Below are 57,671 nucleotides of genomic sequence, written 5' to 3'. Positions count from 1 at the left end.
AGTGGAGGGACACGCATCGACCCTAATAGCACCTGGCTTGCGGGAACGGCTACAACGCGCCGATACCGGTGAAGGCGGGACGAACGATGCGGAATAGCCGGGAGCGTGGGAGTCACGATCAAGCCCGCCCGTCATCGACTTGTTTCTGATTGGTGTCTAAAGATAGAGAGGTTCACGCTCGACGGCCGGGTAACAGATCGAGCCCTGGTACGGCAGCCGCCGTTCGACACCCTCGCCATGGCCGCTCTCACCGGGATCGGGTGGCGCCCGCGAGCCGTGCCGCCGTGGGCGGTCAGATCAGACCGGGGACCGACTGTCAATAACAAATCAAGATTGAGTGAGGCCACATGCGACCCGAATCCGCAAGGCACTGAGATTCCCATCTCGGCGGGCGGAGTTCCTTGTCGACGCGGAGAAACCCGCCCTATGCTTGCCGCCGCCACACGCTGCGGCCCATCGGGGCCGAGGGACACCAGTGCAAGGATTTGCGAATGCGCCGGAATTCTGCCCCGAACAACGGCACCGCCGACATCAGCCAAGCAGCACCAAACGGCGAACCGCCGACCCCCACCGCAGAGGACGTCGCGCGCCGATCCGCGGTCGCCGAGGAACAGGACTTCCTCGACCTGGCCACGGCCCGGCGCGACAGGCTGGTCGACCACCTCCAGGCCGAGCTCTCGTCGGACGCCCTGGACGCGTTGGAGCGGTCCCGGCAGCGCATGCTCCGCCAGCAGTACGAGGAGCTACGGCGAGCGCGGGAGGGGCTGGTCTTCGGCCGCCTCGACGGCCTTGACGGCAGCGTGCGACACATCGGCCGGGTCGGTCTCCGCGACGACGGCGAGGACAGTGAGCCGCTGCTGGTGGACTGGCGCGCCCCCGCGGCTCGGCCGTTCTACACGGCGACGGCTGTCGACCCACAGGGTCAGGCGCGGCGCCGTCATATACGCACGACGGGATCGACCGTCGTCGGCGTGGACGACGAACCACTGGACGGCACCATGACGGCGGAGCTCGTCGGTGAGGGCGCCCTGCTGGCCGCCCTCGACCAGCGTCGTACCGGCCGCATGTCGACGGCGATCTCCACGCTGCAACGCGAACAGGACGACATCATCCGGGCCGAGGCGACCGGCCCGCTGATCGTTCAGGGCGGTCCCGGCACCGGCAAGACCGTGGTCGCCCTGCACCGCGTCGCCTACCTGCTGTTCGCCCACCCCAAGATGGCCGAGCAAGCGGTCCTGGTCCTCGGCCCCTCGCCGCGGTTCCTCCAGTACATCGCCCAGGTGCTGCCCGCGCTCGGTGAGACCGCCGTCGTCTCGGCGACCTGCGACACTCTGCTACCCGAGATCCGCGTGGGCCGCGACGAGAGCCGGCTGCTCGCCGAAATCAAGGGCCGCGCCCTCTGGCAACCCGCGCTCGAAAACTACGTCACGTCGCTGCTCCCCCGGCCCCGCGAGCTGAAGCTGCGCTGGGAGGGCGAGTTCCACGTCATCACCGCCGCAACGGTGGCGGAGGCACTCGCCTCGGCGGTGCGGGGACGTCCGTACCACCGCGCCCGCGCGGTCTTCGCCGAGCAGCTGCACCACCTCCTTGCCGAAGCCGTCGTCGAGCAGCGCGAGGCGCTGATGGACAAGATGGAGGAGGGCTTCGAGGACATCCTCGCCCGCGTCGACCGGAGCATGGGGCAGGACCACCAGCCCGGCAGGGCACCCACCGGCATCGACATCGACGGACTGCTCTCCGACGAAGAGATCGAAGACCTCCGTCAGCGTATCGCCGAGAACGCCACCATCGCCCGGTTCGTCGAGGCATGGTGGCCCACCCTCGACGCCGAGACCCTGCTGAGGGATTTCCTGACCGACCGCACCCTGCTGGCCCGGTTCGCCCCGCAGCTGTCCCCGCAGGAGATCGCCGCCGTCGCGGCCGAGCCCGCCCCGTGGGCGTCCAGCGACGTACCCCTGCTCGACGCCCTCGCCGACCTGCTGGGCGAGGTCGGCGCCCCGCAACCACAGGGCGAGTTCGTCGCCGACCGCGCCCGCCGGCAGCGCGGCTGGGTGTACGGCCACGTCGTCGTCGACGAGGCGCAGGAGCTGTCCGAGATGCAGTGGCACATGGTCCTCCGGCGCTGTCCCAGTCGCTCCATCACCGCCGTCGGCGACATCGACCAGGCGGAGGCGGCGCACCGGCACACCAGCTGGGCGCAGGCGGTGCGGGCCGCTTTCGGGGACCGCTGGACCGCCGCGGAACTCACCATCTGCTACCGGACCCCGCGCGAGGTCATGGACCTCACCGAACCGGTCCTGCAGAGGGCTGGCAGCCGCAACACGCCGCCACGGGCGGTACGTTCCTCCGGCATCGCCCCCTGGGAACTCACGATCACGCCCGCCGAGCTTGCCGAAGCCGCCGCCCGAACCGTGCGACAGCTGCGGCAACGGTGGCAGGGTGGCACGGTCGGCGTCATCGCCCCCGCCGGCCGCATCGCCGGACTCCAAGCCGTGCTGGGCGACGTACCGGTGCTCACCGCGACCCAGTCCAAGGGATTGGAATGGGACGCGACGCTACTCGTCGACCCCCAGGGCATCGCCGCCGAACCGCGCGGCTGGAACGGCCTCTACGTCGCGCTCACCCGATGCACCCAGGAACTCGGACAGCTGACACTCACGCGGCAACCCTGAGACAACGCCTCCGGACGTCGGGCGTGTCCTCGCGACGTGAGGATCGCCCGGCCCGGATGGCGTCCGATGACGACGGTCAGCCGCCGTGGTCGCGCCCGCCGACGCGCCGGGTCACGATGGTCGAGCCAGGTACGCCGTCTTCACGTCGGCGGAGAACCCGCAGGCCCGGTAGAAGGCGTGGGTGGCCGGCCTGCGCGAGCCCGTCATCAGCATCGCCTTGTAACAGCCCGCGTCCCAGGCGGCCTGGAGCGTGCCGGCCATGATCTCCTTGCCCAGACCCTCCCCTCGGCGCGACTCGTCGACGACGACGTTCTCGATGACGGCGTAGGGCGAGGCCGATCGGGTGATGTTGGGGATCACGTTCAGGTACGTGGTGGCGACGATCGCCCCGTCCCGTTCGAGCACGAAGAGATGCAGCGCCGGAGAATCCAGGATCCGCTGGAAGGCCGCCGCATCGGATCCGTCCGCCAGGACCGGATCGTCGGGGTGTAGTTGCCGGTACAGGCGGAGGATCTGCTCGAAGTCGCCGGACCGGGCCGCACGGAACATGCCGGGAGCGTACCGAACCCAGCGGCGCCGTCGATCTAGGGCAAATCCGCGTGATTGGAGATCAAATAACGGGGGATTTGCCCTAGATCGCGGAGCACGGCGGCGGAAGTCTACGGCGTAGACAACGCCGTGCGACTATGTCTACTGTGTAGACATGACGCTCCGGGTCGCGCGTATCGCCGCCGTACTGATCAGTCTCGGTACCTTCGGTTTCCTCTTCGTCCAGGACGCCTGGCGGGCCGACAACCTCTTCCTGGTCCCCGACCTGATCCTCTGCGCGGCGCTGGTCGCCGCCGCCGCCCTGCCCGGCCGGCACGCCGTGCCCGCGCTGGTGGCCGCCTACTCCTTCACGGCCGGCGTCTTCGTCACCGCCACCGCCTCCTACGCCGTCGACGGGCGGCTCGGCGTCATCACCCTGGTGAGCGCGATCGGCTCGGTGGTGCTGGTGGCGGCGCTCGTCCGGGACCGGGCCGCGGGGCCGGCGTGACCCGCCGCCGGCGCGTCGTCGTCACCGGTACCGGCGGCACCGACGTGCTCCGGGTGGTGACCGACGAGGCCCCCGAACCCGGCCCCGGCCAGCTCCGGATCCGGGTCACCGCCGCCGGTGTCGCCCGCGCCGACCTGCTGATGCGCGCCGGCCGCTATCCCGGGCGGACGCCGGTTCCGCCGTTCACCCCCGGATGGGACGCCACCGGCGTCGTCGACGCGGTCGGACCGCACGTCCCCGCCCGGTGGTACGGCCGCCGGGTCACGGCGCTGACCCTGACCGGCGGCCACGCCAGCCACGTCTGCGTACCGGCCGACGCCCCGGTGGAGCTGCCCGACGGCGTCTCCGAGTACGTCGCCGCCTGCCTCCCGCTCACCCATCTCACCGCCCACGAGCTGCTGCACCGGGTGGCCCGGGCCCGCTCCGGCGAGCGCGTGCTCGTGCACGGCGCCACGGGCGGGGTCGGTACCGCCCTGCTGGCGCTCGGCCGCCGGCACGGCGTCGAACTGTACGGAGTCGCCGCCGCCCGGGACCACGCGCTGGTCCGGTCGTACGGCGCCGAGCCGGTGGACCGCGACCAGCCGGTGCTGCCCCGGGTCGACGTGGTGTTCGACATGGTCGGCGGCGCGACGCTCGGCGCCTCCTGGCGCGCCCTGCGCCGGGGCGGACGGCTGGTCTCCTACGGTTTCCTGTCGGCCACCGCCCGACCCCCCGTCGACCTGGCCCGACTGCGGCTCTGGAACACCCTGCCGGGCGGCCGCCGGGCCGCCTTCTACCGGCTCAGCCGTGCCGCGCGCCGCCACCCCGAACGGGTCCGGACAGCGTTGGAGACCCTCGTCGGACTCGTCGGAGCGGGGGCGCTCGAACCGCGGCTCGCGGCCCGCGTACCCCTGGACGAGCCGGCCGAGGCGCACCGGCTGGCCGACGGGTCGCCGAGCCGGGGCAAGGTCCTGCTCGTGCCCTGAGTCGAAGAACGAGCTGAGTGCCGCGTCGACGCCTCCGGCCGCACCGGGCATGATGGGCCGCATGCCCAGGCAGAGGCCACTGACACCGGCCGTCATCGCGGCGGCGGCCCTCCGGGTCGGTGACCGCGAGGGCGACCGGGCGATGACCATGCGCCGGATCGCCGCCGAACTCGACTGTGACCCGATGGCGCTCTACCGGCACTTTCCCGACCGGCAGGCGCTGCTGGACGCGGTCGCCGACCTGGCCCTCGCCGACGCGCCCGGCCCGGACCCGGAGGCCGACTGGGAGACCCGGCTCCGCGCGGTGATGGCGGCGATCCGGTCGGCGGCGCTGGCGCATCCCGGCATCGCCGCGCACATCGCCGCCCGCCCGCCGCTCGGCGAGCACGGTCGTCGGCTCGGTACCGCGATGCTGGCCGCCCTGGCGGAGGCGGGGCTCTCCCCCGCCGACGTGGTCCGCGCCTCGCAGACGCTGGTCGCCTACCTCGCCGCCGCACTGGCCATGGCGGTACGGGCCGGCGAGCGGGACGACCGGTGGCGCCACGTGGCCGAGACGCTCGCCGCCCCGCCCGTCGGCGCGGCCGGTGAGGAGCTGTTCGCCACCGGCTCCGCCGAACAGTTCGCCTACGGCCTGCGCCTGCTCCTCGCCGGCATCCGCGCCGAAGCGGCCGGTCAAACCGGCTGAATCGCCGGCTGCGGGCCGATCGTCCGTCCGGCTACCGGCTCAGCGCTCGCGGACGGCGGGGTGGACCCGGCCGACCCAGTTGATGTAGGCGACCAGGCTGGCGTCGCCGCCCGTTCCCCTGGCGTTGAACGTGTACAGGTCAGCTGTCGCGGGCGAGGCGTCGTCGTCCCAGTAGGTGTGGCACTCGTCGCCGTCCCGGTCGCACCAGCGGGCGTAGAAGCCGGACGCCGGGTGGCTCGCGGTGTAGGTACCGCCCTGGTACCCGTCGCGGCTGCTCCCGTCGGCTTGCGGGCGGAAGAAGTTTCGGTCCCCGGTGCTCTGGCGCTCCTCGAAGCGGATGTGCCAGAGGTCCCGCTCGGCGTCGCAGTCGACCTCCTCGACGGCGTGATCCGGTTGCTTCTTCGCACACGTCCCGTCGTTGAGCCACGGCGCGGCCAGCTCCAGCAGGGACCGGGAGTCGAAGAGCTTGGCGTTCCGCTTGCCGGTGGCGTTGAAGTTCACGCCGGCGGCCGAATCCGGTACCGCGCCGGGCAGTACGCCCACCCGCCACGCCACCACCGCGCTGACGACGACGAGCAGCAGCACCAGGGCGGCGGCGCCCAGCCAGAGCCAGGGGCGCCGCCACGGTACGCCGCGCGGGGCCGGGACGGATGCGGGTACCGGGGATGCCCAGCCGGGACCGGGCGGCGCGACGGCCGGCCCCGACGCCGGCGGCCCCGACGCCGGCCCGGCGGACGGGGCGGGATCGGCGCCCGGGGCTGCTCCGGCGGACGGCGTCGGAACGGCGGACGGCGGGGGAACGGCTGGTGCGGGCGAGGCGGCGGCGACCGCTTCCGCGCGCAGGCCGCCCCGGGCCACCACCAGTTCGGGCTGGTCGGTGACGGTGGGTGGGATGCCGAGACCGCGTTGCAGCAGGGTCGCCACGAGCGGGATCCGGCTCGCGCCGCCGACCAGGAACAGTCCCGCGATCCGCTCGCGGGGCACGCCGGCGGCGCGCAGGGTCGCCAGGGTCAGCGCGACGGTGCGGTCGAGGTACGGGCGGGCCGCCGTCTCGAACTCGTCCCGGGTCAGGTGCAGCTCCCGCTCGGCCAACGGTACGTGCAGCGGCGCGCTGGCGTGCCGGCTGAGCTGCTCCTTCGCGGACCGCGCACCGCGCCACAGGTCATGCCGGGCGCGCTGGTCCACGACGTCGCGCGGCCAGTCCAGCCGCTCCCACGCGCCGGAGTCACCGGTCAGCGACCGGGCGTGCCCGACCACGGTGGCGTCCAGGTCCAGCCCGCCCACGTCGGGCAGCCCGTCGCTGGCCAGCACCTCGAACCCGCCGGGCGTACGGCGTACCACGCTGACGTCGAAGGTGCCGGCGCCCAGGTCGTAGACGACCACGCAGTGCCCGGTCGGCAGCGCCGGGCGGGCGCCCGTGGCGAAGTACGCGGCCGCCGCGACCGGCTCCGGCACCAGGCGCGGGTCGGTCAGCCCGGCGCGCCGCGCCGCCCGTACCAGCACCTCCAGCCGGCCGCGGCCCCAGGCCGCCGGATGGGTCAGCACGGTACCGTCGGCCGCCGACCCGCCGGCGACCCGCCGCGCCTCGGTGACCACCCGGAGCAGCACCGCGCCGATGATTTCGTCGACCGGGAGTTCGCGCTCGCCGAGCCACAGCGTCCCGTCGTCGACGTGCCGCTTCGGGTTGGGCTCGTAGCCGGCGGGGTGCGAGGGCGCGGCGCGTTCGGCGTCGGCGCCGGTCAGCAGCGTCCCGTTCGGCGCGGCGAGCACCGCCGAGGCGAGCAGCGGCGACGCGTCGAGGAGCAGCGGGTGCTCGGAGCCGTCCTCCCGGCGCAGTACGGCCACCGTGTTCGAGGTGCCGAAGTCGACGCTCAGCCGTGCGGAGGTGCCCATTCCGGGCAGCCTAGACCCCGTTCGCCGGCACCGCCTCGGGAGAAGTGGACTCCCGGCGGCGCCGGGAGTGGGTCCGGCGGTCCGGGTCGCGGGCGCCGCCGAGCCCGACGTAGCGGCGGGCGGATCAGGGGGCGAGGCGGACGCGGAAGTGGCAGACCGGCATGGTGGCCGAGGTGGCGCTCGCGTCGGCGGCGCGGGCGTACCAGCCGTACTGGTGGCCGTCTAGCAGCGGCGGCACCGGGACGCTGACCGTGCCGCCGCCGGTGACGTACCCGCTGGCCGAGCCGGGACCGCCGAGCCGGATCGGCTGCGGCTGGCTCGGATCGGTGTTGTCCCAGATGGAGGAGTCGGCCCGGACCGGCACCGTGGGATCGCCGTGCGCCACGGTGACCGAGAGCCGGGGCGTGGCGGTGGCGACCGAGCCGTACCCGCCGTTCTGGTGGCAACCGGGGTCGGCCGGGTCGGTCGCGGCCGGCACGGTGGTGGCGCCGGTCGGTACCAGCGGCAGGAGGCGCTGGTCGGCGCGGAGCGCGGCGACCTCCGCGGCGGTGAACGGGTAGTCGTACAGCTGCACGTCGTCGATCCCGCCGCGCCAGAGCGCGTTCGGGTTGCCGTTGATCCGGTCCCGGCCGAGCACGAACGGGCCGGTGGCGCTCCAGCGCGCGGTGTGGCTCCGCGTACCGGCCGCCGCGCCGTCGACGTAGAGCCTGAGCTGGCCGGCGGCGGCGTCGTAGCTGGCGACCAGGTGGGTCCAGACGCCGGTACGCGCCGCGACGCTGGAGCGCACCTCGTCGACGTTCCAGCCGTCGGCGTCGGCCACGGGCATGCCGAAGCGCCAGGTCGGGCCGGTCGGGTCGTACCAGAGCATGAAGCCGCTGGTGCGTTGGGCGTCCTGGCTGGCCAGCACGCTGATCGGGGCGCCCGGGGCGGCCTTGGCCCACGCGGAGAGGGTGAAGCCGCGGGTGGTGTCGACGACCGGGCCGGCCGTGGCGACGGTGCCGGTGCCGTCCAGCGCCACCGAGCCGGCGCGCTCCGCCGACCAGGTCACCCCGCCGGCGAGCGTGCCGGTGCGGCCGTGCCCGGTCCAGTCGGCGGCGACGGTACCGCCGCCCGCGTCCAGCCGCCAGCCGGCGAGCGGGGCGCCACGGGTGTAGCCGTACACCGGGGCGTGGTCGGAGATGCCGCTGGGCGGCTCGGTCGACGTGGAGACGTTGCGGGTGGTGTCGGCCAGCTGCTGCCAGGAGTCGCAGTTGGTGAAGCCGGCCCGGCCGAAGAGGTAGTCCAGCTTGGTCGCCGGGCGGGGCTCCTCCTCGTCCGAACCGTTGTTCATGTGGGTCGGCTCGTTGGCCGCCTCGCCCGGGTAGTACGCCTGCTCGTCGCACTCGGCGAACCGGTCGTAGAGCGATTTGAGCGTGTCCGTGGAGTACGGGTACGAGCTGTTGAAGTCGCCGCCGAGCAGCACCCACGGCTCGTCGCCGACCACCTCGGTGACCTTGGCGATCTGCGGCCCGAACTCGGTCTCCGTGTCGTGGCTGATGTGGGTCGCGCAGATCCGGGTCGTCCAGCCGGCGACCCGTACGCAGAGCAGCTTCGGGGTCTTGAGCACCCCGGCGGGCATCGGCAGCGCGGTCTCGGTGCGCTCGGTGATGCTGCCGCGTACGGCGACGGCGATGCCGAGCGTGCCGGCGAGGCCGCCCCGGCAGTCCGCGCGCCCGTCGGGGCGGCGCATCTCGGCCCAGGTGGTGGACCAGCCGGGGCCGAGCGCGGCCTGGAGCAGGTCGAGGTGGCTGCCGGGCGCGCCGGAGCAGATTTCCTGGAGCATCACCGCGTCCAACCGCCGCTGGTTGATCACGTCGACCACCGCGTCGACCTTGCGTTGCGGCTCGTTGCGGTAGGGGCAGAAGCCCGCGTCGCCGCGCGAACCGCCGGCCTCGCCGCAGATGTTCCAGGTCATCGCCCGCACCGACTCCTGCCGGTACGCGGTGCCGGCCGGATCGGACGCGGCCAGCGCGACCGCCGACGCCGTGGTGACCGGCGCGCCCGGCGCGCCTGTCAGCGTGGCCCCGGCCGGCGCGCCCGGCGCGGTCAGCAGGCCGGCGGCCAGCAGCGACGCGCCGAATCCGGCCGCGATTCGTGCCCAGGTTCGCATCCGACACCCCCGTGTTCTGGACTGGCCCGAGAGCATAGCGGCGCCGGCCGCCGCCCGTGGGGGTCCACGATGGACGGATCCGGGGGCTGGACCGGTCAGGCGTGGTCCGGTCGGGGCAGCGTCGGCGTGGCGGAGCCGAAGACCCCGGCGGGGTCGTACCGGCGCTTGGCGGCGAGCAGGCGCGGATAGTTGGGGCCGTAGGCGGCGCGTAACCGGTCGGTCTCGTCCGGGGCGAGCAGGTTCGGGTAGCCGCCGGGCAGCGCCAGCGGCTCCAGTTCGGCGGCGACCCGCTCGGCCCACTCGCGGTACGGCCGCTCCTCCTGCCCGGGTGCCCAGACGGCGATGATCTCGGCGACCAGGTGCGGGTCGCGCAGCCCGAACGCGGTGTCGGGGCGGGCCACCCGGGCTGCGGCCCCGTGGAAGTGGTGCAGCGCCAGCGTCGAGTACGCCGACCCGCTGCGCCGGGCCGCCTCGGTCAGCACCCTGGCCACCGGCTCGGGCACCCCGGCCAGCCAGCGGGTACGCAGCAGGTAGCGGTTTCCGTCCACCATGCTCGCGTCGAAGAGGCGCAGCGCGTCGTCGTACGCCATCGGGCCGACCTGGTGCAGGCTCGGCGTACCGGGCGCGGCGAGCCGGGCGATCTCCCGCTCGCCGGCGGCGAGGTCGGCGCCGCTCCAGGTCGGGGCGAGGAAGAGCAGCGGCCCGCCGTCCGGTCCGGGCAGGAAGCCGGCCATCACCGTCAGCTCGTCGGGGGCGGCGGCGAGGAACTCGTGGTAGCCGCGCAGCACCGGCCCGGCCTGCGCCAGCGGAAACATAATCATGCCGGCCAGGACGGTCGGCAGCGCGTGCAGCCGGTAGCGCAGCCCGGTGACCACGCCGAAGTTGCCGCCACCGCCGCGCAGCGCCCAGAACAGCTCGGCGTCGGCGTCGGGCGCGGCGACGACCCGGCGACCGTCGGCGAGCACCACCTCGGCGCCGAGCAGGTTGTCCAGCGCCAGCCCGTACCGGCCGTTGAGCGGGCCGTACCCGCCGGCCAGGGTCAGCCCGGCCAGGCCCACCGCCCGGACCACCCCGGTCGGGGTGACCAGCCCGTACGGGCGGGCGGCGGCGAGCAGATCCGCGACGGTCGCGCCCCCGCCCACGACGGCGGTACGCCGGCCGACGTCGATCTCCACCGAGCGCAGGCCGGTGAGGTCGACGACGAGGCCGCCGTCGGCCAGCGCCCGGCCGGCCCAGTCGTGCCCGCCCCCGCGTACCGACAGCGGCAGCCGGAAGTCCCGGGCGGCCACCACGGCGGCCCGGACCTCGGCGGTGGTGCGGCACCGGGCGACCAGCGCGGGGCGCCGGGTGACCGCCGAGTTCCAGAGCCGAGTCGCGGCGGCGTACGCCGCGTCGCCCGGTTCGAGCAGCCGGTCGCCGAGGATGGGGCGCAGCCGACGTACCGCCCGCCGCAGGCCGGCACCGGGGCGGGCGCCGGGCTGCGACGGGCGGTACGCGCTGGTCGACGTCATGGCGGCTCCCCGGGGCAGGGGCGAGCGCGGCGGGGCGGCTACTCGCCGTACGGGTGGCGGCGACCGTAACACCGCGCCGGCCGGCGACGTGGTCCGGGAACCGACCGGCCGCGAGGGGTGCGCAAACGCGTCCAGGGCGCGGATGGCGCGCACCGGACACGCGCGCGGGGGTCGCGGCCTTTGCAGATTTTTGCCAAGATACTTACGGCAAGTGCAAGTTCCCTACAGATCTGAGGGGGTATACCTTGCGTATCCGTAGCCTGATCAGCGGCGCCGTCCTCGCCGGTGGCCTGGTCGCCGGTGCCGCGAGCCCGGTCCTGGCCGCCCCGAGCACGTCCGCCCCGAGCACGCCGGCCGCGGCGTGCACGCTCACCGTCACCAACCTGTACTACTCGATCGGGATGCAGACCGCGTTCGCGCGGCTGAGTGGCGGGTGCAGCGGGCCCATCGGCATCACGCTCCTCCGGGCCGACTCGCCGACCGGCACCTACTCGCCGGAGCCCGACGCGCTGTACGCCCTCCAGCAGGCCAGCGACGGCACCGCGGCCACCGCGTACTTCACGGACCCGGAGCAGCGCGGCTACTGCAAGGCCCAGGCCACGTACGGCAGCCTCACCGCCCTCTCGGCCAGCCCGGTCAACTGCTAGCACCACCTCCTCGTCGATCTAGGGCAAATCCCGGTGAGTTGATCTCCAATCACGACGATTTGCCCTAGATCGACGGGGCCGGGGGCCGGGGTCGGGGGCGAGGTTCAAGATTCACTCAAGACTGCTCAAGCGGCTCGACACGCCATGGGCGCATTGACCACGATTCCTGATCAACACGACGGGACGAGGCCGAACCCGCGGCCTCGACCAGCAATCATGGAGGATCGTGCTATGCGTAAACCCCGCCGCGGGCTACTCGCGCTGGCTGCCACGGCCGGCGTGGCGGCTACCCTCATCGCTCCGTCCGCCGCCTATGCGGCCTACTACGGTGACGAGACCGACTACGCCGTGTCTTCCAGCGGCCCCGTCGGCACCTACTACTGCACCTATACGTCGTACACCGGCGCCCGGGTCTGCTTCCAGCCCTACGGTGACCTGGTCTACGTGAAGGACACCAACGCCGACGGCTACGCCGCGGTGGGTGAGTGGATCGGTGACGGCTTCAGCAGGACCGGTTCCTGTGTCAACAAGCTGGGCAACGGTAACTGGGGAGTCTGCAACAAGGACTTCCCGGAAAACCAGGGCCTCTACATCACCGGCGCGCGCTACTCGTCGGGTAACCCGGTCGACAGTGGCGGTAGCACCTGGGTGCCCACCTCCTGATCAGGTCCGGGGCGCCCGTGTGCGGCGGGCGCACCGGCCGGCGGAGGTTCCGTCGAGGCTGCCCGGCTCCGCTCGGACCGCGTCCGACGCCGGCCGCCTCGGCGTTGACTCAGGAACACCATCAAAGTCGTTGAGCGTATGCAGATTCACCCCTCAGCATCCAGGCATTCGGCTGCGGGGGCGTGTCGGTCCGAGAGGTGAACAACAATGTCAAGAAGCTGGGCTGTTCGTGCTGCGGCCGTGCTGGCTGCCCCCACCATCGCGGTGCTGGGATCAGCCACTCCCGCGTTCGCCGCTGACACGTGGGTCTCCCTCGTGAACAGCCAGACCGCGGTCGCCAGTATGCAGCACGTGGATGACGGCGATTATTTTCGCGTCTACGACAAACTGGCCGACGGCCACGGGGCGCGCGGATATCTGTACCACTACGCCTCCCCTGTGGACATGACTCTGGTGGCGACCAAGTACAACGGTAGCGGGGCGGGTACGTACACCCAGTTCCAGTACGATGTCTGGGAGCTGAACACCTACGCGATTCGGGTGTGCTCGGTGGACGGCTCGGAAGACACTTCTCCGGGGCCCTGCTCGCCGTTCAGGAATTTTACGGAGTAAGGCAGCTCTTCTACGAAGTTTGAATTCGAGGCGGGCATGACCGGTTCAGATGATCACCAGGGTGTCGGAGCCTTGATCATCCGAAGTGGGTCATGCCCGCGCTGCCATCATCGATCACCGAGCTACGCGTCCACGATCCGGCAGCCCCTCCCGTATCCGGGAGTCAGCCGACACCCATCAAGTCAGCCGGTGAGTCCCATGCGTTTGGCCAGCTGGGTGACGGGGGCGGCGGGGGCGCGCCGGACACGTTCGAGGATGTCGCGCATGGCCTGCCGGGCGGCGGGACGGTGGCGGATCTCGTCCGGGGCGAGGCGTTCGGCGTCCAACAGCGCCTCGGCGGCGGCGGTGAGATCCCCGGCCTGGGCGTGCGCGCGGGCCAGGTCGAGCAGATGCTGCGCCCGGCGTTCCGGTACAAGCCGGCCGAGGGCCGACGGGTCGATGAGACGCTGGATGTCGAGGGCCTGCCCGCCGTCGCCGAGCGCGACGGCGGCGCCGACCCGGTGCAGCAGCAGGTTCGTGGGGCCGAAACTCGTCCAGTAGTGATCGTGGTCGCCGCCGAGGGCGCCGGCCGGCTCGCCCGCGCGGTTCCGAGTGAATCATGTGGGCTGATCATACCCACCACCGCTCCGCTTCAGGGATCGAATATTGCAATCATCTTGATCGCCGTGGAAGTACCACAACCAGGGACGGCCTGTCGCGCCAGCGACATCGATCAAATCCCAGCGATGGACACCCAGACCGGCATCGAGGAAAGGCAGACTGATGTCACTTTGTGAAGTTGTCCCCTTCTCTAGGGTCCACGTTCCGCCGCCTGACTGCCCCGCCGCGAGGCCATCATCAAGCCCGAGGGCCGTAAAGGTGCCATCGGGCTCCAAGGTGAGAGTTCCAGCTCCATGGCCGCTATAACCGCCCATCAGATCCATCGCCGCGATTCGATCCGGTCGGCCAGGCGCGCACTCAGCCACCGCTCCAACCAGGCCGCACGACACAGATGACAGCGAAACGACAGACAGCAACACGACAATCGGAACCGAGCCCAACTTCCGACCCACCCTCACTTGCACCACCTAAACCCGCTCGGGCCCCGAAAACCCAACTCCACCCACGCCCCAACTATGGGCACGTTTGCTACACCAATCGGGAAATCCTGATTGCGGCTTCCACGGAATTTACATCCGACTGATCGGAGAGTATGCGCCAGTAAGTACTATCCCTGACCTCGATCACCAGCACACACCTATCAACCTTATCGAATGCCACCAGACTTACATCAATCGGCTGGTCCACATCGTCCGAGAATCGGAGTAGGTTCTCCCACGAGTAACTTACTCCTGCCACGCAGGAACGGATACTTTCCTCCAACTCCAGCACATTGAGATTCGACTCCAGTTTGGACGTTCCCTCGAAATTTAGAAGACGCCACGACCATCCCTGCAGCCGAACCTCCCGCAAGACATCCGACAGCGAAATCATTTCGCCATCTACCCGGAAGGCTGGAACGCGAAATTCGATCATAAGTAGTCACCATCCAACACCTCCGTCCCCGGAGTCAGCCGATGCCGGGGAGCAGAGCGAAGCCGCAGTACGACAGCGGCATCGCCGCGAAGCACAGGATGAAGCCGAGCCGGGCGTAATGATGGGGCTTGCCGTTCAGGATTCGGGGCTTGCCCCAGACGGTGAGCACCAGGTACGCCGCAAAAAAGGCCATCGCCGGCAGCCCGCCGCAGGTCCAGGCGAAGACCGTGAACGGGTCGACGACGTCGAGTCCCCAGCCGGCCACCAGCACGTACTCCAGCACGATCGCGACGAACGCGCCCGCGCCGTAGACCGCGAGCGCCCGCGCCAGCGGCGACCAGCCGGGCAGCAGCGGCGGCTGCTGGGCCATCGACTCGGCCCGCAGCGCCGCCTCGTCGGCCGCGTCGGCCGCCCGCCGGGCCAGCTCCAACGCGTACGCCGGATCAAGCGGGGGTGACGGCGGCGCGGAGACGGGAGGCGGGGGCGAGACCGGGTGCGCCGAGGCCGGCTCGCTGGGCGGTCGCGGCGCGGGGGCACCCGGCGGCGGCACGGGCGCACCGCCACCAAGAGGACCGGCAGGGCCAGGGCCGGCAGGACCGCCGGCACCGCCAGCGGGACCGGCGGCGCGAGAACCAGCTGGCGGCGTACCCGGGCCGCCGACGCGGTGGGCGGGACCGTCCGGGGCGGGCCAGCCGCCGGAGACCGGGCCGGCCCACGGCGTGGCACCGGCGCCGGGAGCCGGCCCGGCGGGCAGCGCCAGGCGCGGCGGGCCGGCGGGCAGCTCGGGCTGGGCCGGGGCGGCCGGCAGCTCGGCGGCACCGCCCGGTGGACCCGGCACGGGCGGCGCGGGACGGGGCGGGACCGGGGGCGCGGTGACCGGGGGCGGTGGCGGTTCGCCGAGCGCCTGGGCGAGCTGGTGCAGCCGCTGCTGCTGGGCGGCGAGCCGCTGGCCGAGCTGGTCGGCCGCGGCGGTCAGGGCGCCCTGGCGGCGTTCCGTCTCGGCGGCGCTGCGCTCCTGGTGTCGTTGCAGTTCGTGCAGCTGGCGGGCCAGGGCCGCGTACTCGTCGAAGCTCGCCACGTCAGTATCCCTCGTCCAGCTCTCGGCCGGGCCGCAGGTACGGGACGATCAGCTGGTTGCGCTGGTCGTGCCGGTCGATCAGCAGGGCCCGGTTGGCGCGCGGCGTGTAGGCCAGGTCGGGCCCGCCGAGGTACATGCCCAGTTCGTTGCCGGGCACGTTGAGCGCCACCAGGCAGGCCATGTCGTCCCGGTTGTGCGAGCCGCCGAGGTCGTCGGCGAGCCGGCGCAGCCCGCGCCACCAGCCGAGCAGGTGCACCCCGTAGCCGGGCCCCTGCCGCAGCACCGCGCGCAGGTCGTCCAGCCCGGACTTGAAGGTCGTCGGGTCGGAGAGTCCGAGCGTCGCCGCCGCGCCGTCCATGCCGAAGACCACCAGGTACGTCCGGCCGGACCCCGGCGCTCCGGGCGCGGCGGCGTACTCGCCGAGCCGCTGGCGCAGCCCCGCCGCGTCGAGCTGGACCACCGGGTGTCCCGCGCGCGCGAGCGCGGCGGCGGTCTCCTCGGCGACCTCGTCGGCGCCCGCGACCAGCGGGGCGAGCAGGAACGAGGCGGTGCCCGGCTCGTGCTGGCGGCCGAGGCCCAGCGCCGCCGCCTGGAGCACGTCGGCGCCGGCCGGGCCGGTACCGACGACGGCCAGGTGCCGGCCGGGGGTGGCGTCGAGCGGGAAGTAGGCGGTGGAGAGGTGCACGTCGACGACCCGGCCGACGAGCGCCAGCGGGCGCCGGCCGCCGGGCCGCAGCCCCGCGTACGTGGGGTCCGACTCGACGTGCGTCGACTCGTACCCCTTGAAGATCGCCGGTGGGCGCGAGCCCGGCACCCGCGCCTGCCACAGCTCGTGGCGCAGCTCGCCGACCCGGCCGCCGTCGGCGTGCGCGTCGGGGAAGCGGATGACCGTGTTCGCGCCGGCCAGGCCGGCCGAGGGGTTCACGATGGCGGAGCCGAGCGGCAGCGCGCCGGCGGCCTCGTTGAGCTTGTCGAGCACGCCGTTGCCGCCGGGCAGCGCCACCCGGAGCGGGAACTGGCCGAAGATGGAGTCGGTCTTACCGTAGAGCGCCTCGATGCCGGACATGCTCTGGCTGGCCAGCACCAGGTGGATGCCGTACGAGCGGCCCTTGCGGGCCAGCTCCTCCAGCAGGGTCGCCGCCTCCCGGGCGACGGCGTCGTTGCCGGTGAAGAGCACGTGGAACTCGTCGATCACGGCGACGACGCGGGGCAGCGCGGTGTCGTGGCCGCCGCGGCGCAGGTCGGCCAGCTTGGTCACGCCGGCCCGCTTCAGCGCGGCGGCCCGGCGGTTCAGCTCCCGGCGCAGTTCGCGCAGCACGGCGACGCCGTACTCCCGGTCGGACTCGATGCCGACGGCGCGGGCGTGCGGGATCCAGGACGGGTCGCGGCCGGTCGGTACGAACTCTGTGAAGCTCACGCCCTCCTTGAAGTCGAGCAGGTAGAGGGCCAGTTCGTCGGGCGAGTACCGGGCGGCGAGTCCGTAGAGGACGTCCAGCAGGAAGACCGTCTTGCCGGCGCCGGTGCGACCGCCGACCAGCCAGTGCGGGGTGGCGTCGTCGAAGGCGAGGGCGAGGCTCTCCCGGCCGGCGCGGCCGACCACGGTACGCAGACCGTCCACGGAGGACTCGGTCCAGCGGGTCGCCGGCAGCAGGTCGGCGAAGGCCAGCGCGGCGGCCCGGCGGGCGCTCTCGCCCAGTTCGGCGGCGAGCCGGCGGACCAGTTCGTCGGCCGGCTCGCCGTCCAGCCGTACGGGGGCGGCCAGCCCGCCGCCGTCGTCGCCGTACGTGTCGCCGGGCGGGTCGCCGAGCCAGGCGTACGCGGGGTCGAGCCGCAGCTGCGTGGCGGCACCCAGCGGCGGCGGCGCGGGCGGGCCGGCCGGCGGGTAGCCGGCGACGACCACGCAGATCCCGGCCGCCGGTCCGGCGTGGGTCAGCGCGGCGAGCCGGGCCAGGTCGCGCCCGGCCGGCGGGGCGGCGGCGACGAGCAGGAGCAGTTCGGCCGGTTCGCCGCCCGCCTCCTGGGCGGCGCGGGCGTGTTCCTCGGCCGCGCCGAGCGCCGCGCCGATCTCCTCGTCGGAGCTGGCCGGCTCGGCGACCACGCCGGCGGCGATCAGCGGGCGCAGCGGCAGGAACGTGCCGCCCAGCGCCACCGGGTCCAGCGGCTGCACCCGCAGCGTGCCGGCGGGCGCGGCGGCGAGCAGGCGGACCGTGAGCCGGCGCAGCAGCCCGGCGACGCGCGGGTCGCGGGCGTCGGTGTCGATCGCGAGGTGCGCCCCACCGGCGAGCGGCACCAGCGCCGGAAACGGGCCCTCGGTGGTGCCGGCGAGCCCGATGCGGACCGCGCGGCGCCCGCGCACCGGTTCGGTCCCGAGTGGACGGTCGGGCTCGGTGTCGGCGCTGCCGTCGCCGCCGAGCCAGCCGGTGGCGAGCGCGGCGCCGAGCCGGCGCAGCCGGAGCACGGTGTCCCGGCTGGCGCCCGGCGCGGGGACCGGTCCGGACCGGTCCGGGGCGTCGCCGCCGGGACCGCCGAGGGCCGCCCGCGCCGCGGCCAGCTGTGCCAGGGCTTCCCGGTGCGCCGCGACCGCCCGCCCGAAGGTGGCTGCGAGCCTGCCCACCGCACCCCCACCGCGTCGCCTCGTGCGTAGTCAGGGGAACACTAACCGAATCTCCCACCGCCCGCACCGCCGGGTCACGTCGGCGCGGCGCGACCGGCGACGGTGCGGGAACGGCGCGAAATTCACTCAGCCGATGGCCGACTGGAGCGCGGCGAGGTAGCCGTACCGGTAGCCGTCGGCGTTCGGGTGGTACGCCTCGATCAGCCCGGTGATGTCCTTGATCCACGGGGTGCTCGCGCAGACGCCGTGACCGGCGAACCGGCCCCGTACGTCCACGTAGGTCGCGCCGGCGGCGCCGGCCCGGGCCGAGATGACCGAGTGGAGCACGTCGGCCGCCTGGTTGAGGATGGTCCGCTTGTAGGTGCTCATGCCGAAGAGCCCGCACGAGCCCAGCTCGAACAGGCGCGGGTAGCCGAGCACGACCAGCCGGGCGTTCGGGGCCCGGTCGCGGATCGCCGCGTACGTCTGGTCGAGCCGGCCGGGCAGCTCGGTGGTGGCGAAGGTGCGGGCCTGGTCGACGGCGGCGGTGCAGTCGGCGTCGCTGCCGAACCGGCAGCTGCTCACGACGTAGGCGAAGCCGGCGTCGTTGCCGCCGATGGTGATGGTGGCCAGGGTGGTGCCGGCGTCCAGGGACGAGACCTGCCCGTCGCGGACGTCGGCGGTGACGGCGCCGCCGCAGGCGGGGAACCGGAAGCTGGTCACCGCGTGCCCGGCGGCCCAGAGCGAGGCGTACGACCGCGAGCTGCGCAGGCAGGTCGAGAGGTCGTACGAGCCGGCGCCGACGCCGGAGGAGTAGGAGTCGCCGAGGGCGACGTAGTTGACGGCGGCGCGCGGCGCGGCCTGCGCGACGGCGGGGGCGAGCACGCCGGCGGTCGCGGCGGTGACGGTGGCGGCCAGCGCCACCAGGGCGCGGGCGAGCGGGCTTCGGGGCATGGCGGACCTCCCGGTGCGGGGTGGGTGGGGGCCCTCGTAGCCGCGCGCGTGGCCAGGGGTGACATCGGCTTGTTACCAGGCGGTAATACTATCGAGACGCTTAGATATAGGGAAGTCATCGCCGCTGGCGGGTCCGCCGACGGCACCCGCCCGCCGGGAACTGGCACCAACCGTTGGCCCGAAGTTCGCCCGCACGTAGCCGGATCCCCGGCGGGCGTTCGACCCGACCCGCTTGCCTGCGACGGCGCACCTGTCCCGCCCTCCGCGGCTCCTAGCTGCGGATACGGAAAGAAAGAGGCTTCTCGTGACCCCACCCATCTCCCGACGTGACCTGCTCCGCACCGGCGCCGCCGGCGGTCTCGGGATCGTCGTCGCCGGCAGCCTCGAGGCCATCGCCGGTCCGGCCGCGGCCCAGGCCGCCTGCCGCCCGGCCGTCGGCTACGGCGCCCTGGTCGAGGACCCGGCCGGGCTGCTCGCGCTCCCGCCCCGCTTCTCGTACAAGGTCGTCGCGCAGGCCGGCCAGACGCTGCTGGAGACCGGCGAGCCGACCCCGAGCGACGCCGACGGCACCGGCTGCTTCCGGGGCCCCAACGGCTCGGTCCTGGTCAACAACCACGAGATCGGCGGCGACGAGCCCTACCGGGTACCGACCCTGCCGGGGCTCACCTACGACCCGGGCGCGGGCGGCGGCACCACCAACATCGAGGTCGACCGGCACGGCAACCGGGTCCGCGAGTACGTGAGCCTGGCCGGCACCCACAACAACTGCGCGGGCGGCATCACCCCGTGGGGCACCTGGCTGACCTGCGAGGAGACCGAGCAGCGCGCGGGCGGGGCGTACCAGAAGGACCACGGGTACGTCTTCGAGGTCGACCCGTTCGACCGCAAGGCCAACCTCGACCCGGTGCCGCTGAAGTTCCTCGGCCGCTACTCGCACGAGGCCGTCGCGGTCGACCCGCACACCAACGCGATCTTCCTGACCGAGGACGCCAGCGGCCCGAACGGGCTCTACTTCCGCTGGACGCCGCCGAAGCACTTCCGGGGCGGCAAGGGCGCGCTGCGGGCGCTGGCCCTCGGCCCGGCCGGTGACACCGCCGGCCGGTTGCAGGCGATGAGCTGCTTCAAGGGCAGCAAGCACATCGGCGACCTCTCCGAGGCCACCCAGCCGGGCACCCGCTACAAGGTGACCTGGGTCGACGTGCCGGACCGCGACGCGCGTACCGTGTCGGTCCGCAAGCAGTTCAGCGACGACCAGATCACCCGCAGCCGCAAGCTGGAGGGCGCCTGGTGGGGCGACGGCGGGGCGTACTTCGTCGCCAGCTACGCCCGCAACGACGACGGCAGCGTCAACGAGCACGACGGCCAGGTGTGGTTCTACGACCCGGAGTCGGAGACGATCACGCTGAAGACCATCTTCGGGGTGAACCCGGACCCGGAGCAGGACACCAACTACGACGGGCCGGACAACATCACCGTCTCGCCGTACGGCGGCGTCATCCTGGCCGAGGACGGCGAGGGCCTCTCCCACCTGGTCGGCGTCACCGAGCAGGGCAAGGCGTACCCGATGGCCCGCAACGAGCTCAACGACAGCGAGTTCACCGGGCCGACGTTCAGCCACGACGGCAAGATCCTGTTCGCCAACGTCCAGTCGCCGGGCTACGTCTTCGCCATCACCGGCCCCTGGGGCCGCCCCAACAACTGATACAAGACCCACCAACCGGGCCCGACCGGTTTGGGTTTGGGGGGCGGATGCCCCGCGACGGGATCAAGCCTGACCGCCCAGAGCGGGGTATCCGCCCCCCGAACCCCAACCGCAACCAGGACCGAAGCTCAGCGGACGGAGAGCGGCTGGGCCGAGGAGGAGACCGGCGCCGGCAGCCGCCCCGAACCCCCGAGGTAGGAGTGGATCGCCGCCGCCGCGGCCCGCCCCTCGGCGATGGCCCAGACGATCAGCGAGGCGCCCCGGTGCATGTCGCCGGCGACGAAGACGCCCTCGGCCGAGGTCTGCCAGTCCGGGCCGGCGTCCAGCGCGCCGCGCGGGTTGCGCGCCACCCCGAACTGCGCCAGCAGCGGCTGCTCCTCGGTGCCCTCGAACCCGATCGCCAGCAGTACCAGGTCCGCCGGCAGCTCCCGCTCCGAGCCCGGCAGCACGGTCAGGATGCGCCGGCCGTCGCGCTTCTCGACGGTCACCTCGGCGACGCGTACCGCCCGCACGGCGCCGGTGCCGTCGTCGACGAACTCCCGCACCGCCACCGCGAAGACCCGCTCGCCGCCCTCCTCGTGCGCCGGGTAGCTGCGCAGGATCCACGGCCAGGTCGGCCACGGGTCGCGGGCCTCGTCGCGGGCCGACGGCGGTTCCGGGTAGAGGTCGAGCTGGTGCACCGAGGCCGCGCCCTGCCGGTGGGCCACGCCCAGGCAGTCCGCCGCCGTGTCGCCCCCGCCGATGATCACCACGTGCCGGCCGGCCGCGTCGATCGGCGGTGGCTCCGCCGTGGCGCCGCGCTCGGCCGCCGCCACCGCCCGGTTCGCCGCCACCAGGTGTTCCATCGCCTGGTGCACCCCGCGCAGCTGCCGCCCCGGCGTCTCGGGCGTGTCCCGGCCGGCCAGCGCGCCGGCGGCCAGCAGCACCGCGTCGTGCTCGGCCCGCAGCCGCTCGGCGGTCACGTCCACCCCGACGTTCACTCCGGTGCGGAAGCGCACCCCCTCGGCGGCGAGCTGCTCGACCCGCCGGTCGATGTGCCGCTTCTCCAGCTTGAAGTCGGGGATGCCGTACCGCAGCAGCCCGCCGACGGCGTCGTCCCGCTCGTACACGGTCACCGCGTGCCCGGCGCGGACCAGCTGCTGGGCGGCGGCGAGCCCGGCCGGGCCGGAGCCGACCACGGCGACGTGCCGGCCGGACGGCGCCGGTACCGCCTGCGGCGCGACCAGGTCCAGGTCGAACGCGCGGTCGATGATCTCCACTTCGACCTGCTTGATGGTGACGGGCTCGCCGCCGCCGATCCCCAGCACGCAGGCCGCCTCGCAGGGTGCCGGGCAGAGCCGCCCGGTGAACTCCGGGAAGTTGTTGGTGGCGTGCAGCGACGTGATCGCCGCCGCCCAGTTGCCGGTGCGGACCAGGTCGTTCCAGTCCGGGATGCGGTTGCCCAGCGGGCAGCCGTCGTGGCAGAACGGGATGCCGCAGTCCATACAGCGGGTGGCCTGCTCGCGGATCAGCTCCTCGCCGGCCGGCGGGTAGACCTCCCGCCAGTCGGAGATGCGTACCGGCACCGGCCGGCGGGCCGGCAGCCGCCGGCCGTACCGCAGGAAACCGTTCGGGTCAGGCACGAGCCACCTCCTGGGTCGCCCGCGGCGCCGGTACGGGCGCCGCGGCGGGCGCGGCGAGCGCGGTCATCACCGCGTCGTCGACGTCGTGGCCGGCGGCTTCGGCGGCCCGCATGATCTCCATGACGCGCTTGTAGTCGCGCGGCACCACGGCGGTGAACTCCTCGACCGCCTCGGGCCAGCGCTTGAGCAGCCGCTCCGCGACCGCGGAGTCGGTCTCGGCGAAGTGTCGCTGCACCAGGTCGTGCAGCAGCGCCCGCTCGGCGTCGCTGAGCGGGGCCAGGTCGACCAGCTCGGGGTTCACCCGGCGCCGGTCCAGCCGCCAGACGAAGGCGGTACCGCCGGACATGCCGGCGGCGAAGTTGCGCCCGGTCGGCCCGAGCACCACCACGGTCCCGCCGGTCATGTACTCGCAGCCGTGGTCGCCGACACCCTCGACGACGGTGACCGCGCCCGAGTTGCGTACCGCGAACCGCTCCCCCACCTGGCCGCGCAGGAACAGCTCGCCGCCGGTGGCCCCGTACAGGATGGTGTTGCCGGCGATGATCTGGTCCTCGGCGCCGGCCGGCGCGCCCGCACCGGTCGGGCCGGTCGGGCCGGCGACGAACGGCGCGGTGGCGGCCGGCCGGACGACGAGCCGCCCGCCGGAGAGCCCCTTGCCGACGTAGTCGTTCGCGTCGCCGTAGAGCCGCAGCGTCACCCCGGCCGGCAGGAACGCCCCGAAGGACTGGCCGGCGGTGCCGTGCAGGCTGAACTCGATCGTGTTCGGCGGCAGGCCGGCGCCGCCGCGACGGCGGGTCACCTCGCCGCCGAGCATCGCGCCGACGCTGCGGTGTTCGTTGCGGACCGGCACGTCCGCGCGCACCGGCGTACCGTCGCGCAGCGCCGGCTCGGCGAGCGCCAGCAGCTCGTTGTCGAGCGCGGCGGCCAGGCCGTGGTCCTGCCCCCGGGTGCGCCGCCGCGCCGCGCCCGCGGGCAGCTCCGGCATCCGCAGCACCGGGGCGAGGTCGAGCGTACGCGCCTTCCAGTGCGCCAGCGCCGGGGCGAAGTCGAGCAGCTCGGTGGCGCCGATCGCCTCGTCGAGGGTGCGGAAGCCCAGCTCGGCCAGGTAGCCGCGGACCTCCTCGGCGAGGAAGAGGAAGAAGTTCTCCACGAACTCCGGCCGGCCGGTGTACCGCTCCCGCAGCACCGGGTTCTGGGTGGCGATGCCGACCGGGCAGGTGTCGAGGTGGCAGACGCGCATCATCACGCAGCCGGCGACGATCAGCGGGGCGGTGGCGAAGCCGAACTCCTCGGCGCCGAGCAGCGCCGCGACCATCACGTCCCGGCCGGTCTTGAGCTGCCCGTCTACCTGCACGGTGACCCGGTCCCGCAGCCGGTTGAGCAGCAGCGTCTGCTGCGCCTCGGCCAGCCCCAGCTCCCACGGGGTGCCGGCGTGCTTGAGCGAGTTGAGCGGGGAGGCGCCCGTACCGCCGTCGTGGCCGGAGATCAGGATGACGTCGGCCTTGAGCTTCGCGACGCCAGCGGCGACGGTACCGACGCCGACCTCGCTGACCAGCTTCACGTGCACCCGGGCGGCCGGGTTGACCGACTTGAGGTCGTGGACGAGCTGCGCCAGGTCCTCGATGGAGTAGATGTCGTGGTGCGGGGGCGGCGAGATCAGGCCGACGCCGGGGGTGGCGTGCCGGGTCCGGGCGATCCACGGCCAGACCTTGTTGCCGGGCAGCTGCCCGCCCTCGCCCGGCTTGGCGCCCTGCGCCATCTTGATCTGGAGGTCGTCGGCGTTGACCAGGTACTCGCTGGTCACCCCGAACCGTCCACTCGCGATCTGCTTGACCGCCGAGCGGCGGGCCGGGTCGTGCAGGCGCTCGACGTCCTCGCCGCCCTCGCCGGTGTTCGACTTGCCGCCGAGGCGGTTCATCGCCACGGCCAGGGTCTCGTGCGCCTCGGCCGAGATCGAGCCGTACGACATCGCGCCGGTGGCGAACCGCTTGACGATCTCGCTGGCCGGCTCGACCTCGTCCAGCGGTACCGGCTCGCGCACGCCCGTACGGAAGCGGAACAGCCCGCGCAGCGAACCGGCCTCGGCGGCGAGCGCGTCGACCTTCCCGGTGTAGCGGCGGAAGACCTCGTACTGCCGGCTGCGGGTGGCGTGCTGGAGCAGGAAGACGGTCTCGGGGTTGAACAGGTGCAGCTCGCCCTCGCGGCGCCACTGGTACTCGCCGCCGACCTCCAGCCGCCGCGGTCCGCCGGTCTCGGCGGGCGCCGTCACCGGCGCGGCGGCCGGAGCCGCCGAGGCGCGGAACGTCCCAGAACCGGTCTCGGCGGGCGCCGTCACCGGCGCGGCGGCCGGGCCGCGCGACGACGCCGGCTCGCCGCCCGCCGGGGCGACCGCGCCGAGCGTGAGCGTCTCGGCCGGGGGCCAGGCGAGCGCGTGCCGGGCGGCGATCTCGGCGTGAATGCCGGCCAGCCCGATGCCACCGATCTTGCCGGGCGTACCGGCGAAGTAGCGCTGCACCAGGCGGTTGTCCAGGCCGACCGCCTCGAAGACCTGCGCGCCGCAGTACGAGGAGACCGTGGAGATGCCCATCTTGGACATGATCTTGAGTACGCCCTTGCCGAGCGCCTTGACGTAGTTGCGGACCGCCTTGGCCGGCTCCAGCCCGGGCAGCGCCCCGGTGGCGATGAGGTCCTCGACCGACTCGAACGCCAGGTACGGGTTGACCGCGGCGGCGCCGTACCCGATCAGCACGGCCGCGTGGTGCACCTCCCGGCAGTCGCCGGTCTCCACGACCAGCGCGACCTGCGTGCGCGTCTGCTCGCGGACCAGGTGCTGGTGCACGGCCGCGGTGAGCAGCAGCGACGGGATCGGGGCCAGGTCGGCGTTGGAGTCGCGGTCGGAGAGGACCAGGATGCGCACGCCGTCCTCGATCGCCTCGGAGACGTGCCGGCAGATCTCGGTCAGCCGGGCCTTGATGCCGGCCGCGCCGTCGCGCAGCCGGTAGAGCCCGGAGACCCGGACCGCCTTGAAGCCGGGCAGGTCGCCGTCCTCGTCGATCGAGAGGATCTTGGCCAGCTCGTCGTTGTCCAGCACCGGGTACGGCAGCACGATCTGCCGGCAGCTCGCCGCGCCGGGCGAGAGCAGGTTGCCCTCGGGGCCGATGGTGGACTGCAGGCTGGTGACCAGCTCCTCCCGGATCGCGTCCAGCGGCGGGTTCGTCACCTGTGCGAAGAGCTGGTGGAAGTAGTCGTAGAGCAGCCGCGGCCGGGTCGACAGCGGGGAGATCGGGGTGTCCGTGCCCATCGAGCCGATCGGCTCGGCGCCGGTCCGGGCCATCGGCCCGAGCAGCAGCTTCAGCTCCTCCTCGGTGTAGCCGAAGGTCTGCTGGCGGCGGCGTACCGAGTCGTGGGTGTAGACGATGTGCTCGCGGGCCGGCAGGTCGGCCAGGTCGATCAGCCCGGCGTGCAGCCAGTCGCCGTACGGCTGCTCCGCCGCCAGCTCGGCCTTGATCTCGTCGTCGTGCACGATCCGGCCGCCGACCGTGTCGACCAGGAACATCCGGCCCGGCTGCAACCGACCCTTGGCCACCACGGTCGCCGGGTCCAGGTCCAGCACGCCCGCCTCGCTGCCCAGCACCACCAGCCCGTCGGAGGTACGCCACCAGCGGCCCGGGCGCAGCCCGTTGCGGTCCAGCACCGCGCCGACCAGCGCGCCGTCGGTGAAGGCCACCGAGGCCGGCCCGTCCCACGGCTCCATCAGGCTGGCGTGGAAGCGGTAGAAGGCCCGCTCGGCCGGGGCCATGTCCGGGTCGTTCTCCCACGCCTCCGGAATCATCATCAGCACCGCGTGCGGCAGCGACCGGCCGGCCAGGTGCAGCAGCTCCAGGACCTCGTCGAAGTTGGCCGAGTCCGAGGCGTCCGGGGTGCAGATCGGGAAGAGCCGCTTGAGGTTGCCCGGGATGTTCGGGCTGGCCAGCATCGCCTCGCGCGCGGTCATCCAGTTCTTGTTGCCCCGGATGGTGTTGATCTCGCCGTTGTGGGCGATGAAGCGGTACGGGTGCGCCAGCGGCCAGGACGGGAAGGTGTTGGTGGAGAAGCGCGAGTGCACCAGCGCGATGGCGCTGGCGATCCGCTCGTCGGTCAGGTCGGGGAAGAAGACCGGAAGCTGGTCGGGGGTGAGCATCCCCTTGTAGACGAAGGTGCGCGCCGACAGCGACGGGAAGTAGACGGGTACGCCCCGCTCGGCGGTCTCCCGCTCCGTCTGCTTGCGTACGCAGAAGGCGACCCGGTCCAGGTCCAGGCCGCTCAGCCGGGAACCGCCCGGGCCGGCCGGCGAGTCGGTGAGCCGACGGGCCGCGAGGAAGACCTGCCGGATCCGCGGGCGGGCCGCCAGCGCGGTCTCGCCCAACTCCGCCGGGTCGACCGGTACGTCCCGCCAGCCGAGGATCTCAGCCCCCTCCACCAGCGCGTACTTCTCCAGCACCGTGCGGGCCCGCGCCTCGTCCGCCGGGTCGCCGGGCACGAAGACCAGTCCGGTCGCGTACTGCCCGGCGGGCGGGAGCGCGAAGTCGACGACCTCGCGCAGGAACGCGTCCGGCACCTGGATCATGATCCCGGCGCCGTCGCCGGTGTTCGGCTCCGCTCCGCGGGCACCCCGGTGGTCGAGGCGTACCAGTGCGGAGAGACCCTTGGCCACGACGTCGTGGGAGCGGCGTCCATGCAGGTCCGCGACGAAGGCCACCCCGCAGGCGTCATGCTCCTGGGCCGGGTCGTACAGGCCCGGCGCCGCGCTGCCGCCGGTGGTGGTGACGGTGCCCGGCGGGGCGACGCGCTGCGGGGAAAAGTGCGGTCCCTGAGGGTACGGAAGGGCCACCTGGCCTCCTGTCGTCACTCACGTTCAATCATGGTCGGGACGACGTCGGCCCTGCTGGGTCCTTTAGTCTACGTTAGGGCTCACCCGACTCCACCAGTCCAGATTGATCACACTTCCAGGATCTGAGACGTTGTAGTCTCGCGCGGTGACCGACGACATACGTTCCCTCCTCGACCGGTTGGAACACTTTTACGATGCGCTCCCGCGCGATGTGGCGCATCCCGAGGAGTACGGCGGTCTGACGCTTTTCGTCCGGGATGGTGCCGGCTGGTCGTTCTACGCCCGCCCGCGCCACGGCGCGCCGGAGCCACCCTCGGCCGCCGACGTCCTCGCCGTCCGGGAGCGGCAGCGGGAACTCGGCCTGCCCGAGGCGTTCGAGTGGGTGCACGACCTCACCCCGGAACTGCTGCCGGTCGCCCGGTCCGCGGGCCTCTCGGTGCTCCAGGCGCCGCTGATGGTGCTCGACCCGGCCGCGCTGCCGGACCTCGCCGCGGTCACCAAGGTGCCGGTACGGATCCTGGACCCGGCCGCCGAGACGTTCCCGGCCGACCTCGCCGTCCGGCGGGCCGTCGCCACGGTCGGCTTCGGCGCGGCGGGCACCACGGTCGGCGACGCCGGACCCGCCGCGCGCGACGCCGCCCTCGTCGAGATCGCCCCGGCCATGCTGGCCGAGGAGCGTTCGCGCGGCCTGGCCGGTCTGCGCGTCTCGGCGCTGGCCGAGTCGCCCGAGCGGGGCGCGCTGGCCGGCGGGATGGCGATGCGGGTCGGCGACGTCGCCGAGATCGCGGGCGTGGCGACGCTGCCCGCCGCGCGGCGCCGGGGGCTCGGCGCGGCGGTCACGGTCGCGCTGGCCCGGCGGTTGCTCGACGACGGCGTCGAGGTGGTCTTCCTCTCCGCCGCCAGCGACGACGTGGCCCAGGTCTACGCGCGCGTCGGCTTCCGCCGGGTCGGTACCGCCTGCATCGCCGAGCCGGGCGCCGTCACCGCCTGACGCACCCGCCGCACCGGCCGCGGATCGCCGGCGGCGGGGGCATGCCGCAGGCGGCACCGCCGCGCCAATGGTGGCGCCGCCGCGCCGTCATCGGGGGCGGTCAGCGTCCGAGGGGCAGCGCGGGCGCCGGCCCGGGCGCGCCGTCCGGGTACGGATCGGCCGGGAACGCCTCGGCGAGCAGCGCGTCCAGGGTCGCCTCCCGCCCGTACCGGTGCGCGGCCTCGAAGGCGTCCGCGCCCAACTCCGACCGGAGCGCCTGGCCGGTCGCCCCGGTCTCCGGGCGCTCGCAGTCGGGCACCGGCGCGCCGATCTCGTCCCGGATCCGGGCCGCCGCGCCGAGCAGCCTGGCGGCGCGGACCGGCCGCCGCTCCAGCCGGGCCAGCTCGGCCATCGCCTCCAGCACGCTGGCGGTGCGCCACCGGTCGCCGACCTCGCGGTGGGTGGCCAGGCTCACCGACAGGTGCGCCGCCGCCCGGTCCGGCCGCCGCGCCCGCAGCTCCAGCAGCCCGCGCAGGTTGTGCGCCCAGCCGACCCCCTCGGGGAAGCCGAGCGCCGCGTACCGCTGCAACGCCACGTCGAGCAGGGAGGTCGCCCCGTCGGCGTCGCCCCGGTACAGCGCCACCGCGCCGAGGTGCATCAACGCGGTCGCCTCCGCCTCGCCGTCGGCGAGCCGTACGCACCGGCGCAGGCCCGAGCGCAGCCGCGACTCGGCCCGGTCCAGGTCCCCGGCGAGCCAGGCGGTGAACCCCCGCATCAGCAGCACCTGCAACTCGTCCCACTCGTCGCCGCACTCGGCGAAGAGCGCCGCCGCGATCGCGAGGTGCGCGGCGGACTCCGCGTAGCGGGCGCGTTCGCGGGCCACCGAGCCGAGGACCAGCTCCAACCGCGCCTCGCCCCGGCGGTCCCCGGCCTCGCGGCAGGCCGCCCGCGCCGCCCGCGCGTGGTCGGCCGCCGCCGGATAGTCGCAGAGCAGCATCGCCAGCAGCGCCGCCCCGGTGCCGGCCCGCGCCCGCAGCGCCGCCGGGGCGCCCGGGTGCCGGGCCAGCGCCTCCGCCAGCCAGGCGTACCCCTGGCGGTAGTTGCCCTCCAGCCGGCAGTACGTGGTCAGCGCGGCGGCCAGCCGCAGGTCCCCGTGGCAGGACCCGCCGGCGCCCGCCTCGGCCAACCACCGCATCGCCGCGCGCAGGTTCGCCGCCTCGACGCGCAGCCGGTGCAGCCAGTGTTCGCGTCCGGCGCCACGCAGCCACGGATCCGCCCGCTCGGCCAGTGCCAGGCAGTACCAGGCGTGCGCCTGCCGGGCCACCACCTCGCCGCCGCCCTCGGCGAGCCGGGCCAGCGCGTGCCGGCGGATCGGCATCAGCATCCGGTACCGGGCCGGCGCCGGCTCGGTACCCGGCACCACGGGCCCCGGGTCCACCTCGACCAGCGACGCGGCCAGCAGTTCGGCGAGGGCGTCCGGGCCCGCGGGGCCGACCAGCGCCCGGGCCGCGTCGGCGTCGAAGCCGGCCGCGACCGCCCCGAGCCGCTCGAAGAGGGTACGGGCGTGCGGGCCGAGCTGCTCCACGCTCGACTCCACGGCGGCGGCGAGCGTACGGTGCCGGCTCGGCACGGTCGGGTCGGGGCTGCGCAGCAGGCGCGGATCGGCCCGCAGCCGGTCGAGGATCTCCCCGGGCCCCAGCAGCGGCACCCGGGCGGCGGCCAGCTCGATGGCGAGCGGCAGGCCGTCCAGCTCGGCGCAGATCCGCGCGACGGCGCCGGCCTCGCCCTCGGCGAGCGGGCGGCCGGAGCGGGCCCGGGCCCGGTCGAGGAAGAGCCGGGTCGCCGGATGGGCGGTCAGCTCCGCGATGGTGTGGCGGGCACCCGGCGCCGGCGTGCCGAGCGTCGGCACCGCGACCACCGTCTCGCCGGGCAGCCGCAGCGCGCTCCGGCTGGTCGCCAGCACCCGCAGCCCGGGGCAGGCGGCGAGCAGCCGGCCGGCCAGCTCCGCACAGCCGGTCAGCACGTGCTCGCAGTTGTCCAGCACCAGCAGCACCCGGGCGGCGCCGATCGCGCCGGTCAGCGCCTCGACCAGGTCACCGCCCGGCTCCGGCCGTACGCCCAGCGGGGCGGCGAGCGCCTCCGGCACGCGTACCGGGCTCTCGACAGCGCTCAGGTCGACGAACCAGACCTCCCGGACGTCCCCGGCGACGGGAGCGGGGCGGCCGGGCCCGGTGGCGTACCCGTGGGCCAGCGCCAGGGCGAGGCGGGTCTTGCCGGCGCCACCCGGGCCGGTGAGCGTGACCAGCCGGTCCGTCGCGAGCCGGCGCCGCACGTCGGCGAGCAGTTCGTCCCGGCCCAGCAGCGGGGTCAGCGGCACCGGTGGCCGGGTCACCGGCCCCACGGGTGCCCCGGGAACCCCGGCCCCGAGCGGGTTCCCGGCCGCCGCGAGCGGGTCCCGGGGCGTGGCCGGGGCGGGAACGCCCGGGGCGGCGAGGGGCCGTGGCCGGCGGTCCGCCGGCCGCGCCAGCCACCGGTCCGGCAGGTCGGCGCGCCACCGGTCCGCCAGGTCCCCGCGCCGGGCCGCCTCGGCGAGCCGGCACAGCCGCTCGCCCGGGGCCACACCGAGCCGGTCGGCGAAGACCGCCCGGGCCCCGCCGCTCGACCTCGACGGCGGGACCGCGACCCGCGCTGAGGTACGTCGCGACCAGCAGCAACTCCCAGAGTCGGGCGCGGAGCGGATGGCGGGCCACCGCCGCGCGCAGCTCCGCGACGGCGGTCGCGGCCGAGCGCGCCCCGGCCATGCCGGCCGCCACCACCGCGCGGTCGGCCACCGGGCCACCGGCCGCCGTGTGCGCGGCGGCGGCCAGGTCCAGCGCGCACTCCCACCGCTCCTCCACCGCCACGGCACGCAGCTGCACGAGTTGCCGCGCCGCCGCGGCGGCCCAGCCGCCGAGCCGGGAGGGGCAGGCGCCGAGGGGTTGCCGGACCGGTTCGGGCCACAGCTCCAGCGCGACGGCGAACAGCTCCTCGGCCCGCGCGGGCTCGCCGGCGGCCACCCGTCGCCGGGCCCGGTCCAGCAGCCGCCCGAAGCGCAGGGCGTCCACCGCCGCGGCGGGCAGGCGCAGCAGGGCGCCGTCCGGCCGGATCTCCAGTACGCCAGGCAGGTCGGCGTCGGCCAGCCGGTCGGCGAGTTCGCGTACCCGCTCGGGGATCCCGGGCGGCGGCGGGACGAGCGCCTGGCGCAGCCACTCGGCGGGTACCGGCTCCCCGGCGCGCAGTCCGAGCAGGCCGAGCAGGTCGCGGGCCGGCTCCGGCAGCTCGACCGGACCGGCGGGGCCGGTCAGCGCCACCGGACCGAGCACCCGCAGGCGGCAGGGTACCGGGGCCCTCCGGCCCGTCCCGGTCGGCTGATCGGACACGTGCCACCTCTGCGCTGCTCGGCTGCGTACGCAGGTAGTCTGCTCGGCCCGCGCGCGCCCGGTCACCCCCCTTCGGGCCGAGTGACGGCCGCGAACGGGCGAGCCTTTCGTGCCGGTTGCGGCCCGTCTGACCAGTGCGAACGGCAGATCGTCGGAGACCGGTACGGCCGATCGGGCAGCCGCACCGGCTGGACGGCCGCCCGGCTGGCGGCCCGGCTGACGCGAGCGGGGCGGCCCGGCTGACGCGAGCGGGGCGGCCCGGCTGACGCGAGCGGGGCGGCCCGGCTGACGCGAGCGGGGCGGCCCGCGTCAGGCGGGCGGGGCGGCCCGGGTCAGGCGGGCGGCTGCCACTGCGCGGCGGCGCTGGCCGCGCTGCCGAGCAGCCGGGGGGTGATCTGCCCCAGCGCGGCGTCGCGCGCCCGCAGCGCCAGCCGGCCGCGGGCCTGCAGGACGGCGGACATCCGCCGGGTCTGCCGGACCACGGTGGCCGTCCGGGGCCGGCGCAGCCGGCTGTACGACTCGACCGCCGCGCGCAGCGCCGGACCGGGGATCGCCTCCCGCACCAGCGACTGGAGCGTGGCCGCGTCCTCCAAGGCCAGGCAGGCGCCCTGGCCCAGGTGGTGCGGCATCGCGTGGGCGGAGTCGCCGAGCAGCACGAACCCGCCGGTACCGGTGGGGAAGCCGTACTCCCGGGGCAGCGGGCGCAGCTCCCGTACCTCCTGTTGCACCAGGTCGTCGGGCTCGGTCGCGGCGAGCAGGTCGCCGATCGGCGCCGGCCAGTTGGCGTACCAGCGGCGCAGCAGGGTGAGCTGGGTCTCCGCCGACTCCGGCCGGGAGGCGCCGGCCGCGGTCGCCACCCAGTAGATGCCGCCCCGGGTCGAGCCGCCCGAGGAGCCGCGGTCGCCGAGCGAGGCCGCGACGAAGCGGTAGCCGGCGCCGAGGGCCTCGCCGCCGATCGGCTGGTCCGGCCGCAGCCGGGGCGCACGGTACCAGGGGATGACCGCGCGCCAGGCGGCGCAACCGGAGCTGACCACGGCGGACTCGGGGGCGAGCCGGCGGCGCACCGCGCTGTCGATGCCGTCGGCGGCCACCACGAGATCCGCCTCGAAGGTGGTGCGCCCGTCGCCCACCGCCGGGCGGTCGCCGCCCTCGGCCCGCACGCTGCGCACGAGCACCCCGGTACGGATCTCCACCCGGTCGCCGAGGCCGGCCACCAGCGTGTCGTGCAGATCCTCGCGGTGCACCACCACGGGCGCGCGCCCGGGTGGCGCGGGTCGCGGCTGCACCAGCCAGTGCCCGTCGGGCCGGCGTATCCCGGTGTCCGGCAGCGGGGTGGCGATCGCGTCCAGCCCCGCGCCGAGGTCGAGCGCGCGCAGCGCCCGTACGCCGTTCGGCCACAGGATCAGGGCGGTGCGCTCGGCGCGTACCCGGTCGCCCCGTTCGAGCAGCGTCACCTGCCAGCCGGTCCGGGCCAGGGCGCCCGCCACCGCCAGCCCGCCGATGCCGGCGCCCACCACCACAGCCGTACGCATCGCCGCGGCTCCCCCGCTCATTCCCGGTCGGTGCCGGGCGTGGTGGCACCGGTGCGTCCCGCCGGGCTGCCGGCCTCGGCGGCGCCGGCCGTACCGCCGTTCGCCGTGGCCCGCCGGCCGCCCTCCGGGGCGTCCGGGTCCTCGTCGGCGGCGTCCTCGGCACCCGGGACGTCGGTGTCGTCGATCTCGTCGTCGGCGAAGTCGTCGAGCAGGTCGGGCGAGCCGGCCGGCTCGCCCGAGTCGCCGGTGGCCCGCGCCTGGGCGCGCCCGGTCTCCCCGACCGGGTCGGCCTCGGTGGGGGTGGCCTCGGCGGCGGCGTCGCCCGCCTCCGCCCCGGGCTCGGCCGGCACCTCGCCGGTGCGCTGGAAGGCCAGGTACTGCTCCTCGGTGACGACGCGGTATCCGGCCGGCTCCGCGGCGGCGGTGGCGGTACGGCGGGAGACGTCGACCTGCGAGACGGGACCGCCCGAGCCGGCGTTGTCCGGGGCGGACGGGGCGGCGGCGCCGGAGGGGGTGCCGGCGGCGCCGGCCTCGGCCGCGCCCGCCGCCTCGCCGACGGCCGGCCCCGCGCCGGCGACCGGGGCGCCGGCCGGTACCACGTACTCGCGCGGGCCGCGGACCCGCAGGAAGTAGACCAGCGCCGCGGCGAAGACCACGATCGCGGTCCAGACGTTGAGCCGCAGCCCGAGGATGTGGTTCGCCTCGTCGGTACGCATCAGCTCGATCCAGAACCGCCCGGCCGTGTAGCCCATCACGTAGAGCGCGAAGGCGCGGCCCCGGCCGAAGCGGAACCGCCGGTCGGCCAGGTAGACCAGGAGCGCCACGCCGACGTTCCAGATCGCCTCGTACGCGAACGTCGGGTGGTAGAGGCCGGGCAGCAGGACCGGGTTGCCGTCCGGGTCGCGCAGCGCGTGCCCGGGGTTGGTCTCGTCCATCCGGTGGACCTCCAGCCCCCAGGGCAGGGTGGTCCGGCCGCCGAACAGCTCGTTGTTGAACCAGTTGCCGAACCTGCCGACCGCCTGCGCGAGCGGGAGTCCGGGGGCGAGCGCGTCGGCGATGACGCTGAGCGGGAGGCCGAGTTGCCGGGCGGCGAGCCAGGCGCCGAACGCCCCGCCGGCCACCGCGCCCCAGATGCCGAGGCCACCCTCCCAGATGTAGAACGCCCGGACCGGGTCGCCGCCGGCGCCGAAGTACGCCTGCGGCGAGGTGATCACGTGGTAGATCCGGGCGCCGATGATCCCGGCCGGCACCGCCCAGACGGCGATGTCGAGCACGGCGCCGGGAGCGACCCCGCGACGGCGCAGCCGGTACTCGGTGACCACGGCGGCGACGATGATGCCGAGCACGATGCAGAGCGCGTAGGCCCGGATCGGGACCGGCCCGAGTTGCCACACGGCGGTGCTGGGGCTGGGCAGGGCCGCCTGGGGGGACAGCGAGGCGAGGGTCACGGGTGCAAAGGCTACCGTCGCACCCCGTACTCGTGGCACCCCGGTCCAGTTTGGGGTTTCGCGCCCGGCTGACTACACGTTTGGGTGGGCGTAGGCTCTTTGTCTATGAACCAGCTCACATTCGCGGTCGCGGCGGTGGTCACCGACGAAGCCGGTCGCGTGCTGCTCTGCCAGCAAAGTCAGGGACACCGACGCTGGGGACTGCCCGGCGGCAAGATCAGGCCCGCGGAGAGCCCGGTGCACGCGGCGATTCGGGACATCCGCGAGGAAACCAGTATGGAAACGGACATCCTCGACCTGGTGGGGATCTACCAGCTCACCGGCGACGGGCAGCCACCGGTACGCCGACCGGCCGGCCCGGGGCGGCCCGCGCCGCTGCCGGACGTGCTGGTGCACGTCTTCCGGGGCCGCACCCGCATCGGCGAGGCGGCCGTCAACGCACCCGGCCGGATCTGCCGGCTCTCCTGGCACGACCCGGACGACCTGCCCGAACCGATGACGCCGATCACCCGGGCCGCCATCGCCGACGCCGTCGCCGGCCGCTCCGGCATGCTGCGCGACGTGCGCCGCGACGCGGAGCCCGAGCTGCCCGAGGCGGTCGAGCCGGCCCGCATCGTCGGGCCGAGCGGCTCCGTCGAGAACGGCGCCGGGCAGGACCGGCTCGTCGCCGCCGGCTGACGCGTCAGCCGGCGGTCAACGCCTCGCCGAGACGTCGGGCCGGGGTCAACGCCTCGCGACCCGTCAGACGGCGGTCAACGCCTGGCCGCGCGGGGCGCGTACGCCCGCGGCCAGCTCGGCGCTGAGCGCGCGCAACGCGGCCAGCCCGCTGGCGGAGTCCGGCGCCTCCAGCAGGCACCGGATCAGGGCGCTGCCGACGATGACGCCGTCGGCGTAGCCGGCCACGGCCGCCGCCTGTGCGCCCGTGCCGACGCCGAGCCCCACCCCCACCGGCAGCTCCGTCGCGGCCCGCACCCGCCCGACCAGCGTCGGCGCGGCCTGCGAAATCTGCTCGCGCGCCCCGGTCACGCCCATCAGGGCGGTGGCGTAGACGAAGCCCCGGCAGTGCTCGACGGTGAGCGCGATCCGGGCGTCGGTCGAGGAGGGCGAGACCAGGAACGTGCGGTCCAGCCGGTACGCGTCCGAGGCGGCGAGCCACTCGTCCGCCTCCTCCGGGATCAGGTCGGGCGTGATCAGCCCGGTCCCGCCCGCGGCGGCGAGGTCCCGCGCGAACGCGTCGACGCCGTACCGCTCGATCGGGTTCCAGTAGGTCATGGTGACCACGGGGGCGCCGGTGCGGGCGACCGCCTCGATGATGCGCAGCGTGTCCCGGGTCCGTACGCCGCCGGCCAGGGCCAGGTCGCTGGCCTTCTGGATCACCGGCCCGTCCATCACCGGGTCGGAGTACGGGATCTCCACCTCGATCACGTCGACGCCGGCCTCGACCATCGCGGTCATTGCCGCGATGCTGCCCTCGACCGTGGGGAACCCGGCCGGCATGCAGCCGACCAGCAGCGCCCGCCCCTCGGCGCGCGCCTTCTCGAAGGCCACCCGGATGCTCTGCCCGCCCTCGCTCATGGCAGCTCCTCGCCGCGCTCGTCGAGAATGCCGAAGTACGCCCCGGCGGTGTGCACGTCCTTGTCGCCGCGGCCGGAGAGGTTCACCACGATGGTGGGCTCGCGCCCGAGCTCCTCGGTGAGCGCCGGGATGATGTTGATGGCCCCGGCCAGGGCGTGCGCGCTCTCGATCGCCGGGATGATCCCCTCGGTGCGGCAGAGCAGCTGGAACGCGGCCATCGCCTCGGCGTCGGTGACCGGCAGGTACCGCGCCCGGCCGCTGTCGGCGAGCCAGGCGTGCTCGGGTCCGACGCCGGGGTAGTCCAGCCCGGCCGAGATCGAGTGCGACTCCAGCGTCTGCCCGTCCTCGTCCTGGAGCACGTAGGTGCGGGCGCCGTGCAGCACCCCGGAGGAGCCGCCGGTGATGCTGGCCGCGTGCCGCCCGGTGGTGACGCCGTCGCCGCCGGCCTCGAAGCCGTAGAGGCGTACCCCCTCGTCGGGCACGAAGGCGTGGAAGATGCCGATCGCGTTGGAGCCGCCGCCCACGCAGGCGGCGACCGCGTCCGGCAGCGCGCCGGTGGCGTCCAGGCACTGCTGGCGCGCCTCGATGCCGATGCCGCTGACGAAGTCGCGGACCATCGCCGGGAACGGGTGCGGTCCGGCGGCGGTACCGATCAGGTAGTGCGTCCGGTCGACGTTGGTGACCCAGTCGCGCATCGCCTCGTTCATCGCGTCCTTGAGGGTGCGCGAGCCGTTGCGTACCGGGATCACGGTGGCGCCGAGCATCCGCATCCGGGCCACGTTGAGCGCCTGCCGCTGGGTGTCCAGCTCGCCCATGTAGACGACACATTCGAGGTCGAACAGGGCCGCGGCCGTGGCACTGGCGACGCCGTGCTGCCCGGCGCCGGTCTCGGCGATCACCCGGGGCTTGCCCATCCGCTTGGTCAGCAGGGCCTGCCCGAGCACGTTGCGTACCTTGTGCGCCCCGGTGTGGTTGAGGTCCTCCCGCTTGAGCAGGATCCGCGCGCCGAGCTGGGCGGAGAGCCGGTCGGCGCGGTAGAGCAGCGACGGCAGGCCGGCGTACTCGCGCAGCAGCGCGTCGAACTCGGCCCGGAACGACTCGTCGGCCCAGGCGTGCCGGTACGCCGCGTCGAGTTCGTCCAGGGCCGCGACCAGCGCCTCGGGGACGAAGCGACCGCCGTACCGGCCGAAGTGGCCGCCGGTGTCGGGGAGCAGGGCGGACGGGGTGGGGCTCATCGGACCGGCCTCGGGGTGGCGGGGTGGTTGCCGGCGTTGACCAGTTCGGCCACCGCCTCGCGGGGACTCTTCTGGGTGACCAGGCCCTCGCCGACCAGCACCGCGTCCGCGCCGGCCGAGGCGTACCGGATCAGGTCGTGCGGTCCCCGTACGCCGGACTCGGCGATCTTGACCACGCTGCTGGGGAGCCCGGGCGCGATCCGCTCGAAGACGGACCGGTCCACCTCCAGCGTGCGCAGGTTGCGGGCGTTGACCCCGATCACCTGCGCGCCCGCCTCCAGCGCCCGGTCGGCCTCCTCCTCGTCGTGCACCTCGACCAGCGCGGTCATGCCGAGCGACTCGATCCGCTCCAGCAGGCCGACCAGGACGTTCTGCTCCAGCGCCGCGACGATCAACAGCACCATGTCGGCGCCGTGGGCCCGGGCCTCGTGCACCTGGTAACTGGAGACGACGAAGTCCTTGCGCAGGATCGGGATGTTCACCGCGGCCCGGACGGCGGCGAGGTCCTCCAGCGAGCCGCCGAACCAGCGCCCCTCGGTCAGCACGCTGATGCAGCGGGCCCCACCGGCCGCGTAGTCGCCGGCCAGCTCGGCCGGATCGGCGATCTCCGCGAGCGGCCCCTTCGACGGCGAGGAGCGCTTGACCTCGGCGATCACCGCGACGCCGGCGCGGCGCAGCGCGGCATACGCGTCCAGGGGCGGGGGCGCGGCGGCGGCCAGCTCCCGGATCTCCTCCAGTGAGACGCGCTCCTGCCGACGCTCGACGTCCTCCCGCACCCCGGCGAGAATCTCGTCGAGCACGTTCGCGGACGGCGCCGGACCTGGCTCGTCCCCCTCCGCATACGCGTGATCTGCAGTCACCAACGGACTCCCCTCTCCGGGTGTCATGGGCCGATGCTAGGGGGCGGCGCGAAGCGGCAGGTGTCGGGGGTATGGCGCGCCTCACGAGATGGGCTGGTGCATAATGACGGACCTCTTGTGAGCGACAGATCACGCAGCGCCACCGGCCTGCCATCGATCATATTCAACCGCCACGCGGGCCGCCGCCCCGACCGCGCCATCGTCTCCGGGCCGGGGGGCCGCCGCCCGACCGGGCCGCCGCCCCGACCGCGCCATCGTCTCCGGGCCGGGGGGGCCGCCGCCGCCCGACCGGGCCGCCGACCGGGCGGGCTTCCGGCGGCGGGTCGCGCGGCCGGGTCCGGGCCAGGCGGCCACGCTGTGACCTGGAACGCTGTGACGCAACTCAAGTGAGGCCCGGCGCCCCGGCGGGAAAGCGCGGCGCGGACGGCGTGTTGCCTGATGAGGGCTGCGGGAGTGAGCGTCCGACGCCCCGAACCGTCCAGTTGACGCGGGAGTCACCGGCGTGAAACACCCACTAGGCACCATCGGCATCGGGCAGACTGGTCGGCGGAGCCTCCGCCGGCGACGGGTCTCGCGGCCGGGGCCGCGAACCGTGGCCGGCGACGCGCCGGCCGGGCGCACCGCGCGGAGCAGCCGGATCGACCTTCTCAGGCGGGGATGACCATGAGCGTTACCGAGCGCGGCTCGACCATCGATCTCACCACCATCTCCCGGGCGGTCGCCTCCATGGCCGTCGGCGTCGTCCACACGGTGGAGCGGGCGGTCGTCGGCGACGCCCGGATCCGCACCGCCCGGGGCAACGCCTGGGAGGCGGTCTGCGCGGACCGGGACCGCGCCCGGCAGCGGGAGGAGATCCGGCGGCTGGTCGCCTCGCTCGTCAGCGAGCCGGCCCGTCCCACCACCGAGTCGTCGATCCCGGCCGTGCCCGCGACCGGCACCGCGCCGGCCCCGGCTGCGACCGGCACGCCGTCGGCCGGCGCCCCGGCTCCGGCGGCCGCCACGGCCTGACCCGCCGCGCGGCGTCCCAGCGCCCGCGCCGCCCGCTCCGGCGCGCGGGACGGCTCCCGTTACGGCTCCGGGTCGCCGACCGTGGGGTCCTCGCCCCGGTCCAGCGCGTCCCAGGCGGCCACCGTCCGCCGGGCGTCGAGCCGCGTGTCGCGCCCCGCCGACGCGCCCTCGGCCGGTCGGGGCGCCGCCGCCGACGTCGCGGGGCGCTCGTAGCGCGCGCCCATCGTCGGCCAGCGCTGTCCCCGTACGGCGGTCAGGGCGGCGCCCGCGGTCGCCACGAGCCCGCCGAGCGCGCAGAGCAGCGGCCAGGCGGCGCTCCCGTCGCCCCGGTCCAGCGCCAGCACGCCGTACGCCCCGCCGGCGGCGACGCCGAGCGCCACCAGCAGCAGGAGCAGGCCGACCAGCCGGCGGGCGGTGGCCCGGGTGGCCAGCACGGCCCCGCCGCCGGCCAGCCCCACCAGCGCCAGCGCGGGCAGCCAGGGCAGCAGTTCCCCGCCGGTACGGGCGTCGCGCAGGACCGGCAGCGGCGCCGGGCGCTCGGTCAGCTCGACCAGCCAGACCCGGGTCGCGGCGTAGAGCGCCAGGGCGGCCCCGGCGAGGCAGCAGAGCACGGCGTACGTCAGCGCCCGGCGGGCGGTACGGCGCGCGTCCGACCCCGGCACGCCCGCGGCCACGGCGCCGCCGGCGGTCATCGGGCGGCCCGCAGTGTCTCGGCCGCCGCGATCGCGGCGAGTACCGCCGCCGCCTTGCTGCGGGTCTCCCGGTCCTCGGCGGCGGGGTCGGAGTCGGCGACGATGCCGGCCCCGGCCTGCACGTAGGCCCGGCCGGGACGGATCAGGGCGGTACGGATCGCGATGGCCATGTCCATGTCTCCCGCGAAGCCGAAGTACCCGACGGTCCCGCCGTACGGGCCGCGCCGGGTCGGCTCCAGCTCCTCGATGATCTCCATGGCGCGTACCTTCGGCGCGCCGGAGAGGGTGCCGGCCGGGAACGTGGCGGCCAGGGCGTCGAAGGCGGTGCGGTCCTCGCGCAGCGTGCCGACCACCGTCGAGACGATGTGCATGACGTGGCTGTAGCGCTCGATCATGGCGAACTGCGGCACCTCGACCGTGCCCGGGCGGCAGACCCGGCCCAGGTCGTTGCGGCCGAGGTCGACCAGCATCACGTGCTCGGCGCGCTCCTTCGGGTCGGCGATCAGCTCGGCGGCGAGCCGGGCGTCCTCGGCCGGGGTGCCGCCGCGGGGGCGGGTACCGGCGATGGGATGCAGCATGGCCCGCCGCTCCCCCCGCGCCGTGCTGGTGACCTTGAGGTGCGCCTCGGGCGAGGAACCGACGATGTCGAACCCGTCGAAGCGCAGCAGGTACATGTAGGGGCTGGGGTTGGTGGTGCGCAGCACCCGGTAGACGTCGAGCGGATCGGCCGTGGTCGGCCGCTCGAACCGCTGGGAGAGCACGATCTGGAAGCACTCGCCGGCCCGGATCGCCTCCTTGGCCGACTCGACCGCCTTCGGGTACTCCCCCTCCGGGGTACGGCTGACGACCTCGCCGAGCGGGGAGCGGTCGAACGTCGAGACCATCGGCGGGTTCGGGCGGGAGAGCGCGGTGGTCATCGCGTCGAGCCGGCCGACGGCCTGGTGGTACGCGGCGCGCACCCGGGCGTCGCGGTCCGGCTCGTCCGGCGGCGGCAGGACCGCGTTCGCGACCAGGATCGCCGAGCCCTCGAAGTGGTCGAGGACGACCAGGTCGGTGGCGAGCATCATGCCGAGCTCGGGCACGCCGAGGTCGTCCTCGGTCAGCTCGGGCAGCCGCTCGAACCGGCGGACCAGGTCGTAGCCGAGGTAGCCGACCATGCCGCCGGTCAGCGGCGGCGCGCTTCCGCCGAGCCCGCCGCCGGCCGGGCCGGCGAGGGCCGCCACGGTGGCCCGCAGCACCTCGACCGGGTCGCCGGTGTGCGGCAGCCCGGCCGGCGGTTCGCCGAGCCAGTGGGCGGTGCCGTCCCGCTCGACCAGGGTGGCGCTGCTGCGCACCCCCACGAAGGAGTACCGCGACCAGGCGATGCCGGCAGGGCCGGCGCCCTGTTCCGCGGATTCGAGCAGGAAGGTGCCGGGCCCGCCGGCGAGCTTGCGGTAGACGCCGACCGGGGTCTCCCCGTCGGCGAGCAGGCGTCGGGTGACCGGTACCACCCGGTGCCGGTCGGCCAGCTCGCGGAAGCCTGCCTCGTCGGGGCTGACCGCGCCCGTGGTCATGCCGTCTCCCCACTTCCTCCGTGCGCGGCCGTCTCCTCCGGCCGCTCCAGCCGACCGGTGACCGGCAGCTCCTCCGAGAAGCAGCTCCGCCGGCCGGTGTGGCAGGCCGGCCCGACCTGGTCGACGCTGACGAGCACCGCGTCCCCGTCGCAGTCCAGGGCGACCGACCGGACGTACTGGTGGTGCCCGGAGGTGGCGCCCTTGACCCAGTACTCCTGCCGGCTGCGCGACCAGTAGGTGGCCCGGCCCGTGGTCAGGGTGCGGTGCAGCGCCTCGTCGTCCATCCAGGCGACCATCAGCACCTCGCCCGAGTCGTGCTGGCGGACCACCGCGGCGACCAGGCCGTCCGCGGTACGGCGGAGCCGGGCGGCGAGCTGCGGATCGAGCGCGGAGGGCCGGGCCGGGCCGGGTACGGGCGCGGCGGCCGGGCCGGCTGCGGTCAGGTCGGGTGCGGACACAGTGCTCGATTGTTCCGCACGCGGCCCGGGAAGCGGAAAGGCCCCCGGTGCGGAACGCGTCACGCGGGGCGGGCGGGCCGGCCGGCGCGGCCGTGGCCGCCCGGCCTCGATCCTCACGGCCGCTCGGCCGCGCGCTTCGCGTACGCCGTGATCTTGTAGTCGAGCACCGCCAGGTCCTGCTCCAGCTCGGCCATCCGGGCCAGGACCCGGGCCCGGTGCTCCTCGAAGAGCGCGATCCGGGCACGGAGGGTGTGATCGCCCTGGCGGGCGAACTCCGCGTAGCGGCGCATGTCGCGCACCGGCATTCCGGTGCGGCGCAGCCGGGTGAGCAGTACCAGCCAGTCGAGGTCCTGCTGGGTGTACCGCCGCCGGCCGGCCGAGTCGCGTCCGACCGGCGAGACCAGCCCCTCCTGCTCGTACCAGCGCAGCGTGTAGGCGGTGAGGCCGACCCGCTCGGCGGCCTCGCCCACGGTCCATGTCATTTCGTCCAGGCGCGTATCCACCCTACGAGAGTGGCAGCCCGGGCCGGGTCGCTGTCAATCGCCATCCACGATCGCCGATACCCGCCGTCCCACGGCCACCCGCCGACACCCGCTGTCCCGTCAGGACCGGACACCCGCCGTCCCGCGGCACCTACCGTCACGTCCCCGTTGCCCGCCGGCAAGATTTCATCTAGCGTTGAGTTCATCAGGCGATGAATTTCCTCCGGGAGGGCACATGGACACCGCGATCGAGGTCCGCGACCTCGTCGTCGAGCGCGGCCGGCGCCGGGTGCTGCACGGCATCAGCTGCGACATCCCCAGCGGCACGGTCACCGGGCTGCTGGGCCCCAGCGGCAGCGGCAAGACCACCCTGATGCGCGCCATCGTGGGCGTGCAGACCGTCGCCGGCGGCACGGTCACCGTGCTCGGCGCGCCCGCCGGCTCCGCGCCGCTGCGGCGCAAGCTCGGCTACCTCACCCAGTCGCCCAGCGTCTACGCCGACCTCACCGTGCGGGAGAACGCCCGCTACTTCGCGGCGCTGTACGGCCTACGCGCCGCCGAGGCCGACCGGGCGGTGGCCGACGTCGGGCTCGCGGACGCGGCCGGGCAACTCGTCGGTACCCTCTCCGGCGGCCAGCGCAGCCGGGCGTCGCTGGCCTGCGCCATCATCGGCCGGCCCGAGCTGGTCATCCTCGACGAGCCGACGGTCGGGCAGGATCCGGTGCTCCGGGCCGACCTGTGGGAGAAGTTCCACGCGATGGCCGCGGCCGGCACCACCCTGGTCGTCTCCAGTCACGTGATGGACGAGGCGGGCCGCTGCGACCGGCTGCTGCTGATCCGCGAGGGCCGGCTGATCGCCGACGACACCCCGGCCGCGGTACGCGCCGCGGCCGGCACGGACGACCTGGAGCAGGCGTTCCTGCGGCTGATCCGGGACCGGGAGGCGGCGGCGACCGCCGGCGGCCCGGCCGGCGCCGGCGCCTCGGCCGGGAGGGCGGCCCGATGAACCCGCGGATCCTGGCGGCCACCACCGGCCGCATCCTGCGCCAGCTCCGCCACGACCGGCGTACCGTCGCCCTGCTGGTGGTGGTGCCGGCCCTGCTGCTGACCCTGCTCTACTTCATGTTCGCCGACCTGCCGACCCCGCCCGGGCAGCCGAACCCCTTCGACCGGGTGGCACTGGTCATGCTCGGCGTCTTCCCGTTCGTGGTGATGTTCCTGGTGACGAGCATCGCCATGCTCCGCGAGCGGACCACCGGCACCCTGGAGCGGCTGCTGACCACCCCGCTGAGCCGGCTCGACCTCCTCTTCGGGTACGGCATCGCGTTCGGCCTCGCGGCGGCGGTCCAGGCCGCCGTGGCGGCGACGGTCGCGTACCTGCTCTTCGGGCTGGAGACGGCGGGCAGCACCGGACTGGTGATCGTGATCGCCGTGGTCAACGCGGTCCTGGGCGTGGCGCTCGGGCTCTTCTGCAGTGCCTTCGCCCGGACCGAGTTCCAGGCCGTACAGTTCATGCCGGTCGTGGTGGTCCCGCAGATCCTGCTCTGCGGCCTCTTCGTGGCGCGCGACCAGATGGCGGACTGGCTGCGGGTGGTCAGCGACGTGCTGCCGCTGTCGTACGCGGTCGAGGCGCTGCAGGAGGTCGGGGCGCATCCGGAGCCGACCGGGCTGATGTGGCGGGACCTCGCCGTGGTCGCCGGGGCGGTGGTGGTGGCCCTCGTGCTCGCCGCGGCCACCCTGCGGCGGCGCACCGGCTGAGCCGGCTGAGGACGGCGCACCGGCTGAGGCACCGGCCGAGGGCGACGCACCGGGTGAGGCACCGGCCGAGGGCGACGCACCGGCTGGAACACGGCCCCGGCCGGGGCGGAACAGCGAGACGAAGGACGGCGATGGCACGACGGAGCGGACGGCGCCCCGGCAACCCCGACACCAGGGAGGCGATCCTCGCGGCGGCCCGGGAGGCGTTCGCCGAACGGGGCTTCGACGGCGCCTCGATCCGCTCGATAGCGACCGGCGCCGGGGTGGACCCGGCGCTGGTCCACCACTACTTCGGCACGAAGGACCAGCTCTTCCTCGCCACCATCGACGCACCGTTCGACCCCCGGGAGATGCTGCCGCAGGTCTTCGCCGAGGGGCCCGACCGGGTCGGCGAACGACTGATCCGGCTCTTCCTCGGCGTCTGGGACTCGCCGTTCGGCACCGCGGGCGTGGCGCTGCTGCGCTCGGCGGTCAGCAACGAGTGGACCGCCCGGCTGATGCGCGAGTTCCTGGTCACCCAGATACTGCGGCGGGCGATGAGCCAGCTGGAGCTGCCGCCCGACGAGGCGCCGCTGCGTACCTCGCTGGTCGCCTCGCAGCTGCTCGGGCTGGCGATGGCGCGGTACGTGCTGCGGCTGGAGCCGTTGGCCTCCGCGCCGGCGGAGACGGTGGTGGCGACGGTCGGCCCGACCGTGCAGCGCTACCTCACCGGCGCCCTCCCCGACACCGCCCACCACAGCTCCAAGATCGGCGACTAGGGGCCCTCGGGCTTCGTCGGTCCGCCGGCCGCGCCCCGGCGCCCGCCGTCGCCCTGCGGCCGTACCCGTTTGGGCCGGCCGGAGCCGGCCTCCGGCCGCTGCCGGGACCGCTGGCGCCGCCGCCACCGCCCCGCCAGGTCGTGTACCACCACGTCGGAGATGGCGATGCCGAGCAGGATCAGGGCGGTGATCACCGTGACCGCCACCGACGGCACCAGCACCATCAGCGGCCCCACACCGACCAGCACCACCAGCCAGCCGAGCCGGGACCACGGGACGCGGCCGAAGACCTCGTACTCGAAGGTCATCCGGCCGACCAGGAAGAGCGCGGGCCCGCCCATGATCAGGCCGATCCAGCCGGTCGCGGTCGTCACGGTGGGGGTCTTCAGGACGACCTCGAAGCCGGCCGCGGTGGCGACGATCCCGGCCACCATGATCAGGTGGGTGTAGGCCGCCCAGCGGGTGGCCCGCGCCGGCGACCGGGTGATCGCCGTCCGCAGGAAGGCGCCCGCCCGGTAGACGTAGATCTGCCAGAGCAGCAGGGTGGTGGCGAACGCCGCCAGGAACGCGACGATCCGCGCCCCGGCGAACCCGCTGTCGCGCAGCCGCAGCGTCGGGACCAGCACCATGTCGCCCAACGCCAGGATGACGAACTGCTGGTACCGCTCGCCGAGGTGCTCGCTGCCCTTGTCGTACTGGGCCAGCGGCACCCGGCCGATGAACGGCGTCGGGTAGCGGAGGCCGCTGGAGACGTAGTCGATCAGCAGGGCGAGCGCCCAGAGCCAGGCCCGCGCCGTCCCGCCGGCGAGACCACCGCCGATCCAGGCCACCCCCGAGACCATGAACCAGAAGAGGAACCGGGCCGCACGGGCCTGGGCCTCGTGCCCGCGCAACGCGCTGACCAGCAGGATCCCGCGTACGAAGTGGATGGCCACGTACGCGGAGGCGAAGAGCACCCCGTGACCGTCGAAGGCGGTCGGCAGCGCGGCCGTCATCAGTACGACCCCGACCATCGTGGTGCCGACGACCAGTTGGATGAAGGGACGTCCGGGATCGTAGAAGTCGGTCAGGATGGTGGTCACCGACCAGGTCCACCAGATGGCCATGAGCAGCAGCAACGAGTGGACCGCGCCCGGCAGGGTCACCTGGCCGGCCAGGCGCATCGAGAGCAGGGCGAGCGCGGCGACGTAGACGACGTCGTAGAGCAGTTCCAGCAGGGTCGCCCGCGCTGGTGCCTCCGGGTTGCGCAGCAGCCGGCCCGCGCCCGTTTCCGTCATCGATGAGCCCCGCCCCGCGCCGCGGCCACTCGCGGGTGAACCGTCCGCACTGACCGGAATGTCGGCGTCCTGCCCAGTGAACCAAACCGCGGCGGCCCGTGCGGCCGGAACACGGCGATCCGCCGGGGCGAGCCCCGGCGGCCGGCCCGCGCGGTCAGCGGGTCTGCTCCAGCCAGGAGGCGTAGAGCAGGCCGTAGACGGAGGACGGGTCGCGGACCAGCTCGTCGTGCGGGCCGCGCTGCACGATCCGGCCCTTGTCCACCACGATCACCTCGTCGGCGGCCTGCGCGGTCGAGAGCCGGTGCGCGATCGCCACCGTGGTCCGGCCCCGGGTCACCGCGTCCAGGGTGCGTTGCAGGCGCACCTCGGTGGCCGGGTCGACCGCGCTGGTCGCCTCGTCGAGCAGGAGCAGGTCGGGGTCGGCCACGTACGCCCGGGCCAGCGCGACCAGCTGCCGCTCCCCCACGCTCAGCGCCTCGCCGCGCTCCCCGACCGGGGTACGCAGTCCCTGCGGCAGCCCGGCCACCCAGTCGGCCAGGCCGAGTTCGACGAAGGCGTGCTCCAGCTCCTCGTCGGTCATCCCCGGCCGCCCGAACCGGACGTTCTCCGCCACCGTCGAGTCGAACATGAAGCCGTCCTGCGGCACCATCACCACCCGGGAGCGCAGCGAGGCGAAGCGGACCCGCTCCAGCGGTACGCCGGAGAGCAGCACCGTTCCGGCGGTCGGGTCCATCAGCCGGGTGAGCAGCTTGGCGAAGGTGGTCTTGCCGCTGCCGGTCTCCCCCACCACCGCGATCCGGCTCTTGGCCGGGATGTCGACGGTGACGTCCGCCAGCACCCGGGGGCCGCCCGGATAGGCGAAGTCGACGTGGGTGAAGCGCACGTCCAGCGGGCCGGCCGGCAGGTCGACGCCCTGCTCGCCCGGGTCCGCCACGTCCGGGGCCAGGTCCAGTACGTCGAGCACCCGGCGCCAGCCGGCGATCGCGTTCTGTGCCTCGTTCAGCACCTCGGTGGCGATCTGCACGGGCTGGATGAAGAGCGAGACCAGGAAGACGAACGCGGTGAGCTGCCCCACCGTCAGTTCGCCGCCGACGCCGAGCCAGACACCGATCCCGACCACGCAGGCCAGCGCCAGGCCGGCGGCGAGTTCCCCGGTGGCGGAGCCGAAGACGCTGATCAGGATCGAGCGCTGCTGGGCGCTGCGCTGCGCCTCGATGGCCTCGTCGAGGCGGGCCGCCGTCCGGGCCGAGACCCCGTACGCCCGGATCACCGGAGCCCCGACGACGCTCTCGGCGATCGTGCCGAGCAGGGCGCCCATCCGGCGCCGCACCGTCGCGTACGCACCGGCGAGCCGGCGCTGGAGCAGCCGGATCACCACGATGGCGGGCGCGAACGCCGCGAAGACCACCAGGGTGAGCTGCCAGGAGTAGACGGCCATCACGACGGTGGTGACGGCCAGCTGGCCCAGGTTCACCAGCAGGATCACCCCGCCCCACTGGAGGAACTGGGTGATCTGGTCGACGTCGCTGGTCACCCGGGAGACCAGGGAGCCGCGCCGCTCCGACTGCTGGTGCAGCATCGACAGGTCGTGCACGTGCCGGAACGCGCGGACGCGCACACCGGCCAGCGCGGTCTCGCTGACCGTGAAGAGCCGCCGCATCATCAGGTACCCGCAGAGGGTGGTCACCACCAGCACCGCGGCGGTGAACGCCACCACGCCGCCGACCACGCCGAGGTCCGGGCCGCCGGGCACGGTCAGGCCGTGGTCGATGCCCTGCTGGACGGCGACCGGTACGGCGGCCCGGCCGATCATCGACACCAGGGCCAGCCCCAGCGTGCCGGCCAGGCCGGTACGCAGTTCGGGCGAGAGCGCCAGGCCGCGGCGCAGCGTGCGCCAGGTCCCCTCGGCGGCTTCGGACGTCTCCACTGCGGCGCTCACGCGGTCTGCACCTCTTCGTTCTCCACGGCCAGGTCCCGCTCGGCCTCTAGTTCCCGCTCCACGGCCCGGCGTACGCCCGGCCCGCTCTCCGGCTCCCCCGGCGCCCGGCCGGCCGGCTCGACCCGCTCGTACCCCAGGTCGCGTTCCCGGTCGGCCTCGGCCTTCTCGTACGCGGTGACCAGGTCGGCGTAGCCCGGCGTGCTCGCCAGCAGCTCGGCGTGGGTGCCCCGGGCGACCACCCGGCCCTGTTCGACGTAGACCACCTCGTCGGCGAGCGCGATGGTGGCCCGCCGGTACGCCACCACCAGGATCGACGTGCCGCCGCCCGGCTCGGCACCGCCCGGCTCGGCACCGCCCGGCCGCCCGCGCAGCCCGGCGAGGATCGCCGCCTCGACCCGGGGGTCGACCGCGCTGGTCGCGTCGTCGAGCACCAGCAGCCGGGGACGGCCGGCCAGCGCCCGGGCCAGCGTGAGCCGCTGCCGCTGGCCGCCGGAGAGGGAGGTGCCCCGCTCGCCGACGGCGGTGCCGAGCCCGTCGGGCAGCGCCGCCACGAAGCCGGCGGCCTCGGCGAGCCGCAGCGCGGCCCAGGCGTCGTCGTCGTCGATCCCGGCCCGGTCGAGGGTGATGTTGGCGCGGATGGTGTCGTCGAAGACGAACGGCACCTGCGCCACCAGCGCGGCGGTACGCGCCAGCGAGCCGGCGGTGAGCGTGCGCAGGTCCACCCCGTCCAGGCTGACGGTACCGGAGTCGGGGTCCACCAGCCGTACCGCCAGCGCCGCGATGGTGGACTTGCCGGAGCCGGTCGGGCCGACCAGGGCGACGGTGCGGCCGGCCGGGACGGTGAACGAGATGTCGTGCAGCACCGGGGCGTTGGTGACCTCCGGGTCGGCCGACTCGTAGGTGAAGCCGACCCGGTCGAAGGTGAGCGTGGCCGGGGCGCCGCCGCGCGCGTCGAGCTCGGTCTCGCCGTACGGCATCTCACCGGTGGCGGTCAGCACCCGCTGCACCCGGTCCCAGCCGGCGACGCTGCGCGGCAGCTCGGCCAGGACCCAGCCGACCGCGCGGACCGGGAAGGCCAGCACGGTGAAGAGGAACGCCACGCTGACCACCTCGGTGACCGAGACGGCGCCCTGGCGCAGGCGCAGCGCCCCGACGATCAGGACGGCCAGGGTGCCGATGCTCGGCAGCGTGTCCAGCATCGGGTCGAAGAAGCCGCGCAGCCGGCCGACGGAGATCAGCGCGTCGCGCAGCTCGTGGGCGCGGGCGGCGAACCGCTCGGTCTCCTGCGCCTCCCGGCCCATCGTCTTGATCACCAGGGCGCCGTCGAAGCTCTCGTGCGCGATGGCGCTGACCTCGGCGCGCAGCCGCTGGGCGCGGGCCTGGCGCGGCGCCATTCGCCGGGAGTAGACCACGTTGAGGGCGAAGAGCCCGGGGAAGATCGTGCAGCCGACCAGGGCGAGTACCCAGTCCGTGGCGAAGAGCGAGATGATCGCGCCGGCCAGCATCACCACGGTACCGACCGCGAAGGGCAGCGGCGCGATCGGGAACCAGGCCGCCTCCACGTCGGAGTTGGCGTTGGAGAGCAGGGTCCCGGTGGCGTGCCGGTGGTGCCAGGACAGGGGCAGCTCCAGGTAGCGGCGGGTCACCCGGCGGCGGTACGCGGCCTGGAGGCGGAACTGCATGTAACCCGCGCCGAGCCGCCGGCCGAAGACCCCGACCACCCGGAGCAGGCTGATCCCGAGCAGCGCGGCGGCGCTGAGCGCGACCACACCGAACGCGGCGTGCCCCGAGGTGATGGCCGGTACCGCCACCCGGCCGACGACGGCGCCCACCACGTACGCGTTGACCACGATCAAGAGGCCGAAGAGCACGCTCCCGGTGACCGCGAAGGTGAAGATCCGGGGTTGTTCCCGGATCGCCCGGCCGAGCACCCACAGTCCCCTGCCGAGCACATCCCGGCTTGTCTTGGTCGTCGCCACAGTTCCCCCGCGGTAAGCGTCAGTTCTCCACCTAATCCTTACCGAACCGACTGCTTGTGACGACCTCTTAATGATTATGTCGGGTGTCACATGCCCCGCCGACGCGCCAGGGGCACCGGGACCCGCGCCCGCCCGCCCGACGGGCCCGGGAAAACGCGCTTAGGATCGGGCTCATGGCCCGGTACGCACGTTCGGAGCGCGAGTCGCTCGCCGACCTCCTGCTCGCCCTCGGCCCGGACGCGCCGACCATCGACGAGGGCTGGGTGGCCCGCGACCTCGCCGCGCACCTGGTGATCAGGGACCGGCGCCCGGACGCCGGGGCCGGGGTGATCCTGCCACCGCTGCGCGACTACGGGGAGCGGATCCGGCTGGCCGCGACGCGCCGGCCGTACCCCGAACTGGTCGACCAGGTCCGCCGGCCGCCGTGGTGGAGCCCGGTCAGCAACCGGCTGGTGGACGAGCTGACCAACACCATGGAGTTCTACATCCACCACGAGGACCTGCGCCGGGCCCAGCCGGACTGGCAGCCCCGGCAGCTGCCGGCCGAGCTGCAGGCCGCGCTCTGGCGGCAGGTCGGGCCGCTCGCCCGGATGAGCCTGCGCCGCGTGCCGGGGCGGCTGCTCGTCCAGTCACCCGGGTACGGCGAGTTCTCCGCCGGCAGCCGGGGCGAGGTCGCCCGGCTCGTCGGCGCGCCCGGCGAGCTGGCACTCTTCCTGTTCGGACGGCAGCGCGTGGCCCGGGTGCAGCTCGTCGGCTCCCCCGCGCTGGCCGAGCGGCTGCGCACCGCCCGGCTCGGCTTCTGAGCGCCGGGCCGGAGGGTCCGACCCGCCGCTGGCGCCGATCGGCGCAGCGGGGACACCGACCGTCGCAGGAACGCAGCACGCCGTTACGGACATAGCCTACTTTGGATACGCTTCGCGCCGTACGCTACGTCCGCATCGCTCGCTCCCTCCGGATGCCGTCCGGCGACGTCGGCCCGCGGCCTCCGGCCCAGCTTGGCTAACCATCGACAGCGAGACCTGACCGCGGGGAGGTCACGGGCGGGATTGCCAGATGCGCCGGCGGCGAACCAGCACACGGCGGTGTCCCACGAACCGGTAGCCACGGACCGCCCGTCCGGTCCGCACCGTCCACAGGGGATCCTCGGCGCACCTGCCGTCACCACGGCATCCCGATCCGTCTGCCCGGCGTCGGAAGATCGCGCGACAGGAGGCAACATGCGGAGATTCGTCACCGGCGCGCTCGCCGAACCGCCGTACCCGGCGCGGGTTAACGAGCGGGCCGGTGCGGTCGGCCAGCGGTCCGCCGAGTGGGCGATGGAGCTCGGGCTGGTCTCCACATCGGACGCCGCGCAGCGGCTGGACCGGGCGAACGCCGGCGACCTGGCCGGGCGGGCCTGCCCGGACGCCGGGCCGGAGCAGCTCGCCCTGCTGACCGACCTGATCACCTGGCTCTTCTCGTTCGACGACAGCTGCGACGACGACGGGCTCGGTGCCGACCCCGGCCGGCTGGCACCGGTGGTGGCCCGGCTGCTACAGGTGTTGGAGCGGCTCGGCGGGCCGGTCCCCGCCGAGCTGCTCGACGCCACCGGACCGACCGGCACCGCCCTGCACGACCTCTGCCGCCGCGTCCGCGACCAGCACCGGCCCGTCCTGCTGCTCCGCTTCACCCGGCAGGTGCGCGAGTACCTGCTCGCGCTGCTCTGGGAGGCCGCGAACCGCAAGCACCACCGGGTGCCGGGCATCTCCGAGTACGTCCAGTACCGCCGGCACACCGGCGCCGTGTACCCGAGCTTCACCCTCACCGACATCGGGCACGGGGCGGAGCCCGACGCGCCCCGGCTGGCCGATCCGCGGTTGTCCGAACTGGAGGCGCTCGCCGCCGACCTGGTCTGCTGGTGCAACGACGTCTTCTCCTACGACAAGGAGCGTCGGCTCGAAACCGACGGGCACAACCTCGTGTTGACCATCGCCCGCGAGGCGGGACAGGACGAGTACGCCGCCCTGGCCGAGGCGGTCCGGCGGTTCAACACCGCACTGGCCGCGTACGACCGGCTGGAGACGGCCGTGCTCGCCGAGGGCGATCCGGACGTCACCCGGTTCGCGGCCGCCCGCCGGTGCTGGATCCGGGGCACCTACGACTGGTCGCTGGGCGCGAGCCGCTACCAGTGACCGCCGGTGGGCGGAGCGACAGGCGGACGGGCGCGCGGGCCGGCGGGTGGGCGGGCCGGCAGGTGGGCGGGCGGGCCGGGTCGGTGGGGTCAGGGCGCCACGCGGGCCACGGCGCCCGTCTCCAGGGCCACCCAGAGCGCGCCGTCCGGCCCGGCCGCGATGCCGTGCGGCTCCGACGCCGGGCTCGGCAGCTCCCAGTCCCGGATCTCGCCCGCGGGGCTCACGTGCCCGATCCGGTTGGCGCCCCACTCGGTGAACCAGCACCCGTCCCCGAGACCGGCGACGATGGCGTGCGGACGCGCGGCGCGGTCGGGCAGCGGGAACTCGTCGATCCGGCCGTCCGGCGTGATCCGGCCGAGTTGACCCGCGCCGATCTCGACGAACCAGAGCGCGCCGTCGGTACCCCGGGTGAGCCCGACGGGCCCGGCGGCCTCGGTGGGGATCGGGTGAAGCGTCGCCTCGCCGTCGAGCGAGAGCCGGCCGATGGCGTTCGCCTGGTTGAGGGTGAACCAGAGGGCGCCGTCCGGACCCGCGGTGATCACCGAGGGGAAGCCGCCCCGGGTGGGGAGCGGGTACTCCGTGACCTCGCCGTCGGTGGTGATCCGCCCGATCCGGTCGGTGTTCATCTCGGTGAACCACAGCGCGCCGTCCGGGCCGGCCGTGACGCCGTACGGGCCGGCATCGGGCGACGGGAGCGCGAACGCGGTCGCCGTGCCGTCGGTGGCGATCCGACCGACGTGGTGGTCCCGGCGGGTGAACCAGAGCGCCCCGTCCGGACCGGTGGTGATCACCATGGGCCCGCTCGCGGCGTCGTCCAACCGGTAGCGGTCCAGTTGGCCGTCGACGGTGAGTCGGGCGATCTCGCCGGCGTGGACCAGGGTGAGCCAGAGCGCGCCGTCCGGGCCGGCCGTGACGCCGTACGGGCCGGCGCCCGGCTCGACCAGGCTCAGCTCCCGGATCGACGGCGCGGAAGGCTGCTGCATGAGTCGGGCCCCTCCAACGAGATCAAGTGTCGCGAGAACGCTGGCACGTCCGGGTCCCGCCGGCAAGCGATATCTCCGGTCATCGACGCCGGAACGTCCGTGCTCAGGTGGGCGTCCGACCGCGGCGCCTCAGCTGCCGTAGCCGACGACGAGCGCCAGTCGCAGATAGTCCCAGACCTCGCCGGGGAGCGCGCCCCGGGTGGCGGCTTCCGCTCCCTTGGCCTCGATCCTCGCGTACACGGACGACAGCGTGGCTCGGTCACCTTCGGTCAGCTCGTCCATCAGCGTCTGCCACCGCGTCGCGAGTGCCTGTACCGCAGGATCGGCCGGGTCCGTCCCCTCGGCCAGGTGGACCCGAAGCTGCTCGGCGAGAGCCGCGCAGCGGACCTGCCACTCGGCGAACCGCCGAGCGAACCCGGGCTCCTGGTGTCGCTGCTTCGCACGCGCCAACTGGTTGGGGGTGAAGTGGCTCCGATCCATCATGTTCTCCATCGCTTCGAGAAGCTCGTCGATTGCCGGTTCCGCGCTCTGCTCGACCGCGCGCAGCAGCGCGCCCAGCCGGTACCGCAGCTGCCGTTGCCAACGAAGGTGCTGGTCGACGTGAGCGAGCTGCGCCCGCACCACCGCCTCGAACGTGCCGACGTCACCGTCCAACGACTGGACGATCTCGCTGAGTGGTATCCCGAGCTGACGCAGCGCCACGATCCGGTACAACCGCCGCACGTCGTCATCGGTGTACCAGCGGTGCCCGGCGGGCGAGCGCCCCGCAGGGCACAGCAGCCCGATGTCGTCGAAGTGCCGCAGCGCCCGTACCGTCAGCCCGGTCGCGGCGGCGAGCTCACCGATCTTCCAGCGTCGTTGGCCCATGTGCCGCACCGTATTGGCTGACGCGACGGAAGCCGCAAGCCGCCGGCCCGGCCACGGTGCACCGACGGCATCGGCGGCTCGACGAGGGCGGGTTCGGATCCGGCTATTCGACCAGGTGAAGCAGCAGGTTGGGCGAGCCGGGACCGGGGTCGGTCACCACGCCCGGGGTCGCGTTGGCCACCAGGTGGTCGCGGACCTGGCGCGGGGTCCAGGTCGGGTGCGCCTGGAGCACCACGGCGGCGGCCCCGGCCGCGTGTGCCGAGGCCATGGACGAGCCGCTGATCGTGTTGGTCGCCGTGTCGCCGGTGTGCCAGGCCGAGGTGATCAGCCGGCCGGGCGCGAAGAGGTCCAGGCAGGTTCCCGTGTTCGACGACGAGGCCCGGGTGTCGGTGGCGTCGGTGCTGGCGACCGTGATCGCGGCCGGGATCCGGCCGGGCGAGAAGCCGCACGCGTCGGTGTTCGAGTTGCCGGCCGCGACGGTGTAGCCGACGCCCGAGGCGATCGAGTTGGCCACCGCGCTCTCCAGGGCCGCGCTGATCGCGCCGCCGAGGCTCAGGTTCGCCACCGCGGGCCGCACCGCGTTGGCGGTCACCCAGTCGACGCCCGCGATGACGCCCGCGGTGCTGCCGCTGCCGGCGCAGTTCAGCACCCGTACGGCGACGAGTCGTACCCGCTTGGCGACCCCGTGCGCGGTCCCGCCGAGGATGCCGGCCACGTGCGTGCCGTGACCGTTGCAGTCGTCGGCGGAGCCGCCGTCCACCGCGTCGAAGCCGCTGGTCGCCCGCCCGCCGAAGTCGGCGTGGCTGAGGCGGATACCGGTGTCGACCACGTACGCACGTACGGAGGCGGCGGTGTTCGGGAAGGCGAAGGACGAGTCCAGCGGCAATCGGCGCTGGTCGAGGCGGTCCAGCCCCCAGGAGGGCGGGTTCGGCTGGACACCGGCCGCGAAGACCGTCCGGTCCTGTTCGACCCACGCGACCGCCGGGTCAGCGGCCAACTGGCGGGCGGACGCCTCGCTGGTCCGGATCGCGAAGCCGCGCAGCGCCGCCCCGTAGACCCGGGTCACGGTGCCCCCGTACCGGCGGGTCAGGTTTCCCGCGGTGCCCGCCACCTGGGCGGACGCGGCGGCAGCCCCGGTCGCCCCGTCACGCGGCACGGTCACGGTGGCCCCGTCGCGCGGTACGGCTCCGGCCGTCCTGTCGCGCAGTACGACGACGTAGCTGCCGGCGACGGCGGTGGCGCTGCCCACGTACCGGATGGCGCCGGCGGGCGCGGCGGCGGCCGGGGCGGCGAGCGCCAGCGGGGCCACGACGGCGACGGCCAGCGCGCCCGCACGCCGGCGCCGGCCGCGAGGGCTGCGGAAGTTCATTGTCGCGCTCCTTGGTTCAATCAGGTCGCTGGACAGGGGCTTCGGCGGAGGGCAGGGCATGGTCTGGTTGCTGTTGGCGGGCGCGATCCTCACCGAGGTGACGGCCACCATCTGCCTGCGGCTCTCGGCGGGGTTCACCCGGCCGCTGCCGTCGGTGGTCGTGGTGATCGGTTACCTCGCCGCGTTCGCCCTGCTCTCCCAGGTGCTCAAGCGCGGCCTGGCGGTGGGGGTCGCGTACGGGATCTGGTCGGCCGTGGGGGTGGCCCTGGTCGCGCTCGTCGGCGTGCTCTTCCTCGACGAGGCGCTGACCTGGGTCCAGGTCGTCGGCCTGGTGCTGGTCATCGCCGGGGTGGCCGCGCTGCAGCTCGGCGCCGCCCACTGAGCGACCGGGAGGCCCCCGGGTGGGCGGAGCGTCATCAGCTCCCGTCGCACCCGGAGGCCCCGGTCGTCACCCCGCGTCGGGCGGGGGTCAGTTCACCACGAAGAGCAGGCGGTTGGGCGAGCCGCTGCCGGGGCTGCCCACCACGCCGGTGGTGGCGTTGTTGACCAGGTAGTCGCGGACCTGCTGCGGCGTCCAGCCCGGGTTGGCCCCGAGCACCAGCGCCGCCGCGCCGGCCACGTGCGGCGAGGCCATCGAGGTACCGCTGATCGTGTTGCTCGCGGTGTTGCTCGTGTACCAGGCCGAGGTGATCGACGAGCCGGGCGCGAAGATGTCCACGCAGGTGCCGTAGTTCGAGTACGACGCGCGCGCGTCGGTGCTCGTCGTGGCGCCCACCGTGATCGCGGCGGGGGTCCGGGCCGGCGAGGAGTTGCAGGCGTTGGCGCTGGAGTTGCCGGCCGCCAGCGCGTAGGTGACGCCGGAGGCGATCGAGTTGGCGACCGCGTTGTCGAGCGAGGTGCTGGCGCCGCCGCCGAGGCTCATGTTCGCCACCGCGGGCTTGACCGCGTTGGAGGTGACCCAGTTGACGCCGGCGATCACGCCGGTGGTGCTGCCACTGCCGGAGCAGTTGAGCACCCGTACGGCGACCAACCGGGCCGCCTTGGCCACGCCGTACGTGGTGCCGGCGACGGTGCCGCCCACGTGCGTGCCGTGGCCGTTGCAGTCGTCGGCGGAGCCGCCGTCGACGGCGTCGTAGCCGCTGGTGGCCCGCCCGCCGAAGTCGTTGTGGGTGAAGCGCAGACCCGTGTCGATGATGTACGCCCGCACGTTGCTGGCCGTGTTGGGGTAGGTGTAGGACTGGTTCAGCGGCAGGTTCCGCTGGTCGATCCGGTCCAGGCCCCACGACGGCGGGTTGGTCTGCGTGGCGCTCGCCGTGAAGACCTGGTCCTGCTCAACGTAGGCGACCTCCGGGTCGGCGGCGAGCCGCCGCGCCTGCTCGTCGCTCATCCGGGCCGCGAAGCCGTTGAGCGCGGCGCCGTACGCGTGGGTCACCTTGCCGCCGTAGTGACCGGTCAGCAGGACCGCCTTCCCCGGGACGACGGAGACGGCACGGGCGCTGCCGGCCTTCGCGCCGACCGAGGCGTCCTTGAGGACCACGAGGTAGCTGCCGGGCACGGCGTTGGGGCTGTCCGCGTACCGGATGACTCCGGTCGCCGGGGCAGCGGCCACCGGACCGGCGGTGGCCACCGCGACGGTGGCGACCGCCGCGAAGATGCCGAGCGCCAGGCGGCGGGTGTACCGCATCTCTGGGAGTTTCATCTCCCGCTCCTCCCTGATCCGACCTCTGGGTGTAGGTGATCGATAGGAGTCTATTTGGCCCGATCGGCCGACCGGCATCTCGGAAGACTCATATCACCGGGCCACGGGGCGGCCACCCGAACGGGCGGACCGACCGGCATAGCCGCACGCCATCGGAGGCGAGGGCTAGCCGGATCGACCGGCCAGGCCCTACCCTGCGGTAACCGCAAATCAACGTGACCGCGATCACGTGAACACCCCCGAAGGCGGATACTTACATGGCCTTGGATGTACCATATCAGTCCATTCCGGACATGTTCTTCAAACGCGTGGCGGCCACCCCTGAGGCTGACGCGTTCGCCCGGCCCGCCCCGGACGACTCGGGGCCGATCTGGTCCAGCTGGGCCGAGATCGGGCGGCAGGCCAAAGCCGTCGCCGCCGGGCTCCACTCGCTCGGCGTCGGCCACGAGGACCGGGTGGCCATCCTCGCGAG

Annotated in this window: 41 protein-coding genes and 5 pseudogenes (1 of these 46 only partly in view); 19 read left to right on the top strand and 27 right to left on the bottom strand. The window is 74.3% G+C overall.

Annotation, left to right across the window (positions count from 1 at the left end; genetic code table 11):
- The first annotated feature begins 491 nt into the window (after nt 1-491).
- The gene (locus tag AB0J86_RS10845) at nt 492-2,672 is read left to right on the top strand and encodes a UvrD-helicase domain-containing protein (RefSeq protein ID WP_363855736.1); all 2,181 of its coding nucleotides are present in this window, start codon (nt 492-494) and stop codon (nt 2,670-2,672) included.
- 111 nt (nt 2,673-2,783) lie between these two features.
- On the opposite strand, the gene AB0J86_RS10840 is transcribed toward AB0J86_RS10845, so the two are convergent.
- Nucleotides 2,784-3,221, bottom strand: coding sequence for a GNAT family N-acetyltransferase (locus tag AB0J86_RS10840; RefSeq protein ID WP_363855734.1), 438 nt, complete (start codon nt 3,219-3,221; stop codon nt 2,784-2,786).
- A gap of 154 nt (nt 3,222-3,375) precedes the next feature.
- On the opposite strand from AB0J86_RS10840, the gene AB0J86_RS10835 reads away from it, so the two are divergent.
- The 3 genes from AB0J86_RS10835 to AB0J86_RS10825 all read left to right on the top strand — a co-directional run bounded on the left by AB0J86_RS10835 (nt 3,376) and on the right by AB0J86_RS10825 (nt 5,358).
- Nucleotides 3,376-3,708, top strand: coding sequence for a hypothetical protein (locus AB0J86_RS10835; protein ID WP_363855732.1), 333 nt, complete (start codon nt 3,376-3,378; stop codon nt 3,706-3,708).
- Nucleotides 3,705-4,673 (top strand): zinc-binding dehydrogenase, encoded by a 969-nt coding sequence (locus AB0J86_RS10830; protein ID WP_363855730.1) that lies wholly within the window; start codon nt 3,705-3,707, stop codon nt 4,671-4,673. Before AB0J86_RS10835 ends, AB0J86_RS10830 begins: the two co-directional genes overlap by 4 nt.
- Before the next feature lie 61 nt (nt 4,674-4,734).
- A complete protein-coding gene (locus AB0J86_RS10825; RefSeq protein WP_363855728.1) occupies nt 4,735-5,358 on the top strand; it encodes a TetR/AcrR family transcriptional regulator C-terminal domain-containing protein in 624 nt (207 codons plus the stop codon).
- Between the two features lie 39 nt (nt 5,359-5,397).
- Here AB0J86_RS10825 and AB0J86_RS10820 read toward each other — a convergent pair whose 3' ends face one another.
- The 3 genes from AB0J86_RS10820 to AB0J86_RS10810 form a co-directional block, all read right to left on the bottom strand.
- Nucleotides 5,398-7,251 (bottom strand): Hsp70 family protein, encoded by a 1,854-nt coding sequence (locus AB0J86_RS10820; protein ID WP_363855726.1) that lies wholly within the window; start codon nt 7,249-7,251, stop codon nt 5,398-5,400.
- Nucleotides 7,252-7,375: 124 nt separating this feature from the next.
- On the bottom strand, nt 7,376-9,400 hold the full coding sequence (locus tag AB0J86_RS10815; RefSeq protein WP_363855724.1) for a LamG-like jellyroll fold domain-containing protein: 2,025 nt from the start codon (nt 9,398-9,400) through the stop codon (nt 7,376-7,378).
- A gap of 95 nt (nt 9,401-9,495) precedes the next feature.
- Complete coding sequence (locus AB0J86_RS10810; RefSeq protein ID WP_363855722.1) at nt 9,496-10,911, bottom strand: FAD-binding oxidoreductase; 1,416 nt, start codon at nt 10,909-10,911, stop codon at nt 9,496-9,498.
- A 245-nt stretch (nt 10,912-11,156) separates the two neighbouring features.
- On the opposite strand from AB0J86_RS10810, the gene AB0J86_RS10805 reads away from it, so the two are divergent.
- The 4 genes from AB0J86_RS10805 to AB0J86_RS10790 all read left to right on the top strand — a co-directional run bounded on the left by AB0J86_RS10805 (nt 11,157) and on the right by AB0J86_RS10790 (nt 13,609).
- Nucleotides 11,157-11,558 (top strand): hypothetical protein, encoded by a 402-nt coding sequence (locus tag AB0J86_RS10805; RefSeq protein ID WP_363855721.1) that lies wholly within the window; start codon nt 11,157-11,159, stop codon nt 11,556-11,558.
- A 231-nt stretch (nt 11,559-11,789) separates the two neighbouring features.
- A complete protein-coding gene (locus AB0J86_RS10800) occupies nt 11,790-12,221 on the top strand; it encodes a hypothetical protein (RefSeq protein WP_363855720.1) in 432 nt (143 codons plus the stop codon).
- A 207-nt stretch (nt 12,222-12,428) separates the two neighbouring features.
- On the top strand, nt 12,429-12,833 hold the full coding sequence (locus AB0J86_RS10795; protein ID WP_363855719.1) for a hypothetical protein: 405 nt from the start codon (nt 12,429-12,431) through the stop codon (nt 12,831-12,833).
- 92 nt (nt 12,834-12,925) lie between these two features.
- Entirely contained in the window at nt 12,926-13,609 is a 684-nt protein-coding gene (locus AB0J86_RS10790; RefSeq protein WP_363855718.1) for a hypothetical protein, read from the top strand.
- A gap of 773 nt (nt 13,610-14,382) precedes the next feature.
- Here AB0J86_RS10790 and AB0J86_RS10785 read toward each other — a convergent pair.
- From AB0J86_RS10785 to AB0J86_RS10775, 3 genes are all read right to left on the bottom strand, one after another.
- Nucleotides 14,383-15,426, bottom strand: a complete 1,044-nt coding sequence (locus tag AB0J86_RS10785; RefSeq protein WP_363855716.1) for a hypothetical protein — start codon at nt 15,424-15,426, stop codon at nt 14,383-14,385.
- Nucleotide 15,427: 1 nt separating this feature from the next.
- Nucleotides 15,428-18,040 carry an FtsK/SpoIIIE domain-containing protein gene (locus AB0J86_RS10780; RefSeq protein WP_363855715.1) on the bottom strand — a complete coding sequence of 871 codons (2,613 nt, stop codon included), beginning with the start codon at nt 18,038-18,040 and terminating at the stop codon, nt 15,428-15,430.
- A gap of 126 nt (nt 18,041-18,166) precedes the next feature.
- On the bottom strand, nt 18,167-18,973 hold the full coding sequence (locus AB0J86_RS10775; RefSeq protein WP_363855713.1) for an SGNH/GDSL hydrolase family protein: 807 nt from the start codon (nt 18,971-18,973) through the stop codon (nt 18,167-18,169).
- 304 nt (nt 18,974-19,277) lie between these two features.
- On the opposite strand from AB0J86_RS10775, the gene AB0J86_RS10770 reads away from it, so the two are divergent.
- The gene (locus AB0J86_RS10770; protein WP_363855711.1) at nt 19,278-20,675 is read left to right on the top strand and encodes an alkaline phosphatase PhoX; all 1,398 of its coding nucleotides are present in this window, start codon (nt 19,278-19,280) and stop codon (nt 20,673-20,675) included.
- Nucleotides 20,676-20,803: 128 nt separating this feature from the next.
- On the opposite strand, the gene AB0J86_RS10765 is transcribed toward AB0J86_RS10770, so the two are convergent.
- Nucleotides 20,804-22,297, bottom strand: a complete 1,494-nt coding sequence (locus AB0J86_RS10765) for a glutamate synthase subunit beta (protein WP_363855709.1) — start codon at nt 22,295-22,297, stop codon at nt 20,804-20,806.
- The gene (locus tag AB0J86_RS10760; RefSeq protein ID WP_363855708.1) at nt 22,290-27,167 is read right to left on the bottom strand and encodes a glutamate synthase-related protein; all 4,878 of its coding nucleotides are present in this window, start codon (nt 27,165-27,167) and stop codon (nt 22,290-22,292) included. The genes AB0J86_RS10765 and AB0J86_RS10760 overlap by 8 nt, the downstream gene beginning before the upstream one ends.
- 145 nt (nt 27,168-27,312) lie before the next feature.
- On the opposite strand from AB0J86_RS10760, the gene AB0J86_RS10755 reads away from it, so the two are divergent.
- Nucleotides 27,313-28,158: a GNAT family N-acetyltransferase gene (locus AB0J86_RS10755; protein ID WP_363855706.1), complete on the top strand. Its 846-nt coding sequence runs from the start codon at nt 27,313-27,315 to the stop codon at nt 28,156-28,158.
- 100 nt (nt 28,159-28,258) lie between these two features.
- On the opposite strand, the gene AB0J86_RS10750 is transcribed toward AB0J86_RS10755, so the two are convergent.
- From AB0J86_RS10750 to lgt, 4 genes and pseudogenes are all read right to left on the bottom strand, one after another.
- The gene (locus tag AB0J86_RS10750) at nt 28,259-30,757 is read right to left on the bottom strand and encodes an AAA family ATPase (RefSeq protein ID WP_363855812.1); all 2,499 of its coding nucleotides are present in this window, start codon (nt 30,755-30,757) and stop codon (nt 28,259-28,261) included.
- Nucleotides 30,758-30,995: 238 nt separating this feature from the next.
- Nucleotides 30,996-31,241 (bottom strand): annotated as a pseudogene (locus AB0J86_RS10745) (BTAD domain-containing putative transcriptional regulator); the annotation flags it as partial.
- Between the two features lie 647 nt (nt 31,242-31,888).
- The gene (locus tag AB0J86_RS10740) at nt 31,889-33,088 is read right to left on the bottom strand and encodes an NAD(P)/FAD-dependent oxidoreductase (RefSeq protein ID WP_363855704.1); all 1,200 of its coding nucleotides are present in this window, start codon (nt 33,086-33,088) and stop codon (nt 31,889-31,891) included.
- A 305-nt stretch (nt 33,089-33,393) separates the two neighbouring features.
- Nucleotides 33,394-34,536, bottom strand: a pseudogene (gene lgt / locus AB0J86_RS10735) (prolipoprotein diacylglyceryl transferase); the annotation flags it as partial.
- Between the two features lie 105 nt (nt 34,537-34,641).
- On the opposite strand from lgt, the gene AB0J86_RS10730 reads away from it, so the two are divergent.
- Nucleotides 34,642-35,214 carry an NUDIX hydrolase gene (locus AB0J86_RS10730; RefSeq protein ID WP_363855702.1) on the top strand — a complete coding sequence of 191 codons (573 nt, stop codon included), beginning with the start codon at nt 34,642-34,644 and terminating at the stop codon, nt 35,212-35,214.
- A 63-nt stretch (nt 35,215-35,277) separates the two neighbouring features.
- Here the strand turns inward: AB0J86_RS10730 and trpA are convergent, their stop codons facing one another.
- From trpA to trpC, 3 genes are read right to left on the bottom strand one after another with little or no spacing between them, the layout of a single operon-like run.
- Nucleotides 35,278-36,111, bottom strand: coding sequence for a tryptophan synthase subunit alpha (trpA, locus tag AB0J86_RS10725; protein ID WP_363855700.1), 834 nt, complete (start codon nt 36,109-36,111; stop codon nt 35,278-35,280).
- Complete coding sequence (gene trpB, locus AB0J86_RS10720) at nt 36,108-37,346, bottom strand: tryptophan synthase subunit beta (protein WP_363855699.1); 1,239 nt, start codon at nt 37,344-37,346, stop codon at nt 36,108-36,110. Before trpB ends, trpA begins: the two co-directional genes overlap by 4 nt.
- Nucleotides 37,343-38,146, bottom strand: a complete 804-nt coding sequence (trpC, locus tag AB0J86_RS10715; protein WP_363855804.1) for an indole-3-glycerol phosphate synthase TrpC — start codon at nt 38,144-38,146, stop codon at nt 37,343-37,345. The genes trpB and trpC overlap by 4 nt, the downstream gene beginning before the upstream one ends.
- 723 nt (nt 38,147-38,869) lie before the next feature.
- On the opposite strand from trpC, the pseudogene AB0J86_RS10710 reads away from it, so the two are divergent.
- A pseudogene (locus tag AB0J86_RS10710) lies at nt 38,870-39,106 on the top strand (hypothetical protein); the annotation flags it as partial.
- A gap of 167 nt (nt 39,107-39,273) precedes the next feature.
- Here AB0J86_RS10710 and AB0J86_RS10705 read toward each other — a convergent pair.
- The 4 genes from AB0J86_RS10705 to AB0J86_RS10690 form a co-directional block, all read right to left on the bottom strand.
- Entirely contained in the window at nt 39,274-39,906 is a 633-nt protein-coding gene (locus tag AB0J86_RS10705) for a Trp biosynthesis-associated membrane protein (RefSeq protein ID WP_363855697.1), read from the bottom strand.
- The gene (locus tag AB0J86_RS10700; RefSeq protein ID WP_363855696.1) at nt 39,903-41,459 is read right to left on the bottom strand and encodes an anthranilate synthase component I; all 1,557 of its coding nucleotides are present in this window, start codon (nt 41,457-41,459) and stop codon (nt 39,903-39,905) included. The genes AB0J86_RS10705 and AB0J86_RS10700 overlap by 4 nt, the downstream gene beginning before the upstream one ends.
- Entirely contained in the window at nt 41,456-41,917 is a 462-nt protein-coding gene (hisI, locus tag AB0J86_RS10695; RefSeq protein WP_363855692.1) for a phosphoribosyl-AMP cyclohydrolase, read from the bottom strand. The genes AB0J86_RS10700 and hisI overlap by 4 nt, the downstream gene beginning before the upstream one ends.
- A gap of 113 nt (nt 41,918-42,030) precedes the next feature.
- Nucleotides 42,031-42,399 (bottom strand): MerR family transcriptional regulator, encoded by a 369-nt coding sequence (locus tag AB0J86_RS10690; protein ID WP_363855690.1) that lies wholly within the window; start codon nt 42,397-42,399, stop codon nt 42,031-42,033.
- 235 nt (nt 42,400-42,634) lie between these two features.
- Between AB0J86_RS10690 and AB0J86_RS10685 the strand changes: the two genes are divergently transcribed.
- The 3 genes from AB0J86_RS10685 to AB0J86_RS10675 all read left to right on the top strand — a co-directional run bounded on the left by AB0J86_RS10685 (nt 42,635) and on the right by AB0J86_RS10675 (nt 44,915).
- On the top strand, nt 42,635-43,405 hold the full coding sequence (locus AB0J86_RS10685) for an ABC transporter ATP-binding protein (protein WP_363855688.1): 771 nt from the start codon (nt 42,635-42,637) through the stop codon (nt 43,403-43,405).
- Entirely contained in the window at nt 43,402-44,157 is a 756-nt protein-coding gene (locus AB0J86_RS10680; RefSeq protein ID WP_363855686.1) for an ABC transporter permease, read from the top strand. Before AB0J86_RS10685 ends, AB0J86_RS10680 begins: the two co-directional genes overlap by 4 nt.
- 131 nt (nt 44,158-44,288) lie before the next feature.
- On the top strand, nt 44,289-44,915 hold the full coding sequence (locus AB0J86_RS10675) for a TetR family transcriptional regulator (protein ID WP_363855685.1): 627 nt from the start codon (nt 44,289-44,291) through the stop codon (nt 44,913-44,915).
- On the opposite strand, the gene AB0J86_RS10670 is transcribed toward AB0J86_RS10675, so the two are convergent.
- The 3 genes and pseudogenes from AB0J86_RS10670 to AB0J86_RS10660 all read right to left on the bottom strand — a co-directional run.
- Nucleotides 44,912-46,192, bottom strand: coding sequence for a low temperature requirement protein A (locus AB0J86_RS10670; protein WP_363855683.1), 1,281 nt, complete (start codon nt 46,190-46,192; stop codon nt 44,912-44,914). The genes AB0J86_RS10675 and AB0J86_RS10670 overlap by 4 nt on opposite strands.
- A gap of 154 nt (nt 46,193-46,346) precedes the next feature.
- On the bottom strand, nt 46,347-48,131 hold the full coding sequence (locus tag AB0J86_RS10665) for an ABC transporter ATP-binding protein (RefSeq protein ID WP_363855681.1): 1,785 nt from the start codon (nt 48,129-48,131) through the stop codon (nt 46,347-46,349).
- 119 nt (nt 48,132-48,250) lie between these two features.
- Nucleotides 48,251-50,083: pseudogene (locus AB0J86_RS10660) on the bottom strand (ABC transporter ATP-binding protein); the annotation flags it as partial.
- 200 nt (nt 50,084-50,283) lie between these two features.
- Here AB0J86_RS10660 and AB0J86_RS10655 point away from each other — a divergent pair.
- Together AB0J86_RS10655 and AB0J86_RS10650 are read left to right on the top strand one after the other, a co-directional pair.
- The gene (locus AB0J86_RS10655) at nt 50,284-50,913 is read left to right on the top strand and encodes a TIGR03085 family metal-binding protein (protein ID WP_363855679.1); all 630 of its coding nucleotides are present in this window, start codon (nt 50,284-50,286) and stop codon (nt 50,911-50,913) included.
- 414 nt (nt 50,914-51,327) lie between these two features.
- On the top strand, nt 51,328-52,281 hold the full coding sequence (locus AB0J86_RS10650) for a terpene synthase (RefSeq protein ID WP_363855677.1): 954 nt from the start codon (nt 51,328-51,330) through the stop codon (nt 52,279-52,281).
- 89 nt (nt 52,282-52,370) lie between these two features.
- On the opposite strand, the gene AB0J86_RS10645 is transcribed toward AB0J86_RS10650, so the two are convergent.
- From AB0J86_RS10645 to AB0J86_RS10635, 3 genes are all read right to left on the bottom strand, one after another.
- Complete coding sequence (locus AB0J86_RS10645) at nt 52,371-53,264, bottom strand: virginiamycin B lyase (RefSeq protein WP_363855675.1); 894 nt, start codon at nt 53,262-53,264, stop codon at nt 52,371-52,373.
- Nucleotides 53,265-53,393: 129 nt separating this feature from the next.
- Nucleotides 53,394-54,131 carry a MerR family transcriptional regulator gene (locus AB0J86_RS10640; protein ID WP_363855673.1) on the bottom strand — a complete coding sequence of 246 codons (738 nt, stop codon included), beginning with the start codon at nt 54,129-54,131 and terminating at the stop codon, nt 53,394-53,396.
- Between the two features lie 103 nt (nt 54,132-54,234).
- The gene (locus AB0J86_RS10635; protein WP_363855672.1) at nt 54,235-55,500 is read right to left on the bottom strand and encodes a S8 family serine peptidase; all 1,266 of its coding nucleotides are present in this window, start codon (nt 55,498-55,500) and stop codon (nt 54,235-54,237) included.
- Nucleotides 55,501-55,558: 58 nt separating this feature from the next.
- Here AB0J86_RS10635 and AB0J86_RS10630 point away from each other — a divergent pair, with 58 nt between their 5' ends.
- Nucleotides 55,559-55,882, top strand: a complete 324-nt coding sequence (locus AB0J86_RS10630) for a multidrug efflux SMR transporter (protein ID WP_363855670.1) — start codon at nt 55,559-55,561, stop codon at nt 55,880-55,882.
- Between the two features lie 90 nt (nt 55,883-55,972).
- On the opposite strand, the pseudogene AB0J86_RS10625 reads toward AB0J86_RS10630, so the two are convergent.
- A pseudogene (locus AB0J86_RS10625) lies at nt 55,973-57,184 on the bottom strand (S8 family peptidase); the annotation flags it as partial.
- 272 nt (nt 57,185-57,456) lie between these two features.
- Here AB0J86_RS10625 and AB0J86_RS10620 point away from each other — a divergent pair.
- Nucleotides 57,457-57,671: the 5' portion of a long-chain fatty acid--CoA ligase gene (locus tag AB0J86_RS10620; protein ID WP_363855668.1), read on the top strand. Its footprint extends 1,612 nt past the window's final position; 215 of the gene's 1,827 nt are visible here — the first part of the coding sequence; it begins with the start codon at nt 57,457-57,459; its stop codon lies beyond the right edge, outside the window.

The organism is Micromonospora sp. NPDC049559 (assembly GCF_040676675.1).
Lineage (GTDB): Bacteria > Actinomycetota > Actinomycetes > Mycobacteriales > Micromonosporaceae > JBFAPK01.
Note: the sequence above shows the minus strand (reverse complement) of the source record. Positions and strands in the feature narration are given on the sequence as shown.

Coding starts and splice junctions, on each gene's coding strand:
- AB0J86_RS10845 (WP_363855736.1), top strand. CDS start 492: ATGCGCCGGAATTCTGCCCCGAACAACGGCACCGCCGACATCAGCCAA.
- AB0J86_RS10840 (WP_363855734.1), bottom strand. CDS start 3,221: ATGTTCCGTGCGGCCCGGTCCGGCGACTTCGAGCAGATCCTCCGCCTG.
- AB0J86_RS10835 (WP_363855732.1), top strand. CDS start 3,376: ATGACGCTCCGGGTCGCGCGTATCGCCGCCGTACTGATCAGTCTCGGT.
- AB0J86_RS10825 (WP_363855728.1), top strand. CDS start 4,735: ATGCCCAGGCAGAGGCCACTGACACCGGCCGTCATCGCGGCGGCGGCC.
- AB0J86_RS10820 (WP_363855726.1), bottom strand. CDS start 7,251: ATGGGCACCTCCGCACGGCTGAGCGTCGACTTCGGCACCTCGAACACG.
- AB0J86_RS10815 (WP_363855724.1), bottom strand. CDS start 9,400: ATGCGAACCTGGGCACGAATCGCGGCCGGATTCGGCGCGTCGCTGCTG.
- AB0J86_RS10810 (WP_363855722.1), bottom strand. CDS start 10,911: ATGACGTCGACCAGCGCGTACCGCCCGTCGCAGCCCGGCGCCCGCCCC.
- AB0J86_RS10800 (WP_363855720.1), top strand. CDS start 11,790: ATGCGTAAACCCCGCCGCGGGCTACTCGCGCTGGCTGCCACGGCCGGC.
- AB0J86_RS10795 (WP_363855719.1), top strand. CDS start 12,429: ATGTCAAGAAGCTGGGCTGTTCGTGCTGCGGCCGTGCTGGCTGCCCCC.
- AB0J86_RS10790 (WP_363855718.1), top strand. CDS start 12,926: ATGCCCGCGCTGCCATCATCGATCACCGAGCTACGCGTCCACGATCCG.
- AB0J86_RS10775 (WP_363855713.1), bottom strand. CDS start 18,973: ATGCCCCGAAGCCCGCTCGCCCGCGCCCTGGTGGCGCTGGCCGCCACC.
- AB0J86_RS10740 (WP_363855704.1), bottom strand. CDS start 33,088: ATGCGTACGGCTGTGGTGGTGGGCGCCGGCATCGGCGGGCTGGCGGTG.
- AB0J86_RS10730 (WP_363855702.1), top strand. CDS start 34,642: ATGAACCAGCTCACATTCGCGGTCGCGGCGGTGGTCACCGACGAAGCC.
- trpA (WP_363855700.1), bottom strand. CDS start 36,111: ATGAGCGAGGGCGGGCAGAGCATCCGGGTGGCCTTCGAGAAGGCGCGC.
- trpB (WP_363855699.1), bottom strand. CDS start 37,346: ATGAGCCCCACCCCGTCCGCCCTGCTCCCCGACACCGGCGGCCACTTC.
- AB0J86_RS10705 (WP_363855697.1), bottom strand. CDS start 39,906: ATGACCGCCGGCGGCGCCGTGGCCGCGGGCGTGCCGGGGTCGGACGCG.
- AB0J86_RS10700 (WP_363855696.1), bottom strand. CDS start 41,459: ATGACCACGGGCGCGGTCAGCCCCGACGAGGCAGGCTTCCGCGAGCTG.
- AB0J86_RS10690 (WP_363855690.1), bottom strand. CDS start 42,399: ATGACATGGACCGTGGGCGAGGCCGCCGAGCGGGTCGGCCTCACCGCC.
- AB0J86_RS10685 (WP_363855688.1), top strand. CDS start 42,635: ATGGACACCGCGATCGAGGTCCGCGACCTCGTCGTCGAGCGCGGCCGG.
- AB0J86_RS10680 (WP_363855686.1), top strand. CDS start 43,402: ATGAACCCGCGGATCCTGGCGGCCACCACCGGCCGCATCCTGCGCCAG.
- AB0J86_RS10675 (WP_363855685.1), top strand. CDS start 44,289: ATGGCACGACGGAGCGGACGGCGCCCCGGCAACCCCGACACCAGGGAG.
- AB0J86_RS10670 (WP_363855683.1), bottom strand. CDS start 46,192: ATGACGGAAACGGGCGCGGGCCGGCTGCTGCGCAACCCGGAGGCACCA.
- AB0J86_RS10655 (WP_363855679.1), top strand. CDS start 50,284: ATGGCCCGGTACGCACGTTCGGAGCGCGAGTCGCTCGCCGACCTCCTG.
- AB0J86_RS10650 (WP_363855677.1), top strand. CDS start 51,328: ATGCGGAGATTCGTCACCGGCGCGCTCGCCGAACCGCCGTACCCGGCG.
- AB0J86_RS10645 (WP_363855675.1), bottom strand. CDS start 53,264: ATGCAGCAGCCTTCCGCGCCGTCGATCCGGGAGCTGAGCCTGGTCGAG.
- AB0J86_RS10640 (WP_363855673.1), bottom strand. CDS start 54,131: ATGGGCCAACGACGCTGGAAGATCGGTGAGCTCGCCGCCGCGACCGGG.
- AB0J86_RS10635 (WP_363855672.1), bottom strand. CDS start 55,500: ATGAACTTCCGCAGCCCTCGCGGCCGGCGCCGGCGTGCGGGCGCGCTG.
- AB0J86_RS10630 (WP_363855670.1), top strand. CDS start 55,559: ATGGTCTGGTTGCTGTTGGCGGGCGCGATCCTCACCGAGGTGACGGCC.